The organism is Rubritalea sp., assembly GCF_051252225.1.
In the GTDB taxonomy this organism is placed as follows: domain Bacteria; phylum Verrucomicrobiota; class Verrucomicrobiia; order Verrucomicrobiales; family Akkermansiaceae; genus Rubritalea.
Genome location: NZ_JBPOGE010000009.1, coordinates 57672 through 107559, shown reverse-complemented (window position 1 = coordinate 107559; position 49888 = coordinate 57672). Strand labels below are relative to the sequence as shown.

Annotated in this window: 41 protein-coding genes (1 of these 41 running past the window's edge); 28 read left to right on the top strand and 13 right to left on the bottom strand. The window is 47.2% G+C overall.

Going from position 1 to position 49888, the window contains the following annotated elements; translation table 11 throughout:
• Positions 1-138: 138 nt before the first annotated feature.
• A complete protein-coding gene (locus ACSHX2_RS10480) occupies positions 139-285 on the bottom strand; it encodes a hypothetical protein (protein ID WP_435692894.1) in 147 nt (48 codons plus the stop codon).
• 179 nt (positions 286-464) lie between these two features.
• Between ACSHX2_RS10480 and ACSHX2_RS10475 the strand changes: the two genes are divergently transcribed.
• The 7 genes from ACSHX2_RS10475 to ACSHX2_RS10445 all read left to right on the top strand — a co-directional run bounded on the left by ACSHX2_RS10475 (position 465) and on the right by ACSHX2_RS10445 (position 6299).
• Positions 465-1157, top strand: coding sequence for a MotA/TolQ/ExbB proton channel family protein (locus tag ACSHX2_RS10475; RefSeq protein WP_435692893.1), 693 nt, complete (start codon positions 465-467; stop codon positions 1155-1157).
• A 6-nt stretch (positions 1158-1163) separates the two neighbouring features.
• On the top strand, positions 1164-1577 hold the full coding sequence (locus ACSHX2_RS10470; protein WP_435692892.1) for an ExbD/TolR family protein: 414 nt from the start codon (positions 1164-1166) through the stop codon (positions 1575-1577).
• Positions 1578-1579: 2 nt separating this feature from the next.
• On the top strand, positions 1580-2362 hold the full coding sequence (locus tag ACSHX2_RS10465; protein ID WP_435692891.1) for a hypothetical protein: 783 nt from the start codon (positions 1580-1582) through the stop codon (positions 2360-2362).
• A gap of 301 nt (positions 2363-2663) precedes the next feature.
• On the top strand, positions 2664-3911 hold the full coding sequence (gene fabF / locus ACSHX2_RS10460; protein ID WP_435692890.1) for a beta-ketoacyl-ACP synthase II: 1248 nt from the start codon (positions 2664-2666) through the stop codon (positions 3909-3911).
• A gap of 202 nt (positions 3912-4113) precedes the next feature.
• The gene (locus ACSHX2_RS10455; protein ID WP_435692889.1) at positions 4114-4707 is read left to right on the top strand and encodes a hypothetical protein; all 594 of its coding nucleotides are present in this window, start codon (positions 4114-4116) and stop codon (positions 4705-4707) included.
• A gap of 18 nt (positions 4708-4725) precedes the next feature.
• Positions 4726-5754, top strand: a complete 1029-nt coding sequence (locus ACSHX2_RS10450; protein WP_435692888.1) for a hypothetical protein — start codon at positions 4726-4728, stop codon at positions 5752-5754.
• A gap of 152 nt (positions 5755-5906) precedes the next feature.
• Positions 5907-6299 carry an acyl-CoA thioesterase gene (locus tag ACSHX2_RS10445; protein ID WP_435692887.1) on the top strand — a complete coding sequence of 131 codons (393 nt, stop codon included), beginning with the start codon at positions 5907-5909 and terminating at the stop codon, positions 6297-6299.
• A 277-nt stretch (positions 6300-6576) separates the two neighbouring features.
• Here ACSHX2_RS10445 and ACSHX2_RS10440 read toward each other — a convergent pair whose 3' ends face one another.
• Positions 6577-8871, bottom strand: coding sequence for an FdhF/YdeP family oxidoreductase (locus ACSHX2_RS10440; RefSeq protein WP_435692886.1), 2295 nt, complete (start codon positions 8869-8871; stop codon positions 6577-6579).
• A gap of 121 nt (positions 8872-8992) precedes the next feature.
• On the opposite strand from ACSHX2_RS10440, the gene ACSHX2_RS10435 reads away from it, so the two are divergent.
• The 3 genes from ACSHX2_RS10435 to ACSHX2_RS10425 all read left to right on the top strand — a co-directional run bounded on the left by ACSHX2_RS10435 (position 8993) and on the right by ACSHX2_RS10425 (position 14663).
• Positions 8993-9844 (top strand): fumarylacetoacetate hydrolase family protein, encoded by an 852-nt coding sequence (locus ACSHX2_RS10435; RefSeq protein ID WP_435692885.1) that lies wholly within the window; start codon positions 8993-8995, stop codon positions 9842-9844.
• A gap of 288 nt (positions 9845-10132) precedes the next feature.
• Positions 10133-13627, top strand: coding sequence for a DEAD/DEAH box helicase (locus tag ACSHX2_RS10430; protein ID WP_435692884.1), 3495 nt, complete (start codon positions 10133-10135; stop codon positions 13625-13627).
• 118 nt (positions 13628-13745) lie between these two features.
• The gene (locus ACSHX2_RS10425) at positions 13746-14663 is read left to right on the top strand and encodes a c-type cytochrome domain-containing protein (protein WP_435692883.1); all 918 of its coding nucleotides are present in this window, start codon (positions 13746-13748) and stop codon (positions 14661-14663) included.
• Positions 14664-14735: 72 nt separating this feature from the next.
• Here the strand turns inward: ACSHX2_RS10425 and ACSHX2_RS10420 are convergent, their stop codons facing one another.
• The gene (locus ACSHX2_RS10420; protein ID WP_435692897.1) at positions 14736-15926 is read right to left on the bottom strand and encodes a peptidase M42; all 1191 of its coding nucleotides are present in this window, start codon (positions 15924-15926) and stop codon (positions 14736-14738) included.
• Between the two features lie 70 nt (positions 15927-15996).
• Complete coding sequence (locus ACSHX2_RS10415) at positions 15997-17196, bottom strand: bifunctional 3,4-dihydroxy-2-butanone-4-phosphate synthase/GTP cyclohydrolase II (protein ID WP_435692882.1); 1200 nt, start codon at positions 17194-17196, stop codon at positions 15997-15999.
• Between the two features lie 147 nt (positions 17197-17343).
• Here ACSHX2_RS10415 and uvrB point away from each other — a divergent pair, with 147 nt between their 5' ends.
• On the top strand, positions 17344-19500 hold the full coding sequence (gene uvrB / locus ACSHX2_RS10410; protein WP_435692896.1) for an excinuclease ABC subunit UvrB: 2157 nt from the start codon (positions 17344-17346) through the stop codon (positions 19498-19500).
• 121 nt (positions 19501-19621) lie between these two features.
• On the opposite strand, the gene nirD is transcribed toward uvrB, so the two are convergent.
• From nirD to ACSHX2_RS10390, 4 genes are all read right to left on the bottom strand, one after another.
• Entirely contained in the window at positions 19622-19957 is a 336-nt protein-coding gene (nirD, locus tag ACSHX2_RS10405) for a nitrite reductase small subunit NirD (RefSeq protein WP_435692881.1), read from the bottom strand.
• Between the two features lie 22 nt (positions 19958-19979).
• Positions 19980-22511 carry a nitrite reductase large subunit NirB gene (gene nirB, locus ACSHX2_RS10400; RefSeq protein ID WP_435692880.1) on the bottom strand — a complete coding sequence of 844 codons (2532 nt, stop codon included), beginning with the start codon at positions 22509-22511 and terminating at the stop codon, positions 19980-19982.
• Between the two features lie 125 nt (positions 22512-22636).
• A complete protein-coding gene (locus ACSHX2_RS10395) occupies positions 22637-23875 on the bottom strand; it encodes an alginate export family protein (protein WP_435692879.1) in 1239 nt (412 codons plus the stop codon).
• A 216-nt stretch (positions 23876-24091) separates the two neighbouring features.
• Positions 24092-25030, bottom strand: a complete 939-nt coding sequence (locus ACSHX2_RS10390; protein ID WP_435692878.1) for a LysR family transcriptional regulator — start codon at positions 25028-25030, stop codon at positions 24092-24094.
• A 237-nt stretch (positions 25031-25267) separates the two neighbouring features.
• Here ACSHX2_RS10390 and ACSHX2_RS10385 point away from each other — a divergent pair, with 237 nt between their 5' ends.
• The 13 genes from ACSHX2_RS10385 (at position 25268) to ACSHX2_RS10325 (ending at position 41850) form a co-directional block, all read left to right on the top strand.
• On the top strand, positions 25268-26581 hold the full coding sequence (locus ACSHX2_RS10385; RefSeq protein WP_435692895.1) for a CmpA/NrtA family ABC transporter substrate-binding protein: 1314 nt from the start codon (positions 25268-25270) through the stop codon (positions 26579-26581).
• Between the two features lie 116 nt (positions 26582-26697).
• Positions 26698-28386 (top strand): ABC transporter permease subunit, encoded by a 1689-nt coding sequence (locus ACSHX2_RS10380; protein ID WP_435692877.1) that lies wholly within the window; start codon positions 26698-26700, stop codon positions 28384-28386.
• Positions 28387-28406: 20 nt separating this feature from the next.
• Entirely contained in the window at positions 28407-29309 is a 903-nt protein-coding gene (locus tag ACSHX2_RS10375) for an ABC transporter ATP-binding protein (protein ID WP_435692876.1), read from the top strand.
• A gap of 1 nt (position 29310) precedes the next feature.
• Positions 29311-30201 (top strand): ABC transporter ATP-binding protein, encoded by an 891-nt coding sequence (locus ACSHX2_RS10370; RefSeq protein ID WP_435692875.1) that lies wholly within the window; start codon positions 29311-29313, stop codon positions 30199-30201.
• A gap of 100 nt (positions 30202-30301) precedes the next feature.
• Positions 30302-31771, top strand: a complete 1470-nt coding sequence (locus ACSHX2_RS10365) for a NarK family nitrate/nitrite MFS transporter (protein WP_435692874.1) — start codon at positions 30302-30304, stop codon at positions 31769-31771.
• Between the two features lie 11 nt (positions 31772-31782).
• The gene (locus ACSHX2_RS10360) at positions 31783-33528 is read left to right on the top strand and encodes a protein kinase domain-containing protein (RefSeq protein WP_435692873.1); all 1746 of its coding nucleotides are present in this window, start codon (positions 31783-31785) and stop codon (positions 33526-33528) included.
• 35 nt (positions 33529-33563) lie between these two features.
• Entirely contained in the window at positions 33564-35309 is a 1746-nt protein-coding gene (locus ACSHX2_RS10355) for a DmsC/YnfH family molybdoenzyme membrane anchor subunit (RefSeq protein WP_435692872.1), read from the top strand.
• 1 nt (position 35310) lies between these two features.
• Complete coding sequence (locus ACSHX2_RS10350) at positions 35311-37530, top strand: molybdopterin oxidoreductase family protein (protein WP_435692871.1); 2220 nt, start codon at positions 35311-35313, stop codon at positions 37528-37530.
• Between the two features lie 91 nt (positions 37531-37621).
• Positions 37622-38776 (top strand): hypothetical protein, encoded by a 1155-nt coding sequence (locus tag ACSHX2_RS10345; protein ID WP_435692870.1) that lies wholly within the window; start codon positions 37622-37624, stop codon positions 38774-38776.
• 201 nt (positions 38777-38977) lie between these two features.
• Entirely contained in the window at positions 38978-39727 is a 750-nt protein-coding gene (locus ACSHX2_RS10340) for a DNRLRE domain-containing protein (protein WP_435692869.1), read from the top strand.
• A 123-nt stretch (positions 39728-39850) separates the two neighbouring features.
• Positions 39851-40297: a hypothetical protein gene (locus ACSHX2_RS10335; protein ID WP_435692868.1), complete on the top strand. Its 447-nt coding sequence runs from the start codon at positions 39851-39853 to the stop codon at positions 40295-40297.
• A 278-nt stretch (positions 40298-40575) separates the two neighbouring features.
• On the top strand, positions 40576-40947 hold the full coding sequence (locus tag ACSHX2_RS10330) for a VOC family protein (protein ID WP_435692867.1): 372 nt from the start codon (positions 40576-40578) through the stop codon (positions 40945-40947).
• Between the two features lie 159 nt (positions 40948-41106).
• Complete coding sequence (locus ACSHX2_RS10325) at positions 41107-41850, top strand: SGNH/GDSL hydrolase family protein (RefSeq protein ID WP_435692866.1); 744 nt, start codon at positions 41107-41109, stop codon at positions 41848-41850.
• Positions 41851-41981: 131 nt separating this feature from the next.
• On the opposite strand, the gene ACSHX2_RS10320 is transcribed toward ACSHX2_RS10325, so the two are convergent.
• Complete coding sequence (locus ACSHX2_RS10320) at positions 41982-42728, bottom strand: biotin--[acetyl-CoA-carboxylase] ligase (protein ID WP_435692865.1); 747 nt, start codon at positions 42726-42728, stop codon at positions 41982-41984.
• Positions 42729-42874: 146 nt separating this feature from the next.
• Between ACSHX2_RS10320 and ACSHX2_RS10315 the strand changes: the two genes are divergently transcribed.
• The 4 genes from ACSHX2_RS10315 to ACSHX2_RS10300 all read left to right on the top strand — a co-directional run bounded on the left by ACSHX2_RS10315 (position 42875) and on the right by ACSHX2_RS10300 (position 47131).
• Positions 42875-43507 (top strand): adenylate kinase family protein, encoded by a 633-nt coding sequence (locus ACSHX2_RS10315; RefSeq protein WP_435692864.1) that lies wholly within the window; start codon positions 42875-42877, stop codon positions 43505-43507.
• Positions 43508-43705: 198 nt separating this feature from the next.
• Positions 43706-44665, top strand: a complete 960-nt coding sequence (fmt, locus tag ACSHX2_RS10310; RefSeq protein WP_435692863.1) for a methionyl-tRNA formyltransferase — start codon at positions 43706-43708, stop codon at positions 44663-44665.
• A gap of 9 nt (positions 44666-44674) precedes the next feature.
• Positions 44675-45100 carry a hypothetical protein gene (locus ACSHX2_RS10305; protein WP_435692862.1) on the top strand — a complete coding sequence of 142 codons (426 nt, stop codon included), beginning with the start codon at positions 44675-44677 and terminating at the stop codon, positions 45098-45100.
• A 6-nt stretch (positions 45101-45106) separates the two neighbouring features.
• Positions 45107-47131 (top strand): ATP-dependent helicase, encoded by a 2025-nt coding sequence (locus tag ACSHX2_RS10300; protein ID WP_435692861.1) that lies wholly within the window; start codon positions 45107-45109, stop codon positions 47129-47131.
• 134 nt (positions 47132-47265) lie between these two features.
• Here the strand turns inward: ACSHX2_RS10300 and ACSHX2_RS10295 are convergent, their stop codons facing one another.
• From ACSHX2_RS10295 to ACSHX2_RS10280, 4 genes are all read right to left on the bottom strand, one after another.
• Complete coding sequence (locus ACSHX2_RS10295) at positions 47266-48579, bottom strand: ammonium transporter (protein WP_435692860.1); 1314 nt, start codon at positions 48577-48579, stop codon at positions 47266-47268.
• A 45-nt stretch (positions 48580-48624) separates the two neighbouring features.
• Positions 48625-49278 carry a hypothetical protein gene (locus ACSHX2_RS10290; protein ID WP_435692859.1) on the bottom strand — a complete coding sequence of 218 codons (654 nt, stop codon included), beginning with the start codon at positions 49276-49278 and terminating at the stop codon, positions 48625-48627.
• A gap of 32 nt (positions 49279-49310) precedes the next feature.
• Positions 49311-49547, bottom strand: coding sequence for a hypothetical protein (locus ACSHX2_RS10285; protein WP_435692858.1), 237 nt, complete (start codon positions 49545-49547; stop codon positions 49311-49313).
• A gap of 69 nt (positions 49548-49616) precedes the next feature.
• Positions 49617-49888: the 3' end of a metallophosphoesterase family protein gene (locus tag ACSHX2_RS10280; protein WP_435692857.1), read on the bottom strand. The gene runs 457 nt beyond the window's last position; only the last 272 of its 729 coding nucleotides appear in the window; its start codon lies beyond the right edge, outside the window; its stop codon occupies positions 49617-49619.

Genomic DNA, 49888 nt, shown 5'->3' with positions numbered 1-49888 from the left:
GTGAGGAGTGAGGAGTGAGGAGTGAGGAGTGAGGAGTGAGGAGTGAGGAGTGAGGAGTGAGGAGTGAGGAGTGAGGAGTGAGGAATTAGGCGTCATATGTTAGATCGCCCTTCCAGGGCTAATTGTTTTAATTGCCTATTAACCCAGCGCTACGCACTGGGCTTTGACGGGTCGCCCCATCCGAACTGGTTGAGACAGATCGGCGCTGAGACGCTGCCGCCCTTGGTCATTCTGGAGAATGCAGAAACCTTTGAGCAATACGACAGCTCGGTAGAGAGCTAACACAATGTGTTTATTAAAGATGGATGAAGTGTGTATTGCCAATATAAATTGTTAGAATATTTGGAATGGTCGCATGGGTGATACGAAATGTTCTAAGATCCCTCTATTATAAAGGTAGGATTTTTAATTTGGATGTATTCTGGATTTGCAGTTGGTTTGGCTTTGGGTATTGTGTTTAGACGATGTGGGAATTGATTAACCAAGGGGGATCTCTGGTCTGGGTACTGCTGGCGCTAACGTTTGTGGCGACAGTGGTAGTGCTGGAGCGCATTTTATTTTTTCAGAGGAACCGGATTCATGTGGGTAATCTTATTTTAGGGCTTGCGAATCATGTTCGGAAGAAGGCATATGGTGAGGCTATGCATGAGGCGGCAAGGGCTCCAGGCCCTGTGGCTAGGGTGGCGCATGCTACGCTGATGAGGCATCATTTACCTCGCACGGATTTGCGCGATATTGCGCGTGAGGCTGGCCAGTTGGAGGTTCCGAGGATCGAGAAGAATTTGCGTGCGTTGTATGCCGTGGCTTTGATTGCTCCGTTAGTGGGGATGTTGGGGACTGTTTTGGGTTTGATCGAGACGTTTGGTGGGATGCAGGAACGCTCTGGTTTTTCATCAGCTAAAATGATTAATGACGGTGTGCATGAGTGTTTGATTACTACTGCACTAGGCTTGATGGTGGCGGTGCCGTGTTATTTATTTTACATGTATTTTATAGGGAGGGTGAAGCGGATGGTTCACAGTATCGAGCGGGCCGGAATAGAGATGGTGAATGTGATTTGTGATTCTCGCGAGGCAACGAGTGACATTGTTTCTTTCGGTGATCGGGCGAAGGAGGCTCGGGAATATAGGGCTGACCCTGAGAGTGCTAATAATTAAGCATCAATGAATCTAGAACTGACATTGCCGGAGAAACCTGGTTTTTTACATGGGTTACCATTGATTGATCTTTTAGCACTGGTGATGCTTTTTCCTCTACTGACGACTTCATTGGCTCCGCAGGCTGGTGCTGAGGTGGAGCTGCCGGAGACTAATTTTCGTCTACAACGGGTTTCAAATCCTATTGTAGTGAGTATCACTGGCGGTGCTGATCCACAGTATTGGGTAGGTAAGGACAGGGTGGAGCGTGGTGCGCTGCTGGATGCTGTGCGCTTACGTGCTGAGCAGTGGCAGGAAGGTGGTTCTGCCGCGGTGCTTTTGAAGGTGGATAAGACGGCTCAGAGTTATGGCATGGATGTATGTTATGAGCTCCTGCGTGAGGGATACCGAACGCTGTGGGGTGCTAAACTAGCTCAATAGGAATGATTTTTTCTCACAAGAAGCGGTTACAGCGTGATAGGGATGCTGGTTTGGTGTTTACTTGGCGTGGTAGCTTTGGTGGAAATAGGGGCGGTTTATTATTGGCGTTTTTGATGACTTCAGGCTTATTCGCATTTGCTTTTTGGGGAGTAAGCTTGGATTTGACATCGACAAAGCCCGAGTCGCGACAGGCGGCTAAAATTTTGCTGTTGGATAATATTTCGCCGGAGATGGCACTATGGATCGATCAGCATACGCCATTTCCTAGTAGGTGGGATCCGCAATACGATGTAGAGCATCAGGGTCGTGTGGATGTTGCGTTAGAACTAATGTATAAAGAGGTGACTGTGCCACCGAGTCCATGGCGCGAGATGCCTGAGATGGCGCATTCAGTGGTGGCGAGCCCACGATTAATCATTGATGGTGAGGTAGACCTGGGTGATTTACCAATGGTGAAAGATCAAGTTGTGGAGCCAATGGTTTTGGCGCTTGATGTAAAATTGAAGGGTTATGGTGCGATGGCTAAGCGTGTTCCAGAGGAGTTAAAGGGGTTTGACATGATGATTCCAAGACAAGCATACGGGATGACTCGGAGGTTTACACTGAGTCTACGTGCTGACGGGAGTGTGTTAAATTGCACACCTGTGGATTGGGAGGATAGTGAGTTTGATCGAGAGCTGGAGAATTGGGTGCGCCTGCAGAGTTATAGTTCCGCTGACAAGCCGGGTATCGAGTTAGGTGAAGTAAATGTGACGGTGGAGGTGATGGCGCATGTTGGAAATTAGTTTCCAGGATATGGCGATATCAGTTCTTGCGCTGGCGATGCTGATGGTGGGTTTTTTGTTATTAGGTCGAAGGTCTACTATGCGACAACGTGGGCGGAGAGCTCAGCGAGAGATCTTACGCTGTGATGTGTGCGGTTTTCTCTATAAGGATGTCGGACCAGAGCGCATCATTCCTTGCCCCCAGTGTGGACGTGCTAACCAGAGAGGTAGAGATAAGTCTCTAGGCTGAGTGTGGAGTGAATCTAATGATGAGACTTGCACATATGGCAATGGGGTGAATAATCCTTGAAATCAAATTTTTATGAACGAACGCAGAGTAGTTATTACTGGTATCGGAACCGTTAGCCCCTTGGGTAACGATCTCAACTCCACATGGGAAGGCCTCAAGGCTGGTAAGAGTGGTATCGATTATATCACCCAGCTGGATACAACAGACTACCCAGTTAAAATCGGGGGTGAGGTGAAGGATTTTGATCCTAAGCCATTTTTTTCAGACGCTAAGGATGCACGCCGAGCTGACCGCTATACTCAGCTAGCTATGGCAGCTTCTAAGATGGCGATGGAGGACTCTGGTATGGATCCTGAAGCCGTAGATAAGACACGCGTAGGCGTAATGGTCGGCTCAGGTATTGGTGGTCTTGGTACACTTGAGCGAGAGCATGAGAAGCTTATCGCTCGCGGTCCTGGACGCGTGTCTCCATTTGTTATTCCGATGATGATTTCTAATATCGCTTCTGGGATGATTTCAATGGAGTATGGATTCGGTGGTCCAAACATGGTTATCGTGACTGCGTGTGCAACTTCTAACCATAATATTGGTGAAGCGTGGCGGATGATTAAGTTTGGCGATGCTGATGCATTTATTGCCGGTGGAGCAGAGGCTACAATGTTACCAATGGGGCTTTCTGGCTTTGCCAACATGAAGGCGCTTTCTACTAGAAATGATGATCCACAAGGCGCGTCCCGCCCATTTGATATAGGTCGTGACGGCTTCGTGATGGGTGAAGGTGCAGGTGTTGTGATTCTTGAGGAGCTCGAGCACGCTAAGGCTCGTGGCGCTAAGATTTACGGCGAGCTCGCTGGCTATGGTGTGTCTGCAGATGCGTATCATCTGTCAGCTCCATCTCCTGATGGTTCGGGCCCATGCCGAGCTATTCATATGGCGCTGAAACATGCGAAGATGAATCCTGAGGATGTTGATTACGTGAACGCTCACGGCACATCGACTCCGCTCGGTGACATTTCTGAGACTACTGCTATCAAGCTGGCTTTCGGTGATCATGCTAAAGATAAGCTTGTCGTAAGCTCTACTAAGTCAATGACTGGACACCTTCTAGGTGCAGCAGGTGGAGTTGAACTCACAGCGTGTTTGATGGGAATGAGAGATGGAATCGTAGCCCCCACGATCAACCTTCATGACCAAGACCCACTGTGTGACCTAGATTATTGCGCCAATGAGGCACGTGAGATGGAGATCAATGTAGCTCTCTCGAACTCTTTCGGCTTTGGTGGTCACAATGCTACGATTTTGGTGAAGAAATTCTCCTAATATAGACCAGCTCTAATTTTTTTAGCCCGCTAGACAGAATGTTTAGCGGGCTTTTTGTATCTATTTAGCTTACTGGTGATGAGTAGTTTGTGTGATTTATAAGTCTAACAATAGAGGTCTTCATATTGAATATGTCTTTACCTGAAACAGATTCATCCTCTAGGGTAGAATGATTCTATTTATGGAGACCCCACACACATATATGTCTAAAGAAACCCCTCAATCTTGGGAGCAACGCCGTGCTACTGCTGAAAAGCTGTATGCAAATAAAGAGTATAAAGCTGCAGCTGACCTTCTATGGGAAGGCGGAGAGTTACCCTACCGCAGTGCAGATGTTGCGCTTTGCGTGAAATTACTTTCGAGAACACGCCAAGAGGATGCCATGCGTGTTTTACAGGAAACGATGAGGCGTAACGTCGGAATGGCCGAGGAGAATTTGGCGCTTGCGAGTGCTTTCTACCAAGAAGGTATGCCGCTGTTAGCTGCACGGTTTTATGGTGCGGCTCTAAGTGTGAGTAATATGTATTTTGAAAATCATTTTGAGAAGGAATCACTCTGGTATGATGACTATAAGGTTCTTCTAGAGACTTGGCAGGAATCTGACCAACGACCTATGCCTAGCCCTGAGACTGCTATGAGCAGCTTCTTGGGTAAAGCTAAGACCTTTATGGAGTACACTCAGCGTATTACACAGGTAGCTCCTGTGACTAAAGCTAGCAGTGCCGATATATCCGTAGATCAAAGCGCTAGTGACGCGCCGCGACCTAAATTAAATTTCCCGCAACCAAACAACTAAAGTTAGAAGGTATAAAAAATGAGTGAGACCTTATCAGATAATATGTCACCCGAGACAAAAATTTATTTAAACTTAGTTGATGGAGATCCCCATAATTGGGTGTTGCGGAAGGAAGCTGCTCTGAGGCTATATGACGATGGTTTTTATGAGATGGCTGCTGACATGGTGTGGAATGCAACTGAAATTCCATCTACCGATATGGATATAGCATTTGCAGTGAAAATGCTCTCTCGAGCCAAGCCTAATAGGAGTATCCGCTTGGTTTATGAATTACTGCGCCAGAATTCAGGTAAAGCTGAGCAAGCGATTGCTATGGCAAACGTGTTCAATTTAATTGGCTATCCTATGTTGGCGTCACGCTGCTACGGAGCAGCGGTTAGTATCAATGCTGACTTTTTTGATATAGGTTTTGAGCGCGATGCTTTCTGGAGTGATGACGAGCGCACATTAGAAAAGAAGCTTATTGAATCAGAGTTTGATAGGCATGCACATTTCGCACTTCAAGGGCGAGAGCTTCAAGGTGAGCCAATTCGTTTTGGTGATCTAAATGGAGAGTTAGATAAGGATTCATTTAAAGCTGCGTCAGAAGCTGCTGCGTTAGGCGATGTGACAGGGTTAGTCCCAGCGTTCGAAAAATTACAGGTTGTGATGCAGCCTACTGCTCGAAAGGCCGATAAAAGGGAAGCAGTTCCCATTGCACCTGAGGCCAAGACACCATCCGGTGGTGATCATGCCGCACTCTATGCAGATAGAGTGGGTGTTTCACCTCAGCGCGTAGCTGAGGCGAAATTATTGTCACAAGCTTTACCTCCGACAAGAACTGCTCATGCAGAGCCTCCTGCGACTCCTACTGAGCAGGAAGCTCAGGCTCCTGCGCCTACAGTTCAACTTCAGGTGCCGAAGGCTCCTCAACAGGCGCCTCCTACAATAAAGCTAAATTACGGCCCCTCGAGTAGTCAGCCATTGAAGCAGCAAGCCGACACTCAGGAGCTAAAAGGTGCACCTATACCTTTACTGAAGGTTAAAAAAAATCCGGAATCGGAGTAGATATCGACACAGTTTTATAAAGGTAATTGAGCTCACTGTGGGGAGATTATTTACATCCGTGTGCTAAGTTTGGTGCTCAGCCTGCGTGGCTCGTGTGTTGTGAAAATAATTTTGGTATTCTCGTGTAATCTTAGTCGTGTAGAGTATCGGTCATGAAAAGCTTTGAAGTGTTTGAGCGCCGAGTGAACTTTGGTGATACCGATCTAGCCGGCATCGTACATTTTACTAACATTCTGCGTTATGTGGAAGAGGCTGAACATGCTGCCATGTTTTCTGTTGGTGTTGCTCCAATAAGTAAAAAAGGTGGTTTTCCTAAAGTTCACATCGATTGCGATTATAGATCACCACTGCGTTTTGGGGATGTAGCCGAGGTGAGAGTCGAAATTGTTAAAGTGGGAGGGAAATCTCTCAGTTGGGAGTTCTCTGTCACTGTGGCGGGAAAGACTGTGGCTGAAGGTTCTCTAGTAACAGCTTACATGAATAATAAGGGTGAAGGGGCTGCGATCCCGAAGGAGATAAAAGAACTGCTAGTAATACCAAACTGAGTTCCAAAAGAGACAAATGTGATTTTACTGAAGCTTGGGGAATAGCGCGTTGCGGACGAAGTGAAGGCTGGGCGCTATCCTGTTGAATCTGCGTTATTCCTCAGTCACGGTGCTCGCACCGCTCCTTCGTCACGCCTTGATTGACCAGGAAATCACTCCAACATTAGTCTCTTTTGAATCGCAGAGTGGTATAACTAAGTAAGTTTTACTATTATTAAAAACAAATGCCCGAGACTGAACGAGTCAGCTCGGGCATTAATGTGAGTTAGTTTATCACTTACATCACTTCTAGGCTGATTTCGATTGCCTTGGAAGTAGGGGTGTTAGAAATGTCTGCGGTACTATCAATAGGCACAAGTACGTTGGCTTCAGGGAAGTAAGCAGCTGCGGATCCTCGAGGCATCTCGTATGGTATCGCGAGGAAACCTTCTGCATGTCGTTCGCCATCATCCCAGTGGCTCGTGATTTTTAGTTTTTGCACAGGTTTGATGCCGCGCTCTTTCATATCATCCGGATTAAGGAAGATGATCATGCGCGCATTTCCAATACCCCGGTATCGATCGTCTAGACCGTAGATGGTAGTGTTGTACTGATCGTGAGAACGGAGAGTTTGAAGGATGAGGCGACTGTGATCCTTTTTCTTGAAAATACTCAATTCTGGAGCGCTGAAATTAGCTTTACCGTTAGGTGTGTCCCAAATGCGTTGTTTAACATTGTTAGGAAGGTAGAAGCCAGCTGGCTTACGAACACGAATATTGAAGTTCTCAAATCCAGGTATTGTAGCTTCGATAGCGTCACGAATGAGGTCGTAGTTGTCAGCGAATGCGAGCCAATCAATAGTTTCTGTATTACCAACGACTTTGTGTGCGAGATTCGCAACGATTGCCGACTCGGACATGAGACGTTTAGAGATAGGTTTTAGGCGACCGGTAGAGGAGTGGACGATGCCCATGGAGTTTTCACAGGTGATGAACTGAGGGCCTTCCTTTTGGATATCTGACTCGGTTCTTCCGAGACAAGGCAGGATGAGTCCAGTCTTGCCGGTGACAAGTAGCGAGCGATTGAGCTTAGTTACGACGTGGGCAGTTATATTACACTTCTGAAGTGCTTCAGCGGTGAAGTCTGTGTCGGGTGCGGCCTGGAGGAAGTTTCCACCCATAGCTAGGAAGAATTTGGCTTCGCCTTTGTGCATGGCGTGGATGGCTTCTACTACATCGTAGCCGTGCTTGCGCGGGGACTCGAATTTAAAGACTTTTTCTAGCGAAAGGTGGAACGATTCCGGGAGTTTTTCATAAATCCCCATGGTGCGATCGCCTTGTACATTGGAGTGTCCACGGACAGGACAGAGGCCTGCACTTTCACGCCCGAGAGCGCCGATCATGAGGTGTACATTGACGACCTCACGGATAGTATCTACGGAGTTTTTGTGCTGCGTAAGACCCATAGCCCAGCAGGTGATGAGCTTTTTGTCTTTCGCGATAATCTTGTCGGCAAGCTTTTCAATTTCTTCACGACTAATGCCAGAGTCTTCTATAATGCGTTCCCAAGTAGTATTCGCGCATGCTTGAGCATACTCTTCAAAACCAGCTGAGTGCTCAGCTATGAACTCGCGGTCAATCACGGACACCGCGGATGCTTCATCACGAGCAAAAATGGTTTTAGCGATACCTCGGAATATAGCCATGTCTCCATTGACTTTGACTTGTAGGTATTGGTCCGCAAGTGGGGTGGCAATATTTAAGGCACCTTTAAGATTTTGCGGATGAGCGAAGCCTAGAAGCCCCGCTTCGCGTAATGGGTTAATAGCAACTATTTCACCGCCATTTTTCACACAATGCTCCAATGAGGCTAGCATACGTGGATGGTTTGTCCCAGGGTTCTGTCCGACACAGATAATAACATCTGCGGTGTGAAGGTCATCCAGAGTGACTGTGCCTTTTCCAATACCTACGGATGGTCCAAGTGCTGATCCACTGGATTCGTGGCACATGTTTGAGCAATCTGGAAGATTGTTAGTTCCGTAGTTCCGTGTGAAAAGCTGATAAAGGAAGGCGGCTTCGTTGGATGTACGTCCTGAGGTGTAGAATACTGCTTCGTCTGGGTGGTCGAGCGATTTGAGCTCATCCGCCATCAGTGTAAAGGCGTCATCCCACGAAATAGCTTGGTAATGTGTGGCTCCTTCACGCAAAACCATGGGACTTGTTAGGCGTCCTTGTTGGTCGTGCCAGTAGTCACTTTTTTGCATTAATTCATCAATTGAATATTTAGCGAAAAAGCGTTCATCGATGATTTTTGATGTTGCTTCTGATGCGATAGCCTTCGCACCGTTCTCACAGAACTCAGTCATAGCTCTATGATCGTCAGGATCTGGCCACGCGCAAGAAGGGCAATCGAAGCCACCCATTTGATTGAGATCGAGCAAAGCCTTAGTACCGCGTACAGGCCCGGCGGTGGACATGACTTGTTTAAGAGATGAGATCACGGCTGGGGAGCCAGCTGCCCAAGTCTTAGGGTCTTTCCTTGTTAAGGGTGCGTCTTCAGATTGCATATTACTATGATTAATGATGTGCATGAGAGATTCAATGACTCATATCATTTTTGTATAAATTGGGCAAAGCGTTGCACGAAAATGAGGGGCGATTAATGCTTTTTTATCCATTGTTGAGTCTCAGAGTGTGTGATACGATGCTTAAATGCGTTTGGTAAGGTTTGGTGAGGCTGGTTATGAGGAGCCTGGTGTGGAGCTAGACGATGGACGCTTGATGGATGCTAGCTCGGTTTTTAGAGATTTTGACGAAGGTTTTTTTGCATGCGGCGGACTCGCATCGCTCGAGCAATGGGTGAAGGATGGTTGCCCTGAGGGGATTGAGGTAGGTGATAATGTGAGGAGAGGTGCGCCAGTGAAACGACCATCAAAAATCATCTGTGTAGGAATGAACTACAAACAGCATGCGATGGAGTTTGATCACTTGATGCCTGAAGAACCCATTTTATTTATGAAGGCAACGAGCGCATATTGCAGCGCCAGTGAAGATGTGCGTATGCCCAAGGGGAGCTTGAAGTTAGATTATGAAGTCGAGCTTGCCATCGTGATCGGTCGCACAGGTAGTTACATTGAAAGGGAGGATGCTCGTGAGTATATTGCAGGGTACTCTGCTATTTGCGATTATAGTGAACGCGCTTTCGAAGAGGAGCTTAGTGGACAATGGGTGAAGGGGAAAAGTGCAGACACCTTCGCGCCAATGGGGCCATGTATGGTGACAAAGGATGAGGTCACAAATCCTAACGCCTTGAGGTTATGGTGTAAGGTGAATGGTGAGCTCAGACAGAATGGTTGGACCGGTGATATGCGGTTCGGGGTGGATTACTTGGTGAGTTATATTTCTCAATTCATGACCTTGCTACCAGGGGATGTGATAGCCACTGGAACACCTGCTGGAGTAGGAATGGGGTACGATCCCCCTAGGTATTTACAAGCGGGAGATAGTGTTGAGTTCGGCATTGATGGCATAGGGTTTAATAGTCAACGCGTTGTGTCATCTTGATGACGCGTTAGCTTTCATCAAACACATATAAAACATCGTCCATTATACGTGTGCTTATTGCCCGTAACTCGATTAATATAAGTCTATTCAAGTTTATTTTTTTGAGTAAATAGAATCTAATTTTCTGTTAGGAAAATAGAACACGCTTTTTCTTGCGTGAAGAGGGAATTGGCTTATAAAGTCGCATTCCACTGATTTGTGAGCGTGACACATTTGTTACTAGATATGTCACTCTCGCGGAATTTCGTGCCCTTTTATAAGGGTCAGACACACATACCGAACATTCAAATGAATCCGGATAGAGCAACACTCAACTTTCTAAATAGCTTCCCCGAAGAAGCACGTAATAGGGGCGACGACCTTCAGCAAGAAGGCGCAGTCACTCAGATTTTTGGTAACCACCTTTTCATTCAAGGGAGAGTGGAAGACAAGACCGGTACTTTCCGTACCAGTCTCCGCCTTCAAGGTAACCGTTGGTTTGGCAGTTGTACTGCTGAAGATGAATTAATCGCTGGCGCATGCCTCTATGCTACGATGATGGAGCGTATGCACCGTGGCGAGGACCTACCTGAAAGCCCTAACGAGTTTGATGACACTCCAGTCATTGACCTTATTGAAGAGAAGCTTGATCGCGAGCTTGACGATAAGGAAGCTGAGTTTGTTAGCAAGGTAGAGAAACGCTATCGCCGCTATGTGATCGAAGGTGAAATGCACGATCATGACATGGTGCGTTTGAATCCACGCTGGGAGATTGTCACTTACGATCCACTTGAACTCTGGCCAATGCCTCCAGGAGATATTCTAGAATTCTGGAACTATCTAGCATACGCATTTTACAAGAAACGCCTCCCTTACCCTGAGTTCATGAATGCTGTCACAGACCTAGAGGATGTGCAGAAGAAGATGAAAGACTGGGAGAAGGAACGTGAGATCGCTGAGTGGTACGAGCGTATCGAAGACGTGAACGAACGCCCACCTGCCGAGAAGCCGATCGAATGTGATTTCCGTATCGTTTCGACAATGAATGAAGCTCGCGTAGAAGTACGTGAGAACAAAGGTGAGTGGCTTATCCTGCGCGAGAAGAATGATATTGAGCGTTTGGTCACTCTTTTTGCATCTGCTGCGCTTCGCATGGATTCTCAAAGCCAAGTTATTTGGGAACACTATCTCGCATTTTATAATGGTGAAGGTGTGGCAACAATGGATCTCGACACGGAACAAGCGTGTCGCTTCATGAACCGACTTTTCCGCCAGCCAGCACTCAAAGGATACATCGTAAACCTCGATGAGAACTACTATAAAGTAGTGAAGGAACCACTGAGGTGGGTATGTGAAGATGATCCATACCATCCTGACAATTTTGCACTCCAGCTCGTAACTGATGAGGGCATTAATGTGTCTCACTCAGTACGATTACTACCAGGACGTGAAGAGCTCTATCAATCTGATGAGACGGTCTTCCCTGGACCATCACGCTGGTTAGAAGATACAGATGTGATGCCACGCTACATGATCCCTAAACAGGTGATTGACTCGCTCGAGGGTGTTGAGTTTCTTCGTAAAATCGGCGCAAAACTTCCTGACACACTCAAGAAGCGCGTACTAGATCTCGATCTATTCCCACGTTTTGAGATGCGTATCGAGCAAGGACTCACAGCTGCAGAGACTGAGCACTTAGTAATCAATGTACTCGCTCTTGAGAAAAAAGATCGCCGTACTGAGAAGCTCGTCAAAGAGGGCTGGGAGCTAGTCGAGCAAAAGCCTGTTAAAGGTAAGCAACTCCTCCGATTTGCACGTGAAGAACTCTACCCTGTACCTGGTTTACTCCAAGAAATGGGTCTGACATATGACGATAAACTCGAAGAGTTTAAGACCCGTGTGACCAAGCTATTCCCTGAGAAATTTGCGGAGTGGGCTCAGAACCTACCTGAAGCAATGCAGGTAGAAATGGACTTCAAGCTTAAGACACTTCTTGCTGACCCAGTATCTGCAGCGATTCGCTTCGAGGTAGTTAACCAAGACATTGACTGGTTCGATCTTAAAATTGTAATCGATGTAGAGGGTGTAGAGCTTACCAAAGCTCAGATCCGTCAGTTAGTCGCTGCTCGCGGTGGCTATGTACGTATGGAAAATGGCGGCTGGATGCGTCTCGAGATTAAACTCGACCCAGACCAACACGAAGCGGTTACTCGCCTCGGCCTAGATCCATTTGACTTATCTGGCGAAACTCACCGTATGCATGCGCTCCAGTTAGCTGATCCGAAGGCTGCAGAAGTGTTTGATCCAAAAGCGTGGAAGCGTATTAAAGACTCTGCGCATGATATTCAAGTCAACCTTGATACTCCTGTGCCAGACGGTCTCAATGCGACTCTCCGTCCATATCAAGTGGATGGCTTCCGCTTCCTTACTTACCTCTCTACGAACCGATTCGGTGGTATTCTTGCGGATGACATGGGTCTTGGTAAGACGATCCAGTCTATCACTTACATTCTCTGGCTGCGTAGGCAGGCTTTAGATGCAGGCGAAAAACGTCCAGCATTGGTTGTCTGTCCTAAATCAGTTCTTGATGTATGGGCTACAGAAGCGGAGAAATTCGCTGCTGAACTGAAGGTGAAAATACTTCGTACTCGTGACGATCTTATTGTGGATGAAGCGCAGAACGAGCTCGATCTAGTTGTTCTCAATTACGCTCAGCTCCGTGTTTGCGGTGAAGATCTTAATAGCATCAAATGGCTGACAGTTATTCTCGATGAAGGTCAACAGATCAAGAATCCTGATTCTAAGGCTGCTAAGTCAGCTCGTGAGCTGAACTCTGCTAACCGCCTCGTTCTTACTGGTACGCCTATTGAGAACCGCTTGATGGATATGTGGTCACTCATGGCATTCGCAATGCCTGGTGTTCTCGGTTCCCGAGCATACTTCAAGAAGCGTTTTGATAAGCGTAAAGATCCGTCATCTCAGACACGTCTTGCTGCGAGACTTAGACCATTCCTACTCCGCCGTACTAAGCTCCAAGTAGCAAAAGACCTTCCGCCACGTACGGAAGAAGAGGTCTTTGCTGTCATGGAGGGTGTGCAGTCTGACATGTACAAGGCTGAACTTAAGCGTATCCAAAAGGCTCTACTCGGGCTGGATTCTGATGAAGCAGTGAAGAAGAACTCCTTTGCTATTCTTCAGGGACTTATGCGTTTGCGTCAGATTTGTTGTCACCCAGGACTTATCGATCCGAAGTATCTGAAGGAGGAAAGTGCAAAAATGATTGCTCTCTTCTACCTACTCGACCAGCTCCGTGAAGAAAGTCACAAGGTACTCGTATTCTCCCAGTTTGTTTCCATGCTCGACATCATTAAGGCGCGCCTCGAAACCGAGAGCCGCCCTTACCACTACCTCACAGGTCAGACTAAAGACCGTAAGGGCGTGATCGAGAGCTTCCAGACAACTAAGGACGCGTCCGTATTCATGCTTTCACTCAAAGCGGGTGGTGCTGGTCTTAACCTCACCTCGGCATCCTATGTTATTCTTTACGATCCATGGTGGAACCCAGCTGTGGAAAACCAAGCGATTGACCGTACACACCGTATTGGTCAGAAGAATAAGGTTATCGCATACCGTCTTCTTACTCGTGACACAGTGGAGGAGAAGATTCGTGTTCTACAACACCAGAAGACAGCGCTTGTTACTAACGTCCTTGGTGATGAAGGTTTCGCAAGCAATCTCGGGGTCGATGACTTGCAGTTCATTCTCAGCCACGGTGGAGACATGTTCGGCGAGGAAGAGGCTTAATAATTTCGTTTATACATAACACACTCAAAAGCCCGGGCCCGTCAAACGGCTTCGGGCTTTTTTATTAGAGAGATCTATGTAATTTTTCCTACACAGTTCCGTAGTAATTACTAGCAAGATGATGAATCAGAAAAATTGGACACGCATAGCACAAGGGGTTTGTGTATTGTGCATTATATTTACACTGCTGCTGCCAAGCTTTGCTGAGGTAGGCTTCGCCAACCCGAAGACCGCGAATTCAGCAGGTTTGTGGGTGAATTATTTTGGGGGATTTCACGCTATCTTTCTCCATTTGCCGATTGGCGCTATGAGCTATGTCTTACTGACTGAAGTGATGTCATTAGTGACGAGTGGTCGCTGGCGAGTAGATACGCGATTAGCTCTAGGATTCTCTGCGATTATGGCTCTATTCGCTACAGTGTTCGGTTATTGTTTGTACCTAACAGACCAATATCAAGCAGGTGAATTACTAGAGGAGCACAAGAGGGATGGTATTCTATTTACGGTTTTGGTCTTTACCTCCTTGGCTGTAAAGTTGCAGTGCTACATTGGGAAACCTTGGTGGAAGCTTTGTTTTGGGGTGCTTCTGAGCGTCAGTTTTTTAGTGATGCTTTCTGCTGGTCACCGCGGTGGTGAGATCACTCATGGTGAGCCAAATGATGCGTGGCCAAGTAAGGTTTTAGAAAAACGTCAAGCAACTGAAGCTAAAGCAGCTCAGCCTGAAGTCTTCCTTTATCAAGATATCGTTCAGCCCATTTTAGAAGAAAAATGTGTGAATTGCCATGGTGCTGAAAAGCAAAAGAGCGGGCTTAGAGTGGATACCATCGATTACATGTTAGAAGGCGGTGAAGAAACAGCCTGTTTGGTACCGGGGGACTTGGAGGATAGCTCCTTAATAACTTACCTTCACCTTCCACTTGATGATGACCTACGTATGCCTCCAGAGGGCAAGAAGCAGCTCACAGAAAAGGAGATCGAGTGGTTAGAGCTGTGGGTAGAGATGGGAGCTAGCGCAGATATTAAAGTCGCGCCATAGAAGACGGGGTTTTCATTTAAATAAAAAAGGGCGCCGAGTTGGCGCCCTTTTTAGCATAGAGATGTATTTTCTCTATTTGATTGGTTTCGCACAGTCGAGACGTGGGTGACCCTGTTTCAGGTCGTCACGCGTAAGGCCTTTGCCGTTGTTCATACTGTCCATGGAGCGGAAAGTCGCAACCATGCCGTGGATAGCGGCTATTACGTCACTGGTATGACCGGTTTCAGAAATAGTGTGCATGTTACGGATAGGGAATCCGATGGATGTGGCAGCACAGTCAAAGCCTGCGAGCGCCGCAGCCATAGCGTCAGTACCTGTATCGCGACCAGCGAAGTCCATTTGATAAGGAATACCTTCTTTCATGCATGCTTCCTCAATGATTGTGTTGAGATGTTCGCTTGTGATGGAGCCCTTAGTGATGGAAAAACCTTTGCTCATGGCGAGCGGATTCATGCGTTTCGAGCTCATACCAGGAGCGGCATCGTAGTCGTGATTGACATCTGAGCCGATTAGGATGTCAGGCTTAAACTCACCCGCAATAGCTGTCGCTCCAAAGCGCCCGATTTCCTCATGGGTCGCAATAGTGTATAGAATACGGATGTTCTCGAGTTTCGACTTAGCAAGAATTTTTGCAATTTCAGTAACGACGAAACAGCCGAGACCATTGTCGAGGTATGCTCCATAATAAGTGTCGTCGGAGAAGCCGCGCTTGATTGGGCGATTAAGAATGATCGGGTCACCTGGGCGAATGCCAAGGGCTTCGATCTTCTTTTTAGGATCAGCTCCGTACATCTGGAGCTCGAGGTACATCATCTCCGGCTTGAGGCCTTTATCGCCTGTGCGCTGAGCTGGCTCAGAGAAGTGAATGGCCCCGAGGGCTTCGATAGTGCCGCCTTCAATACTTTGGTAGTTACCGGGCTTTTTTGGATCTTGGCAGAACAGCGTGACTTCATGACCCACAAGCGTGCAGGGAAGGAAGGAGTCGGTGTTGACCCAAATTTTACCATTGGAATCAATTTTGCGAACTTGCAGGCGAATCTTATCAGCGTGACCAATAATCATCACACTCGTCATATCGTCACGCCCAGGGTGAGTGTCGACCACGATACCAGCATTTCCTTTAAACTGATGGATAGCCCAATCTTTTGGTATGAACTTCTCGAATGCTGGCTTGAGAACTCCGTAGGACATGGAGGCTTCGAGGCCGATAGGAGAGGGGGCGGCGAGGACTTCACGCATGAAGTCGAACTGAGCTTTTGGCATGGGCTTCTCCCATGCTTGTTTGATTTTTTTAGACACGTCTTAGATTTAGAATAAAGAATTGAGAAAGTGGTTAGAGCAAGTGGTCCATGCGATCTTTTTTAGTCTGCAGGTACTTTTCGTTGTGCTCGTTTGCGAGTTGGCGGATTGGAAGTTGTTCGACGATCTCGAGACCGTAACCCTGGAGTCCCACCATTTTTTTAGGGTTGTTGGTTAGGAGTCTGATCTTACGTATGCCTAGATCATGGAGTATTTGTGCGCCCATACCGTAATCACGCAGGTCAGCACCGTAGCCTAACTTTTCGTTCGCTTCTACGGTGTCGTAGCCTTGTTCTTGGAGTTTGTAGGCGTGAATCTTTGCTGGGAGCCCGATACCGCGACCTTCTTGGCGGAGGTAGAGTAGGACGCCGCCTTCGGCGGAAATGTGTTCAAGCGCTTGGTGGAGTTGCCCACCACAGTCACAACGGCGGGACATGAAGACATCACCAGTAAGACACTCTGAGTGGACTCGGACGGTGACTGGCTCGCTAGAGTTGATTTCACCTTTTACCAGAGCAAGGTGGTGTGAGTCATCAGTATCGATCTCGTAGAGGTGGCAATCAAACTCACCAAAGTCGGTAGGTAATTTGATTACTTCAGAACAGTGGACCAGCTTTTCTGATTTCCGACGGTATTCGATGAGCTGCGCGATAGTACAGGCTTTTAGACCGTGCTGTTCTTGGTATTCTCCAAGATTCCCAACGCGTGCCATGTCACCGTCTTCATTCATGATTTCACAAATAACGCCTGCGGGTTCGAGACCAGCGAGACGGGCTAGGTCTACAGCGGCTTCCGTGTGACCAGTGCGGCGAAGGACGCCACCTTTAACAGCAGCTAAAGGGAATACATGACCTGGCTTCACCAACATATCAGGTGAACTCTTAGGATCTGCCAGGATCTTCAGGGCTGCAGCGCGGTCTGCTGCGGAAATACCAGTGGTGATACCATGTGCGGCATCTACAGAGACAGTGAATGCTGTCTTGAGAGCTTCGGTATTGCGTCGGCTCATTTGTGGTAGATCCAGCGCATCTGCCTGTTCTTCAGAAATGGGTGCGCAGATGAGGCCACGTCCGTGGGTGGCCATGAAGGCCACGATTTCTTTTGTGACTAATGAAGCTGCGCAAATGAGATCTGCCTCATTTTCGCGGGTTGGGTCATCGGCACAGATGATAATCTTGCCAGCTGCGATGTCTTCGATGATTTCTTCGATAGGACTGAAAGTGAGTGCGCTCATACTTTTGATAGAGGAACCATTGTGCAGCTAGGTGGAAAAAGAAAGTGATTTAAGACAAAAACCTTCCTTCGCTGGTATACTGCGTTTGGGGATTTTCCGCATAGGTAGGATTGCCGATTGCTAGAACTACGCTATTCTGGTGCCGATATGTTTGATTTAGTCAGTGATTATACGCCGCAAGGTGATCAGCAGCAAGCAATTGAAAAAATTGTCAAATCCTTGCGTGCTGGAAACACTCACCAGACAGTACTAGGTGTCACTGGATCTGGGAAAACATTCACCATGGCAAACATCATTAAGGAGGCGCGTAAGCCTACTTTGATCATGAGTCATAACAAGACTCTGGCAGCGCAGCTTTATTCAGAGTTTAAAACATTTTTCCCTAACAATGCCGTCGAGTACTTCGTGTCCTACTTCGATTATTACCAACCAGAGGCATATATTCCAGCATCCGACACCTATATTGAGAAGGATTCAGCAGTAAATGATGAGATCGAGCGACTGCGTTTAAGCACGATGGGTAGTCTACTCACGCGCGATGATGTGATCGTGATTGCCTCAGTGAGCTGCATCTACGGCTTGGGGTCTCCGGATGATTATAAGGAGATGATGCTGACCATTCAGGAGGGAATGGAGATGGGCCGTGATGATTTTCTAGAGAAGTTAGTGGAGCTGTTATTCGAGCGCAACGACGTGGCATTTCAACGTGGACATTTCAGAGTCCGGGGCGACGTGGTAGAGGTGCGACCAGCTTACTTAGAAGACACCGCGATACGCGTGGAGTTTTTCGGGGATGAGATTGATCGCATTTCTGAGGTCGATGCTATGAGCGGCAAGAAGCGTGGCAGCATGCCGCATTACCTCTTTTACCCAGCGAAGCAATTCGTCACCTCAAGTCCGAAGCTTAAAAAGGCGATTCAAGAAATTCGCAAGGAAATGAAGGAAACGGTGGCGGCATTTGAGGCCGAAGGGAAGTTGATTGAAGCACAGCGGATCAGAATGCGCACAGAGTATGATATCGAGATGATGCAGGAGATGGGTTTTTGTCAGGGGATAGAGAACTACTCACGTCACGTCACGGGTCGTGAGAAGGGAGCTAGACCATACACTTTGTTAGATTTCTTTCCTGAAGATTACTTATTGTTAGCGGATGAGAGTCACGCGACTATCCCACAAGTAGGTGGAATGTTTGAGGGTGATAAGAGCCGGAAGACTATGCTAGTAAATCATGGTTTCCGACTACCTAGCGCGCTTGATAACCGCCCATTGCGCTTCCAGGAGTTTATGGAAATGACCCAGCAGCGAGTCTATATATCGGCAACGCCTGGACCATTCGAGATGATGAATTCTCGACCTGAGAATAAAAGTTATGTCCCGTGGAAGAGGGGCGAGATTTCGGCGAATCAGGCCATCAAGATGCTGCGGAAGCAGCTGAGCCCGAGTCCATCAAGTGAGCGAGTAGAAGACTTTGATGTTGAAAAACGAGGTGCTACTTTAATAGCTGAGCAGATTATCCGCCCCACTGGGTTACTCGACCCAGTTTTGACATTGCTGCCTTTAGAGGGGCAGATTGATAAAACGATCGAGCTTTGTCGTGAGCGCATTAAAAAGCATGAACGTGTGTTGGTGACTACCCTGACCAAGAAGACGGCAGAAGACCTAGCAGATTACCTTGAGAAAGTAGGGTTAAAGGCTCGTTATTTGCATTCTGACATTGATACAGTTGAACGCGTTGAGATTCTTCGAGCATTGCGTGCTGCAGAGTTTGATGTGCTGATCGGTATTAATTTATTAAGAGAGGGCCTGGATCTCCCTGAGGTTTCTTTAGTCTGTATTTTGGATGCAGATAAGGAAGGATTCTTACGGAATGAAACGAGCTTGGTACAGACGGCGGGACGTGCAGCACGTCATGTGAATGGAGAATGTGTACTGTTCTGCGATAAGGTTACCGATTCGATTCAACAGCTATTAGATATTACCGCCTACAGGCGAGAGATTCAGATAACTCATAATGAGAAGCATGGAATCACACCTCGGAGCGTGATCCGCGCGGTACAGAAGAGCTTGCAGGAGCATTATGAGGTAGATAAGGAAGGAGCCGCTCTATCGAAGTCTATGGTGGCCGAAGACGAAGTGACCTATAATGCGCTAGAGTTGATCTCAGAATTACAGAAAGAGATGCGTGAAGCGGCAGGTAAACTAGAATTTGAGAGGGCTGCTCACCTAAGAGACCAGATCGAGCAATTACAAGCTAAGCGATCAGCAGACAAAGTAGTAAAAAAAGTAAATTACAAAGATGTGTGATAGTAGCCTGAGAGATCTCCTTAAGAGACGGGTTTTTGGATGACTTGAGAAAATAAAAATGCCAAGCAACTTTCGCTGCAAGGCATTTTTATTAGGTAAATAGTGGGGGAGTCACCTGATTCTAGGCTTCTATGAGAAGCTCGCCGTCGACTTCCTTGATAGGGAAAGTTTCGAGGCTATATGCGCTATCAGTAAGGCACTCACCAGTAACTAATGAATAACGGTGCTTGTGAAGTGGACAGATGACGATTGGCTCGCCATCCGCATCACCAGTGAGACCACGTGAAAGCACCATGCGTTGGTTTTGTGGATTAAAGTTCTGAACGGCATACCACTTTTGTTCAGTAGGTAGATTGAAGACTGCGATTTGTTTTCCGTTAATTTTTACACAGCTGCCGAGATCTTGTGGGAAGTTAGAAACGGCCCCTACATTGATCTGTGTTGATTCTGTAATCATAATAATTTCTATGTGTTAAATGTTATGCATTAGCGAGTTCACCCGATTCTTTTTCATCTGATTCATTGAGGCGTGCAGGGCAGATTTGTCCACGAAGGTCGACAAATTCTACAGTCTCGTCCTCGTCCTCAGAGTTCTGGAAGTGCTTGAAGCGCTTCATTTTCTCTGGGTCATTGATTGCGTTTTTCCACTCACATTCGTAAGTGTCGACGAGGTGATTCATTTGCGCTTCTAGTTCCTCACAGATACCAAGTGAGTCTTTAATTACTACATCCTGAAGGTGCTCGAGACCACCTTCGAGCTTAGTCATCCATGTGGATGTGCGCTCGAGTCTGTCAGCGGTCTTGATGTAGTACATGAGGAAACGATCGATGTACTTAATGAGAGTTTCGCGGTCGAGGTCTGTTGCGAAGAGGTCAGCGTGACGTGGCACGATACCGCCATTACCACAAACGTAGAGGTTCCAGCCTTTTTCCGTAGCAATGATACCGAAATCCTTGGACTGAGCTTCAGCGCACTCGCGAACACAACCAGATACTGCTGATTTAAGTTTGTGAGGTGAGCGAATACCGCGGTAGCGCTTTTCGATGTCGATAGCGAGAGTGGTGGAATCCTGAACGCCGAAGCGACACCAAGAAGATCCTACACAGGATTTTACCGTACGAAGAGCTTTGCCGTAGGCATGACCGGATTCGAAGCCCGCATCGATAAGGTCTTTCCAGATAGCTGGAAGCTGATGAGCGCGGGCGCCGAGAAGGTCAATACGCTGACCACCAGTGAGCTTCATGTAGAGGTTATACTTTTTAGCGACTTCACCGATTACAATGAGACTGTCCGGGGTGATTTCACCACCAGGGATACGAGGAATGACGGAATATGTACCATCCTGCTGAATGTTTGCGAGAAATGCGTCATTGGTGTCCTGAAGCGGAGCCTTATCAAGGATAGGAACGTTCCAGCAAGATGCGAAGACGGATGCGGCAACAGGCTTACAAATTTCACAACCCATTCCTTTCCCGTGCTTGGCTAGGAGTTCGTTGAAATTCTGGATGCCGGTAGCGCGGACGATTTGATAGATTTCTTTACGGGAATGATCGAAGTGCTCACAAATACGATCACTGACTTCCACGCCAGACTCTCTCATTTTTGCTTTAAAGAGATCAGTCATAAGTGGCACACAACCACCGCAACCAGTTCCTGCTTTAGTACAGGATTTAAGTTCACCTACAGAAGAACATCCGTTTTCGATAGCACTACAGATCTCACCTTTAGTGACTGCTTCACAGGAGCAAATCTGTGCTGAATCAGGAAGATCACCAACCCCAACACCTACTGGTTCGCCATCGGAAGATGGGAGAATGAGTTGGATAGGGTCACCTTTAATCTCCATATCATTGAGGTACATTTGGTGAAGTGAGCCATAGGCACTTGCATCACCTACCAGAATACCACCTAGGAGTTTTTTGCCGTCTGCGGAGACAACGAGCTTCTTGAAGAGTTTGTTGTGCGTGTCATTAATAACAATCTCACGAGCTCCAGAGCCTTCTGGTACTTCGATAGCACCAAAGCTAGCAACATCAGTACCAATAAGTTTGAGCTTGGTGGACATATCAGCACCGGTGAAGGTAGCTTCTTTGCCTAGTAGAAGATCACTCACTGCATCAGCCATCTGGTAGCCAGGAGCAACAAGACCATAAATCATGCCTTCATAGAGCGCGCATTCACCAATTGCGAAAATATTAGGGTCGCTAGTAAGTAGGTAACTATCGACTTCGATACCACCACGAGGACCGACGGTGATTCCAGCTTCACTTGCCAGTTCGTCACGTGGACGAATTCCTGCAGAAACAATGATCATATCGACCTTTAGTTCGCTGCCGTCAGCGAATTCCATACCTTTGACAGAATCTTCGCCAGCAATATTTGAAGTGGATTTAGAGAGGTGAACCTTGATGCCACGCTCTTCGATAACGTCTTTTAGGAGGATACCAGCAGCTTCATCGAGCTGTCTTGGCATAAGGCGTGGTGCAAACTCAACTACATGTGTACGGAGTCCAAGGTCTTGAGCTGCTTTCGCCGCTTCGAGGCCTAGCAAACCTCCACCGATGACAGCACAAGATTTAGCATGAGCTGCATACTCTTGCATTGCATCAAGATCTTCTATCGTGCGGTAAACAAACACACCTTTTTTCTCTACACCAGGCACGGGTGGAACAAAAGGAGAGGAGCCAGTAGCCATAATGAGCTTGTCGTATTCAACAACCTTACCGGAGGATGTGATAACGCGCTTTGCCGCTTTGTCGATCTGGGTGACTTTCTCACCAATATGAAGTTCAACGCCATTCTCTTCATACCAATCAAAGTGGGTCATACTAAGATCTTCCGCAGTTTTACCGGAAAAGTATTCAGAAAGATGCACACGATCATATGCTGGACGTGGCTCTTCGCAGAATGTGACTATTTGGAATTTTTTGTCGACGTCTTTAGCTACGAGACGTTCACAGAATTTGTATCCGACCATGCCGTTACCTACGACTATTACTCTTTCTTTCATATTTGGATAATTGGGTAGTTGTTGATTCTTATTGAGCATGTGGCGTGCCACAAAAACACCCAATCAATGAATGAGATTCATCGATTGGGTGAATTTGATTTGAATAACTAAACTATGTGAATCCTCTAGAAGGTGTAGTTCAGTTCAACTGAGAACTGGGAGATGTTGTCTTCGAAAGCAACGTAATCACTATCATCGTTATTGCCAAAATAGTAGGCGTACTTAGCAACAGCCTTGAAGTTATCGTTGAACTTTTTCACTGCAGTAGCATCAAATTCGAATCCGTAGAACTGATCAAAATCCTGATCCCAGAAGGCGTGTACGAATCCTGTAAGTACCACACCGCCGGCGATTTTTGTCCCAGCACTTGCGTAAACATCACTAAGGCCATTCCATGCGGCAGCTGGAGCCAAACCTAGGCGATTGCCAGCAAATCTGTCAGCAAATCCGTTAAATTTGTGCACAGTAGCGAGGGGAGTCACAAACTCATCACCTAGGTATTCAACACCAACGTTGTAGTCGAGGATGCTCGCTTTACCTCCGTAGAAAACGTGAGCGTAGTAGTCACCGTAATCAGCTTCGTTGTTACCCGCTTCAGTCTGGTAGGCAAATTCTGTATGTAGTGATCCTTCGCCAAGAGCAAAGTCGAAGAAGCCACCATATGTGTTGTTGCTAGCACGCGAGAACGACAACTCATCAAAATCCATGAGGTAGGTGTAAGCGGTAAACTTATTCTCACCAAACTTGTAGGACCCGTTGACGAAGTGTGCAGCACCTTTGAGGGCTCTTGCAGCACCTAGAGCATCTGCACCGAATATGCGGTTCACACGGTTTACGTAGCTATACTTAAATGTGAATGCATCTTTCTTATAGTCGAGCAATGCGCCATCCATCGTTTGCTCGTTCTGACGCCATCCAACATTACCGATAAATGCTGCGTTATCATAGATGATACGCTGGCGACCTCCACGAAGAAGTGCGCCGTAGCCGATGTACTGAGCGTAAAGCTGATTGAGCTCGTTGTTCTCAGGATCATCAATGCGTGTGTTTCCTGGTGTATTAGGGTTGAGTTGTGGTTGAGCGCTTGCGTAATCATCGATGAAAGCAAGAGTGCTTTCAGTTTCGACGAAGGCACCAAAACCTTCAGATTTACCAACGAAGAAACCTGGGCGAATACGGAATGTGCCAGCCCAAGAGTTATCTAGACCTTGTATCTTGCGCTGCTCAAGACGAGCACGAGCATCGACGGAGAACTTAAACCACTCTTCTTTCGGTTTTTCTACAACGGGGATCTCTTGAACTTCACCAGCGATTACTGCTGTCTGTGTGAGTGCTAATAATGACAATAATGTACGTTTATTCATAACGTCATACAACAAGCAACGAATGTGCCAAGATGTTAGGTGTGCCAACCAGTACAATTAATCCAATACATTAATTTGATTCACTTATGCTTAGTTTACTTCAGGGCTCACTGCATGGCACAAAAAAGCTCCACCAGAGTGTGATGGAGCTAAAAGGATCTATTGAAGCTAAGGTGAAAAGCGCTGCTATTAGAAAAGCTGGTTAACGATCTGAGCTTACGCTCCCACTTCTTCTAGTTTTCTCCCTGTATGGATCGCCTTTTCCATTTCTTCTCGGCAGATCGTAATGAAATCCTCTTCAGGAAGAGAGAAGGTTTTTCCGCTATTTGAAAACACACCCCAGTTGCGTCGTGGTGGAGGGGAGGATATAGTGTGGGCTACTAACTCGCCTTTTTCAAATTCCTTCTTGGCGACCCAAGGGGGGATGATGCCAACTCCGAGACCAATTTTTGTCATCTCTTTAATAGCTTCCATGTTCCCCAGGGAAAGCGGGTGACGGTATTTCACGACGGTCTCGCTAAAGTGCTTAGTAATGAGGCGCATCGTCTCACTTTCAGCACCGTAAGCGATGAGTCTAACATCTGTGAGTGAACCGCCTCTATTAGTCTGGCGCTGAACCCAATCGTGATCAGGTGAGGTTACAAAGCAAAGCGTGTCTTCTGTGAGTGGAGTAAAAATGAAATTGTTGTCGCTAGGAGCTAGATGGATACCAATAGCGAGATCAAGCTGCCCATGCGCCAGTTTTTTCTGCATCGCTAATGTGTCACCAAGATCAACAGTAATCTCGCATTTGGGATGCATCCTAGCAAAAGTGTTAAGAACACTAGGTAGGATGTACTGGCAGATTGTGTCTGAAGCACCTACCCTAATAGAAGAGTAACCCCAGTGCTTGAGAGTTTCAATTTTAGTCAGAGATGACTCCAGTTCAGCAATGACGCGTTTAGCGTGATGGAGAAACACCTCACCGTATGGGGTAAGGGTTATACGTTTACCCATGCGCTCTATGAGGCTGCAGTCTAGCTGCTTCTCTAGTGATTTAATAGAGTGGGATACTGCAGATTGCGTGATGAAGTTCTTATTGGCCGCTGCAGTAAATGAACGCGTTTCTTCTAGAGCTATAAAAATCTTAAGCTGACGTATTTCAGGTAAGTTCATTGAGTGAGAAATTAGGTGTGAGGTGTAAGGCGGGGGAGACTAGGATATTTATTAATGTTATGTAAGCAGGATGTGTACCATCTGCAGAAATGAATCAGATTCATTTTTTAGATGCATAGCGAAGCCTTATGGTGTCGAGGGTTGGCACAGGTAGTGCTGGATTGCTGGTGTTCACAAATTATGAAAACGAACCCGTTAATTAAACAAGTTAGTACGCTCGCCACTATTGCTAGCGTTATGGCAGCACCTGCTCTTTACGCTGGGCAGCTCGATGTAGAAAAAGACTCTCTTAAGTTTGGTTTTATCAAGCTTACTGATTGCGCTCCTCTCGTAATCGCGAAGGAAAAAGGATTTTTCGATGATGAAGGCCTTCAGGTCGATGTAGTCGCTCAGCCAAACTGGAAAACTCTCTTAGATAATGTAATCTCTGGTGATTTAGATGGTGCGCATATGCTCTCTGGTCAGCCGATTGCAGCGACAATTGGTTTTGGTACTAAGGCGCACATCGTCACGTCCTACACAATGGATCTCAATGGTAATGCTATTACAGTATCCAATAACATCTGGAAGCAGATGCAGGAAAATGACCCTAAGCTCGATTCAGACACCCCTCCACACCCTATTACAGCAGATTCTCTGAAGCCAGTTGTAATTGAGAAGTTGGATGAAGGTGAGAAGCTTCAAATGGGTATGGTTTTCCCAACATCCACTCACAACTACGAACTACGTTACTGGCTGGCAGCTGCAGATATACATCCAGGTATGTATACGCAGTCAGATGTAGGTGGTCGTACCGACGCTCAAGTTGAGCTATCCGTAACACCTCCGCCAATGATGCCGGCGACTCTAGAGTCTGGTAATATCCAAGGCTACTGCGTGGGTGAACCATGGAATCAGCAAGCTGTGGCTAAAGGTATCGGTGTGCCAGTAATCACTAACTACGACATCTGGAAAAACAACCCAGAGAAAGTATTTGGTGTATCTAAGGCATGGGCTGACGAAAATCCAAAAACTAACATCGCTGTAACTAAGGCTCTCATTCGTGCTGGTAAATGGCTCGATGAGACCGATGAAAGTGGCAAGCTTGTAAACCGCGAAGAAGCTGCACGTATCCTTTCACGTCCGAATTATGTAGGTGCTGACTACGATGTCATTAAGAACTCCATGACTGGCTATTTCTTCTTCCAGAAGACTGACAAGCGTGAGATGCCAGATTTCAACGTATTCTACAAAAACAACGCTACCTACCCATGGTACTCTGATGGTATCTGGTTTCTCACTCAGATGCGTCGTTGGGGACAGATTTCAGAGCCTAAGTCTAAAGATTGGTACCTAGAAACTGCAAAAAGCGTTTATGCTCCTGAAGTTTACCTCGAAGCAGCTAAGATGCTCGTAGAAGAAGGTAATATCGATAAGGCGGATATCCCTTGGGATACAGATGGCTTCAAAGTGCCTACAACAGACTTCATTGATGGTGTTGAATATGACGGTAAAGAGCCGATCAAATATCTCAATAGCCACAAGATCGGTAACAAAGATCCTGAAGCATAATTTTCATAGTAATACCTGTAGTATTGTAATTAAGGCCACCTTTTTAAAAGGTGGCCTTTTTTTTGCATATAGAACCAGCTGAATTCTGGGGTGAATGTTAGTGATTCACCTCAGTTATGAGCAGAACTAATAAGTGGTGGTCTAGTGCCTGCTTAGTCAATGCCAACACTATTTCTGCTTACGCTATGAAATTCCTAAAGAAACTACAATACGCACTCTTAAAAGCCATCGATCTCAGTGGCCTCACATTCCTGGCTCCAGTGGTGAGGCTTTGTTATGGTGAAGAACCGAAAATCCAGCTCCAGAAGATTGGTCAATGGATATTTGTCCCCATTGCTGGTGTGCTAGCCTTCCTCTTCCTCTGGCATGTCACCTCAGGAACGATCCAAACGAAGTCTGGCACGCTTCCTAACCCGGCCCAGACCTGGAAAGGGTACAACGCCATCGATAAGCAAGCTGAACGAGAGAATCTAAAGATGAAAGCTTACGAGCTTACAGGTGATGCGCGCGAGCAGATGCTTGAGGAGTCGAAAGAGCAACTTGTAGGCGTAGAGGAGCGTGTAAAGCTAGCGAACGAAGCGGTGACACAGGCTAAGTCTGCTATGAGCGAAAAGACTAAAGGGCTCATTGCGCCGCTTGATGCAGAATATAAAGCCAAGAAAGTTGAATACAAAGAGATAGCAGACGCTAAAAAGGAGGCACTCATTGTGAAGGCTGACTCACTGCCAGCGGGTAATCAAGCGGCTTATACAGCTTACCAAGGTGAGGTGAAGGTTGCTGAATCTGAGAGCGAGGCCAATAAAGAGAAGCTCTCTGTACTTAAGAAAGAAATTGATAAGATTCGCGAGATGAAATCCCCACAAGTAGCTGACGCCCTCATTACTCAAACATTCGCTGCAGAAGAGGAACAGTTCCTTAAGAAGCAAATTGAACTTCTTAGTAATCGCAATAAAGCGATTCAGGTGGAGTCCGCTACAGGGAAGATTACAGCATCCAATGCTGAGTTTCTCACACTCACAGGTAAGGCGGCTTATGATAAGGCTCGTTCTATTGCTAAAGCTGAATCCCGCTTAGGTAAGATGGAGGACTCTGAGTATGCTAAGCCAGCAACCATTTGGTACCAGGTTAAGCGTTCTATTTTCTGTGTCTTTACTGGATTTATTATCGGCACAGCGATTGCGGTTCCAGTCGGAATCCTCTGCGGCCTCAACTCTACCTTCATGGCTGCCATGACTCCGTTCATCGCCATCTTCAAGCCGGTTTCACCAATCGTATGGTTGCCTATCGCACTCATCATTGTCTCAGGTCTCATCCCTGATCCTGACAACAACCCAATTATGGAATTCTTATGGGATCTCCCATTAATCGGTGAGTATAAGATCAATCCAGCCTTCATTGCTTCAGCAGTGACTGTGGCTCTCTGTTCACTTTGGGCGACCTTGGCAAATACAGCCCTCGGAGTAGCGTCTATCGATAAAGATCACATGAACGTAGCACGCGTACTCAAGCTCGGCTTCTTCGCTCGTCTTTTCAAGATCGTCATTCCGTCTGCGCTGCCACTTATTTTTGCAGGTCTTCGTATCTCACTAGGTGTCGGCTGGATGGTTCTTATCGCTGCGGAACTCCTCTCCTCATCAGAAGGTATTGGTAAGTTTGTGTGGGATCAGTTCAACAACGGCGCTTCCGACTCACTCGCTAAGATGATGGTTGTCGTATTCCTCGTGGGCATCATCGGACTCATTCTTGATCGCATCATGATCGTCTTCCAGCGCATGGTTACCTTCGACGGTGCAGTAAGCGTTTAATCATAGAAATATCCAAGATTATGGCATTTTTAGAAATAGATAACGCTTCAGTAAGCTACGGACCGCCCTCCAGCAGGGTGGATATCCTCAAGGATCTTAACCTCAAGGTTGAAGAAAATGAGTTTGTCGCAGTCATCGGATTCTCTGGAGCAGGGAAGAGTACACTAATGAGTCTTCTCTCTGGCCTCGAAAAACCTTCAACAGGCGAAGTTCGATTCAAAGGGGAGAGCATTAAGGAGCCGGGCCCAGACCTCGGACTCATGTTTCAGAACTACTCACTCCTCCCTTGGTTGACGGTGGTAGAGAATGTGAAGCTTGCTATTAGGGCTGTGGACCCTCGACTCTCCAAGAGTGATCTTGAAGAGCGCGCACGACACTATGTGAAAATGGTGAAACTCGATCACGCATTTGATAAGAAACCACAAGAGCTGTCAGGCGGCATGCGTCAGCGAGCATCGCTTGCACGCACACTCTCTCTGGACCCGGAAGTTCTGCTGCTTGACGAGCCGCTCTCAGCACTAGACGCCCTCACTCGATCAGAGCTACAGGACCAAATCCTCAATATCTGGGAGAAAGACAAACGTACAGTAGTGATGATCACTAACGATGTGGACGAAGCCGTTCTGATGGCTGATCGCATCGTCCCTCTCACTATGGGGCCAGCGGCAACTCTCTCTGACGACTTCAAGGTGAACATGGCACGTCCACGTGACCGCCACACACTGAATGATCATCCAGAATTTATGCGCCTCAAGTCTGAGATCACCAACTACATGATGGGGCTCAATAAAGAGAGTAAGAAGCTCAGTGCCGATATCATACCAATGCCTAAGGTGACACCTAAGAATTTCTCACCAACAGTGCTCGCTCCAACATTCAAGCAAAACCCTGTTTCCAGTAAGAACTCTAACAACGTAGCCTAATATGTCTGAGAATTTAAAATTTGTAGAGATTTCAAATCTCGTTAAAGAATACCCGAATCCGTACGGTGATCCTTTCCGCGTAGTTGAAGACTTCAACCTAAATATCAAGGAGGGGGAATTCATCTCACTCATTGGTCACTCTGGTTGTGGTAAATCCACGGTTCTCACAATGCTCGCAGGGCTCAATGAGATTTCTGGCGGGGGTATCATTGTAGGGAATAAGGAGATCGACGGCCCGGGTCCTGATCGCTCTGTGGTATTCCAGGCACCATGCTTGATGCCATGGTTGACAGCCTACGCTAATGTGATGCTTGGAGTGAAAAACGTCTATCCACACGTTAATAAGGCTACTCAGAAGCAGATTGTCGAGCATTCACTTTCTGTCGTTGGCCTAGCTGACTCCATGAAGAAATACCCAAAGGAGCTATCTGGCGGCATGCAGCAGCGTGTTGGTATAGCGAGAGCGATTGCTCTTCAGCCTAAAGTGCTGCTTCTTGATGAGCCTTTTGGTCGACTAGATTCATTGACTCGTATGGAGCTACAGGATGTCATTATTGATATTCTTGAACGCGAAAAACTTACGGCGATGATTGTTACACACGATGTTGATGAAGCCGTATTTATGGCGGATCGCTGTGTAATGATGTCAAATGGCCCTAAGGCTGGGTTAGGAGAAATTCTCGAAATTGATTTCCCACGTCCGCGTAACCGACAGGAAATCTTTAATGATCAGAAGTTCTTCACTTACCGTGAGCACCTCCTTGCATTCCTCGAGCAGCGCTCACACATCAAAGGGGAGACTCGCGTTTTCTCAGCTGGGGAAACCATGGGATTCCGCAATAAAGAACAAATTCAAGATTTGGTTGATAAATCGATGGGTGTAGTTGCCTAAGTGTTCATAGCGCTAAATAATGAATGCCAATCATGTTAGACATGATTGGCATTTTTGCGTCACCACCCTTTTTGGCACATGTATTGCTTTCATCCATAACGTGAACACCACTGATAAGTTAAACGTACTCGATCTAAAGAATCCGAGCATACGCACTCTCCATGTTTCATGGATTGCGTTCTTCATTACATTTGTTGTCTGGTTTAACCACGCACCCCTTGGCGCAGTTATTTCAGAAGCATTCAACCTGACTAAACCGCAATGGAAGGCGCTTCTCATTGTAAACGTTGCTCTCACCATTCCCTCACGTGTGATTGTGGGTATGCTCGTAGATAAATTAGGCCCTAGAAAGACCTTCTCTACACTCCTCATTATATCGGGTGTGCTCTGTGCGTTGTTTGCATCTGCTCAAACTTATGAACAACTTGCCGTTACGCGTTTCGCGATGGGCTTCGTTGGAGCTGGGTTTGTGATCGGAATCCGCATGGTGGGAGAGTGGTTCCCAGCACGTCAAGTCGGTCTTGCTGAGGGTATTTATGGTGGTTGGGGTAACTTCGGTTCAGCCGCTGCAGCGATGACCTTGCCAACACTTGCCACCATTTTTGGTGGTGAAAATGGCTGGAGGTATTCACTCTATTGTACCGCAGCGATTGCATTCCTTTACGGGATCTTCTTCTACATTGTTGCGCGTGACACCCCTAAGGGGGCCACCTACTTCAAACCTAAAAAGAGCGGCGGAATGGAAGTAAGTACACGCCGTGACTTCTACTTCCTCCTCATCATGACAATACCTATGTATGCAGCTCTTGCAGTTCTCGCATGGAAATTGATTTCCGTTGGCTTACTTACACAGAGCACAACGAATATGATCTATGTCGGCCTAGCAGCACTCTTCGTTTTCCAGGTGAGTCAAATCTACCGCGTCAACAAAACCATGCTCAAAGAGGGTGGGGTGCCTGAGATGTTCCGCTACAAATTTAAGCAAGTTGCAATTCTCGATCTCAACTACTTCGTCACTTTCGGCTCTGAACTCGCAGTAGTTTCCATGCTTCCATTCTTCTTCATGGAAACATTTGACCTATCACCAGTGACAGCTGGCCTCCTCGCGTCAGGCTTCGCATTCATGAATTTAATTGCCCGCCCTGCAGGTGGTTTGATTTCAGATAAATTCGGTCGTCGTAAGTCCATGATGATTTTCATGGTCGGTCTAGCAGTTGGTTACTTCACTATGAGTCATATTGACGGCACATGGGCGATACCGCTCGCCGTACTTGCCACAATGTGCTGCTCATTCTTCGTGCAGTCCGGCGAAGGCGCAGTGTTTGCCATGGTGCCGCTCGTACAGCGCCGTATGACTGGTCAGATTGCTGGAATGGCTGGCGCCTACGGCAATGTAGGAGCAGTTGTATTTCTTACGATTTTCTCCTTTGTCGATGCTTCTACCTTCTTCATGATCATCGCAGCATCTAGCTCCATTGGTTTCATCGCCACATACTTCCTTGAAGAGCCAGCTGGCCACACTGCTGAAGTGATGCCTGATGGATCTGTGGAGCTTATCGAAGTTTCCTAATTAAAAATTAAATGATCACCACATTACCCACTGAGCACGCACTAACTGTCTCAGTGGGTCAATGCTCCCTCAAGGGAGTAAAAAAACAAAACGAAGACTGCATCGGCATTCATGTGCCTGATGCCGCTTCTGTCTTCACGAAAGGTATCGCAGTCGTCATCGCTGATGGGGTGAGCGCAGCAAGTGGTGGCAAGCTCGCCGCGGAGATGTGCGTACAGAGCTTTCTTTCCGACTATTATAGTACGCCTGACACTTGGTCAGTGAAGACTTCTGGTCACAGAATTCTCACAGCACTCAATCGATGGCTCTATAGTCAGGGGCACAGTGAGGGGCTTGCAAATGAGAAGGGCTACCTCTCTACGCATAGCTCTATCATTTTCACTTCTAACACGGCACACATTTTCCATATTGGCGACACACGGATTTACCGTATTCGCAATGGAGAAATCGAGCAGCTCACCAATGATCACAGCACTCAAATCTCCAAAAACACGACGTATTTAAGTCGCGCAATGGGGCTCAATCTGAATCCCAAGGTGGACTTCAAGGAATTTGGCATCGAACTCAACGATCTCTTCCTACTCAGCACCGATGGCGTCCACGAATGGTTACGTGATAGCCAGATGCTCGATATCATAAAGAGTCACGAATCTCTCGATGTTACCGCCAAAGAAATTGTTAATGCCGCACTGCTTTCAGGAAGTAACGACAACCTCTCCTGTCAGCTAGTCCAGATTAGTGCTGTACCGGGAGCAAATCAGGAAGAGCTTCAGCGCTTTCTCCGTGAACGCCCATTTCCTCCATTACTCTACCCAGGTATGAGTGTCGATGGTCTCGAAGTCGAGTCGGTGATCTTTGAGAGCGCAAGAAGCCAACTCTATAGGGTGCGTGACACTTCAACCAAGGAAGCCTTCGTAATGAAGACGCCTTCGCCGAATTTCCAAGATGACCCTGCATACATCGATAGATTTGTCGCAGAAGAATGGATCGGCAGACGCGTGGATCATAAAAACCTCATTAAGGTCGTAGAGCGCCCACAAAAAGCCACTTTCCTTTACTACCTCATGGAGGAGGTGAAGGGGAAGACGCTTGCTCAGTGGATGGACGCACACAAGGGAGATATCGACACGTTAAAAATTGTCCGCATTGTCGAACAGATTGTCTCGGGTGTTCGAGCGCTCCATCGCAAGGAAACCATTCACCAGGATCTGAAGCTAGATAACATCATGCTCACCGCTGATGATCGCCCAGTTGTCATCGATTACGGATCCTGTAAAATTGAAAGCATTCACGGTAAAGGGCAGGGGATAGAGCAGCCAACTGCGCTGGGAACAATCGACTTCTCCGCACCCGAATACAGACTAGAGATCGAGTCTTCTATCGGAGTGAAGTCTGATCAATTCTCCATCGCGATGATTGCTTACCATCTACTCACTGGCGGCAAATGCCCCTATGGAGATAAATGGACCAAGGCACAAACGTACAAGGATTTCAGCCTACTAGAATACATTCCGGCCTATAAATATAAACCAATGGTGCCAGTGTGGGTAGATGGAGCACTAAAGCGAGCTCTGAGCGTGCACGCAGAGTCACGCTACTCCAGCATGAGCGAGCTCGTGCGCGACCTTAAAGACCCGAATCCGCTCTATGTTGAGTCTCGCCATTTACCGCTCATGGAGCGTAATCCTGAGCGCTTTTGGAAAATAACCTCTAGCGCGCTCTTTGTGCTACTCGTATTAGTTCTTCTCTATAAATGATGAACGAAACTCACAGTTAGATATTACTCTGGCTCATGAGTTTCATTAGTGCATGGCACGCATTTTGCTTAAAAAGAAGGAGTATGACTGGGATGAATAAGGGTGCGCACGTTTTAGATCGGGTGGACTCATCAAAAATCGATAAGCTATCAGAGGCTAATGCTGAGATAACTTTGATTGATCAACTTCTGACCGAGCAACGTAGTTTATCTGCCGTCGAGCGCTTTAGTCAAAAGCATGAAGATGCGACCACTCCGATCCAGTCGAAATACTATAAGGATCTCATTCCTATTAAAAAGCCCTCTTCAGGAGAGCAATACGCTTTCGAAGTAGACATGGATAAATGCACCGGCTGTAAGGCCTGTGTTGTTGCATGTCATAGCCTCAACGGTCTGAAGGATAAAGAATCCTGGCGTGACGTAGGATCGATTCGTGGAGTAGTCGACGGTGTGGCAGAACAGCAGACCGTCACCTCAGCTTGCCACCACTGTGCTGACCCAGCTTGCTTGAATGGTTGCCCAGTGGGAGCTTACGAGAAAATGGAAGACACGGGTATTGTGAGACATCTCGATGACCAATGTATCGGTTGTCAGTATTGTTCACTCAAGTGTCCATACGATGTCCCTAAATATGATGATGCTCTAGGCATTGTTAGAAAATGCGATATGTGTCACGAGCGACTCGCTGAAGGTGAAGCCCCTGCATGTGTACAATCCTGCCCGAACGGAGCTATTTCCATTCAAGTGATCAATGTGGCGGAGTCGCGCGAAAAATCAATGCAAGGCGGCAGCATGGTCGCTGGCGCTTTCCGCTCCGATTACACGCTTCCAACCACTAATTTCCGCAGTAAGCGTAATCTTGATGGAGCAATGCATCCTGCAGATGACAAGGATCTTACTCCTGCGCACAACCACGTGCCGCTCGTATGGATGCTAATGCTGACGCAGGTTGCTGTCGGCGCATCGATCGTATGTTTCGTCGTACAGTCTCTAGCTCCTGATTCCTCCCAAACAGTAACCCTCGCACTCTCAGCTCTCGCCGTCGTGTTAGGAAATGTTGGACTCGTCTCCAGCTTGCTCCACCTTGGTAGCCCGCTAGGAGCATGGCGCGTCTTCCTCGGATTAAAGACCTCATGGCTCAGTCGCGAAATCCTCCTCTTTAGCGCATGGATGCCGGCACTGATAGCCTATGCTGCCTTGCTTTGGTACCCAGTGGCGCAAGGATTCCTCCCTGAAATTCTCACTTTCGAAATCCCATCGTTCATCACCACAGGCGCAGGTGTCTCCTCCGCAGTCCTTGGTCTTCTCAGCGTATTCTGCTCAGTGATGGTCTACGTGGACACGAAACGCGCCTTCTGGAGCATGTCTAAGACCTGCGCTCGCTTCTTCGGAACCACACTGCTCGGTGGCTTCGCAGGCTTAGTGACTGCAGAATCGATTCTTAACAGCTCAGTTAGCACCTTCGCAGCAATCGGCTTCACCCTGTCGGTAGCTTTCAAGATGTTGACTGAATTTGCATTGCTCAAACCAGCGAAATCAAGCGACTGGAGCTTCGCTAAAAAGAGTGCCTTGATTCAGCTGAACTCACTTACCAGTACACTGAAAGTGCGTTGGGCCATATTCTTACTCGCTTCACTATGTTTAGCCATCGGTTTGGCTCAGCCCGCAGCAGCGTTACTCTGCCTACCACTTATTCTTATCGGAGAATGGTTAGAGCGCAGTATCTTCTTCCAAGCGGTGGTCACTCTTAAGATGCCTGGCGAAATCAACAAAGCTCACTGATATGCTCACACTCCCAAAATCACTCGAAAAAATCGTACCACCCATTCGTCAATGGCAAGGGCCGAAGACGGCTGAGCTTCTTCGCTCACCAGGTAAGTTTGGGCTGGGGCAGGTACCAGATAAGCTTGTCCCAGACGCTACGACCAATGTCGTGTGCGGGTTCTGCTCTACTGGCTGTGGGCTCAATGTGCACCTAAAAGATGGGAAAGCAGTCTCACTCACCCCTTCGACTCAGTACCCAGTAAACCTCGGTATGGCATGTCCAAAAGGCTGGGAAGCTCTCACGCCACTCGAGGCGAATGACCGTGCTACACACCCAATGATCCGCAAACAGCGCGGTGGTCAGTTAGAGCCTGTTAGTTGGGATGAGGCGATGAACGCGTTCTGCTCTAACTTTAAAAAAATCCAGAAAGAGTATGGCGATGAGTCAGTTGCATTCATATCGACTGGTCAGATCGTATCAGAGGAAATGGCATTTCTTGGCGCCTTAGCAAAGTTTGGCATGGGTATACGCCACTGTGATGGCAACACCCGTCAGTGCATGGCGACCGCTGTGGTTTCCTACAAGCAAAGCTTCGGCTTCGACGCACCACCTTACACCTATCAAGATTTCGAAGAGTCAGATGTGATCATTCTTATCGGCTCTAACTTATGTATCGCGCACCCGATCATGTGGCAGCGTATTGAGCGCAATAAGAACAATCCAGAGATCGTGGTAATCGACCCGCGTAAGACTGAAACAGCCGTTGCCGGAACTCAGCATTACCCGATCTTGCCGAAGTCCGATCTCTACTTTTTCTATGGCTTGGCGAACCTCTTGATCGAGAAGGGCTGGATCGATGAAAAATTCATCGCCGAACATACCAATGAGTTCGAGAGCTTCAAAGAGCACGTGAAAGGCTTCGACCTCACACAGGTCCAAGAACAATCTGGCATCACTCCTGAGCAATTACTCAAACTCGCAGAAACGATTCACCGAGGTGAGCGCGTTTCCTTCTGGTGGACCATGGGCGTGAACCAATCACATGAAGGTGTCCGTACCGCCCAGGCCATTATCAACCTCGCGCTGATGACAGGAAATATCGGCAGACCAGGAACAGGGGCTAACTCTATTACCGGTCAGTGTAATGCGATGGGCTCACGCTTATTCTCTAACACCACGAATTTACTTGGTGGTCATGATTTCGCCAACCCTGAGCATCGCGCCAAAGTTTCTAAGATTATTGGTGTCGAAGAAGAACACATCCCTACTGAGCTCGGTATGGCGTACGATCAGATTGTCGAAGGCATTCACGAAGGGAAAATCAAGGGACTCTGGGTGCTTGCTACGAATGGCTCACACTCTTGGATCCATCAAGACCGCTACCGCGAGGCGATGGAGAAGCTCGATTATCTAGTCGTCCAAGACATGTACGACAGTACCGAAACTGCTCAGCAAGCGGATCTCATCTTACCCGCTGCAGGCTGGGCAGAGAAAGACGGGGTATTCATTAACTCTGAGCGTCGTATCGGTCTGGTAAAAAAAGTGGCGGAAGCACCAGGCGAAGCACTATCAGACTTCAATATTTTCAAACTCGTCTCTCATTATTGGGGAGTAGGGGAGCGCTTCAAAAAATGGTCATCTCCCGAGGCCGCCTTTAAGATGCTCACCGAGCTCACTGAAGGGCAACCATGTGATATCTCTGGAGTCACTGGCTACCGTATGGTCGATGACCACGGCGGAATCCAGTGGCCATGTAAACCCGACCAAGTGTCAGGTCTCGCTGAGGATAACCAGCGTCGTCTATTCGCAGATGGCAAATTCTACCACCCAGACCAAAAGGCAAAGTTCATCTTCGAAGAGCCAAAACCAGTCGCTGAACCCACTGATAGTGAGTACCCCTGGGTGCTCCTAACTGGGCGCGGCAGCTCAGCCCAGTGGCACACTGAGACCCGTACCAAGAAGTCAGAAGTGCTGCGTATGCTACACCCGGGCGAGATCTACGTGGAAATCCATCCAGACGACGCCAAGCGACTCAACATCGAGCCTAACAGCAAGATTATCATCAAATCCCGCAGAGCCGAAGTCGAAGTCACAGCCAGCGTTACTCCAAGCGTCTACCCTGGCCAACTTTTCATGCCGATGCACTACGCTAAGATGAACAAGCTCACTCAGGCGTCCTTTGACCCGTACTCACGCCAGCCGAGCTATAAGTTCTGCGCAGTGAACATTGTTCTGTAAATTAAGGCTTACAGCCGAAATGGGATTGTGCTTTAAATAAAAGACCATGATCCCAAAACCCCTACACTGTGTCGTGTTCGGGGCTCTATCTATGAGCCTCTCTCTCTCTGATGTACATGCAGCTTCACCTAAAGTTGTTTCCCATCCCTTGCTATCGCATTTGAATAAGTCCCTTGAGAAAAAGAAGGGGGCACATAGTTTTCAAGAATTAGATAGATTCTACTTACCTGATATACGTTTAAAGCAGGTCACACTTGATGAGGCGTTCAAAGCTATTGACGTGGCCTATAAAGAGACTTGTGAAATCACTCTACAAAAACCACTTCAGATTAAATACACGGGTGCGCCTACAGAAAAAAGAACGCTAAACATCACCCTAAGTGGAACATATCAAGAGACCACCAAGCTCATCGCCGCGTATTTTGGATCTGAGCTTCGCTATTCTCCAGATACTCAGACTGTAGCCGTCTCACCAACCACCATCGACCCGTCCATAACGCAGTCAGAAATCCCTCTTCCACCAGACTGGTATCAGCTTCTAAACCTCACTCCTTCAACCAAGGATAGAACTAATGCTTCTGAGGAGAAGGCGCTCGAAAAACTAGCGTCTATTCTAGATGAAAATAATAAGACTGAGATCAGCTATTCCCGAAAGAAATGCACGATGACTATCAGTGGAAGTCCACTAGCCGTGAAAAAACTTAAAAACATCTCTCAAATCCTCCGTGGGATAAAACCTAGTCAAATTCGCGTAGCCTCTAAGTCTGTTGCTTTACCTGAGAAAAATGACCCTCTATCAAGGGCTTTAACTGGTGATAATGTACTCTACCTTGAAGATGGTGCAGTACAGATGATTATGCGTGGTCTATCACAGACCAAAGACACTCAAATTACGACAGCTCCAAGCATTGTCATGAGAGACAAAGAACTAGCAACACTTGAACTCATCAATGAATTTGAATCTGGCTTACTTTCCAAGAAGAAGCAGTGGACTGGATGTCGACTCCATATCTATGGAGAGCTTACAGGATTTGATATCACTCTGAACCGTGAAACATTCATTGGCCAACGGGAAGGTCTTTTGAATAAATTCCACTATTACGATTATAAATGGATCACCACATGTAGAGATGGAAATACGACCGCTCGCTATTCTCACAGTCATAATGGACTCAATTACTATATATTTATGACTAATAATATTGTCGACGCTACAGGGAAAAGGGTGCGTGTGACAAAAAGTTAAGATCTTCAGAGAAACCTCATTGCAGTTATTAACCGATTCTCTAACTTCAAGTAATTATTTGGATCGCCCCCCTCAATCACAGTATGGAAGAACAAGACACGACCCGCTGAAAGTCGAGTAATACATCTACCCAGATACAAAGCAGGCTGAGAATTTCAGTAGTTGGTGTGCTTTACGTAAATAAGAACTCCCATTGACTACATGAAAAAAACACCTAGAAAACTACTATCTTTATTCCCTGTGGTATTCCTAGGAATGCAGTCAGTTCACTCAGCGACTGCCGTATTGTCTGCAACCCTAACCACGACTATCTACAGCGAAGGAGAACTCTCCAATTCACTTGGGGACTATTTTTTTGCAGGAAATACGGCTCTGGGTGACAGCAGGAGAGCGCTCATCGAATTTGATTTTTCAGCTCTAAACAATGTTCAAATAAACTCTGTGACATTAGAGATTTCTATGAATCAATCGATAGCTGGAAGTGAAACTGTTTCTATATATCGAACTACTAGTCTTTGGGACCAAGGCACCTCCGATGCGCCTGGAGGCGAAGGAGCTGGAACAGCAGCCACAGTTGGAGACCCGACTTGGCTCTATCGAGAGTCTGATGGAGTAGGTGGTGGTGTACTCTGGTCAACTGCAGGTGGCGACTTCGTTTCAAGCACAAGTGCACAGACGGCTGTTGGATCTAATGGGGATTATCAGTGGAGTTCTTCTGGCTTGGTGACCGATGTCCAAGCTTGGGTAGACGGCACCGCCGATAATTATGGTTGGACTATTATTGGTAATGAGTTGTCAGATACTACCGCTAAACGTTTTGCCGCGACTGGAGCGTCTGCACCGAGCCTAATAATCGACTACACTACAATTCCTGAGCCATCATCTACAATTTTACTGGGTGTGGGTGCTCTAGTTCTTGTTGGTAATCGACAAAGAAACCAGAAGGGTTAGCCGAACAAGGCACGCGCCCAATTTCTGGCCCACCTATAGCCGAGCCATTGTATGAAATCCCAAATCAACTTAATGCACACTCCATTTCCAGTAATTGGCGTGCTTCACCTCCAATAAAAAATCATGAAATCACCACTTTTTAAAATCGTCTTACTGCTAGCGCTAGCACCGTTTGCTGGATTACAGGCAAATGATGAAATCGATCTATCTAAACAAAAACCTGAAATCCGTGATGGCGAATATCTTTATGAAATCAAAGAGGGGGAAGCTTTTGTTAACGACGAGCTCATTACTCTATTCGCAATAGGTAAAGAAGACGTCAGTGTCGCGTACCGAAATAAAACAGAAAAAAAGAAGAAGCCCTCGTACACGATTGAAATTTATAATGCCTATGGGCTGATGATCGCCTCGAAAGAAGTGGGTAAATCTGTAGCCCTCCTCGGACCGAGCACCTACATGGAACCCAATGCTGTCAGTGCTGAAAAAATTTATCTAGATAAATTCCCACTTCTAGAAATCTTAGGTAATACCAATATCCAGATCCCTGAAGATTTAATGACGATGAAGTAGATCATTTTATCCGAGACAAACACGAAAGCTGCAGATCATAAGACTGATTAGATAACACTTTATAGCTCGCCGATCAAATACGTGAGTAAGAAAATCTGTACTCATGCTACAACCCGAGTCACCGAAAACACTGTCCTTTGAGTCACCGGGAAATCTGAGTGTGCGGCAACTCCGTTTCAGCAAGCGGCTCATAATTGAGACTTTTTAATAAAAGGTAGCCAAATGAAGCTTCACATTAGATTCTGATTAAGAGCAAAATACATGACTCTAAAAATCCTATGAAAATACAAGAAATCGCATTCTCCTGTTATCCGGTAACTGATATGGCACGCGCTCGCACCTTCTATGAAGGCGTTCTCGGGCTCAAGGCCACGATGGATGAAAAGTTAGAAAATGGTCATTGGGTCGAGTACGATATTGGTGCCGGCACCTTAGCGATCGGAGCAGCTCCAGGGTTGAACCCCAGCTCAGAAGGCTGTAGCGTATCTCTCGAAGTGGACGATTTTGACGCTGCGCTTGCAGAATTAAAGCAAGCAAACGTGGAATTCAGTTTCGGACCTATCGAGACAGCTGTCTGCAACATGGCCTTCGTGAAGGATCCAGACGGAAATTCTGTTGGGATTCACAAGCGAAAGCCTGGGCATCACTAGTCAATTTATTCACCGATCGCGAAACAGGGAATAAACTGGTAAGTAACTTCGATCCACATGGCTCAATAATTTCCTGTATTTATCTGATTCAGAAATCTAAATAGTACAATCCTGTGACTACTAGGCAATACTGCAGGGTAAACTAACCACTCTAAACCTATGAAAACTTTCCGAAAGTTCCTTACAATCCCACTCTTTTTATTATCCTCACTCATCGCGAGTAGCGAGTTTTACACGCCTAAAGAAGACCTTGATTCTATTCAGGAAAATAAAAAGGAGGATGTAAACCTACCGAATGTTCTTTTACTCGGTGATTCTATCTCAATCGGCTATACGCCAGCAGTGATTGAATTACTCGATGGTGTGGCGAATGTCAGCCGTCCGACTAACAAGGCTAGAGTGAACTGCGGAGACACGGAGAGGGGTTTGAAGGATCTCAATAAATGGCTTGGTGATAAGAAGTGGGACGTGATCCACTTCAACTGGGGACTCCACGACTTATGCTTCAGACACCCTGAGGCGAAGACCTATGGTAAGCGTGACAAAGTCAATGGCTCTGTGTCAGTTCCGATAGAAAAGTATCAACAGAACTTAGAGCAGTTAGTTGAGCGCTTAGAGAAAACTGGAGCGACTCTGATCTGGGCTAGCACCACGAAAGTCCCTGAAGATGAAGCAGGAAGATTCGTGGGAGACGACTTGAGGTATAATGCTGCTGCTAAGCAAGTAATGGATAATCACGGAATTGCTATTGATGATCTATACGCGCTCACAGCGAGTATGGATGCTTCCTCATTCAGTAAGCCGGGGGACGTCCATTTTGCCAAAGCTGGATCTGAAAAAATGGCGGCTCAGGTTGCGGCAGAAATCACTAAGGCGCTGAAGCAAGAAGACGCAGCGAAGTAAGTTTACCGGTTGCAGAGAGCTCTCCTCCTGATAAATCTGGAGCTCTCAGAGCAAACTCTTATTTCTGGATCTAGGCACTATGGACAAGTGGTACGCTACTCTAGCATATCCCTTTTAATATGCTCAACGGCCTAGGGGATCAATCTAAAGCTATGGCCTGTATGTACCTCTTCCGGACCACTCCCGTGATCGATAAGTAGGTAGCCATTTTTGCTCAGACCTCTGCCTATTCCCTGAAAGGATTGTGAGTCTTTTATGTATTGAACCCGCTGATCGTAAAATAGATCGAGAGGCTCGATCTCTGCTCTGATGCGTTGATAGTGATCTTGGCAGAGACTGATTTTCTGAATCAGCTGATTCAAAATAGCAGCGAGTAATTCTTCTCGAGAAATGGTTTTTTCAAGCTGCGTAAAGAGGGAAGTGGCGGTATCTATGCTCGGTATAGAATTCACATTGATCCCTATTCCAATAAGCGTGTACGACTGGAGTTGCTCGATAAGGATACCCGCCACCTTGGAGTTACTGAGGTAGATGTCGTTAGGGAATTTCACTTGTGGCTGTAGTCCATAAGTCGCGAGTGCATGCGCGACTGCTAGGGCTGAACTAGTGGCTACTTTATGCGCATCAGAAAGCGCTAAACCAGTCTCTATCACGGCGGTGAATAGCAAGTCTTGGCCGTAGGCACTGGTCCAGGTGTTTTCACGTCTGCCACGTCCATTAAGCTGTTGTTCTGCTAAAAACACACATGGCTCCGTAGGTGGGTTAGAGAGAACGAGCTTCTTCGCCTGCTCATTGGTCGAATCTGTTTCAATGAAATAATGGAGCTCCCAATTTTTTTGTAAGCTGCGGAATTGCGAGAGTGAAAAGTGTGAATCCATTCAGCTGTAAAATTGGAGTTTCGCCATTGAAGGGCAAGAGTAATTTTAAGTGTTAACCAGACTTACTGCTAGATTCTGTCAAGGGTGTCACAATTAACAAGAATTCGGCTTGCTCTAGAAGGGACAATCCCTAGCATCCCGCTCCTATGGCAAATGAGAGCAATAGTAAACGCCCGGCAATCCTCATCCTTGGTGCACCAGGATCAGGAAAAGGTACCCAAGGTAAAGCGCTGGGCATGGTTCCTCGTTTCTTCCACTGCGCCTGTGGCGACGTCTTTCGTTCACTCGACACGCGCACTGAGCTCGGGAAAAAATTTGTAGAATACTCTAGCAAGGGACAACTCGTTCCGGACGAGCTTACGATCCAGCTCTGGGAAGCTCAAATCGAGAACTGGAAGGAAGGCAATGTCTACTTCCCTGAGACAGATATCCTCATTCTCGATGGCATTCCACGCAATGTAAAGCAGGCTGAAATCCTTAGTGACTACATCGAGGTGCATCACATTTTCCATCTCTCATGCCCAGACCGCAGCGAGCTCGCTCGCCGCATGCAGAAGCGCGCTCTTCGTGAGAACCGTATCGACGACGCTTCTGAGACAGTAATCGAAGACCGTATCCGCACCTATGAAGCGGAAACTAAGCCAATTCTCGAGTTCTATCCAGATGCTATCCGCACTGACATCGATGCCACTCAGCAGCCGATCAAGGTCATGCATGACATCATCAGTAAGATCGTCTCACTTCCTTTCTACGAGGAAATGAATAAGGTTTCTATCTAAGCTGACCTTTAAATTTCTTAAAAAAAAGGGCTGCCACGGCAGCTCTTTTTTATTGCTACGACACTCTCGTTCATCCCATCTTCCATGGCGCATTTGCGTCCTCTATTTAGAGCACTCGCTATCTTTTAGCGCTCGCTCTCTAATCATTCGTGCTATTCGTGAAATCCGTGGTAGAACGAGTCATTCATCACTTTATTTATGTCCAGTAAACGCATTGTCTATATGGCAACAGGGGATATTGCCATCCCAGCATTCGAAGCACTTATCGCCGACTCTACTTACGAAACCGTCGCGCTGATCACCCAGCCTGACAAGCCAGTAGGGCGTAAACAGGTGCTCACTCCTCCGCGTATCAAGACAGTCGCTGAGCAAGCGAACATTCCGGTGCTTCAGCCGATCAGAGTTAAAGCTGAAGAAGAGCTACAAATCCTCCGAGACCTAAATCCAGACATCATCGTAGTAATGGCTTATGGGCAGATCCTGCCAAAGGCGTTGCTAGAAATTCCTAAGGTTGCCATCATCAATCTACATGCCAGCCTGCTCCCGAAGCACCGTGGCGCTTCATGTATCCAAGCAGCGATTGACCAAGGCGACGCAGATTCCGGAATGACTGTGATGCACGTCACAGAAGGACTGGATGAAGGGGATGTGATCCTGAGCAAGCCATTCAAGCTGACACCAGACGTCACAGGGGGTGTACTGCATGATCTCTTAATGGATGATGGAGCTCAATGCCTACTCAAAGCTCTAGGAATGCTCTGCGACGGCACTGCGACACGCACACCTCAAGATGACGCTCTCTCAAACTACGCTCCGAAGCTGATGCGTAATGATGGAGAAATCGACTGGAACCAGCCAGCTGAAATCATCGAGCGCAGAATTCGCGCCTACGATCCTTGGCCGGGGACGTTTACCACCTTTACAGATACTAAGGGCAATCAGAAAAGGCTCAAAGTCTTCCCACAATGCGAAGTGCTGCAGGATGTTTCCGCTGAAGCCGGCACAGTCGTGAGTACCGAAAACGGCTTAACAGTTGCATGCTTGAAAGGTGGATTGCACATTACAGAATTGCAGCCCGATGGGAAGCGCCGCATGCCCGCAAAAGATTTTCTTGTAGGTGGCCAAATAGCAGTTGGCGCGAACCTCGGAGCACACTAAATTTTTATTATGAAGGATCTAGAACCAGAACTAAAAGAACAAGTCGTAGAGCTCTGTAATAAAGCTCTCGAAGCGCAAGAAGAAGAACGCTACCACGCATCTAACCGTGACCTACTGAAAGTCCATGACTTGCTTCCATCTCCTAAAGAAGAGTGGAAAGCCTACATCTGGTTGCTTTCTAACATCGGTGACAACCATTTCGAACAAGACGAGTTTGCCGAGGCAATGGTGCATCTCGATGAAGTCTTCGAGCGTGATGAGACTTCATTTGAAAATGCGTATCTCTGCCTTCGCCGTGGCCAATGTGCACTCGAGCTCGAGCAAAATGAGCTTGCACTTGAACTCTTATCCAAGGCCTACGCACTTGAGGGGAAAGAACTCTTTGAAGATGAGCACTCGAAATACTTGAAGTCCATCAAGCAAGCTACAGAGTAAGAGCAGATGGCGCGCGAATACAAACTCAACTCTAGGCAGAGCGAAGGAACGAGCTCAGGTATCGATTACCGAGCAGAGCTCAATGACCAGCAATATGCTGCCGTCACTTCACCTCCTGGCCACGCATTAGTGATCGCTGGTGCTGGTAGTGGGAAAACACGCGCCTTAACCTACCGCGTGGCCTTTCTGCTAGATAAAGAAGTCGCCGCTAAAAACATCCTACTTCTCACTTTCACCAACAAGGCGTCCCGCGAGATGCTCGAGCGAGTGACCGATCTCATCCCTCACGACACCAGTGAGCTGTGGGGTGGCACTTTCCACTCGATCTGTAATCGCATGCTGCGCCGACACGCTGATGAACTAGGTTTCACGCGCAACTTTTCCATCCTCGACACCGACGATCAAAAATCGATTCTCAGGGCGCTCATCGCTGAGGCAAAGATAGACACCAAGAACCGCCGCTTCCCTAAGCCTGACGTTCTGCTCTCTATTTTCAGTCTCTCAGAGAACACGAAGAACTCAGTGGAGGAGATCATCCAAGAATCCTATTCCTACTTCAAAGAATGGGAACAGGAGATCAAGCAACTCAAACGTGCCTACGTGAAGAAGAAGCTCGATACCAATTGCATGGACTTCGACGATCTCTTGATATTGGCGCTCAAGCTGCTCAAGAAAGACGAAGACCTGCGCGAGCTCTATCAGCGCAAGTTCCGCTATGTGTTAGTAGACGAGTACCAGGACACTAACAGCATCCAGTGTGAACTCATTGACATCCTTGTTGGACCTAAAAATAGCCTAATGGTAGTGGGGGACGATGCGCAGTCGATCTACTCGTGGCGTGGTGCGGATATGAATAATATCCTCAGCTTCCACACGCGCTACCCAGATGCCAAGGTCTACAAGATCGAGACCAACTACCGCAGCTGCCCAGAGATCTTAGAACTCTCAAATGCGGCTATCAAAGCCAACGAAAGCCAGATCCCTAAGGAGCTGCGCGCTTCCCGCGGAAAAGGCAGCATGGTGCCCGCCGTGATTCCACTCAGTGACCCACGAGCTCAGGCAGACTTTGTCACACAGCGGATTCAAGACCTCGTGAGCGAGGGAATGGAACCAAGCGAGATCGCCGTACTCTACCGTGCACACTACCAGAGCATGGAAATCCAAATGGAGCTGACCTCACGCGACATTCCATTTCAGATCACTTCCGGGCTCCGCTTCTTTGAGCAAGCACACATCAAAGACGTTTCCGCGTTCATCCGTTTCGCAGTGAATCGGAAAGACGAGATTTCTTTCAAGCGTATGGCCGGGATGCTGCCAGGGATCGGCCCCAAGAGTGCGGACAACCTCTGGAAGGCTTGGCTCGCATGCCCGGTCAGCCAGCACGAAGACCCACCACTCGCATTTTCTGAATACCTCAGTGACTTCAAAGTTCCTAAAAAGGCGGCAGCACACTGGGAACAGCTTTGTTACACGCTCGATGAACTCGTCACCCGCGATGGCTACCAAGCGCCCTCAGAAATGATCCTCAGTATCACCGAAGGGGTTTACGATGACTACATGCGCGAGAGCTTCGATAACTACGAGCAGCGTAAGCAAGACGTCCAGCAGCTCATGCAGTACGCGCAGGGCTACACTGATATAAATGAGTTCCTCGCTCAGCTCTCCCTCATGAGCACTGCCGATGGTGACCCGAAATCTAAGAAAGAGGAAAAGAACGAAGACGCGGTCACTCTCAGCTCGATCCACCAAGCCAAAGGGCTCGAGTGGAAAGTCGTTTTCCTCGTCTGGCTCGCCGATGGTATGTTCCCAAACAAGCGAATACTTGAAACTGACGATAATGTGCAGTTAGAGGAAGAACGCCGTTTATTCTACGTCGCCCTCACTCGCGCGAAGGACGAGCTCTACCTCACATACCCGACGACTAACCCTAGAAGCTACACCGGCGAGTACATGCAGACGCCCTCACGCTTCTTCGACGACTTCGACCAAAACCTGGTCGAAGAATGGCAAGTCGAGAGCAGCGGTTGGTAGATTTCTTGATAGAGTTACCACAGCCTATTCAGCAACGTACAAATAGATTTAATGCTTGGTAGATGCTGTAAGTAAAACTCAATAAGAACGAATAGAATATCTGTGATAGAGTAGTTCGCGGTCATCGTGAACTACTATTCATCATCATTAGATGCAAAGTCTGGGTAAGCTGTTGCAGAGTGCTCAGCAAAGTCTAGACCCTGTTCTTGCGCTTCATCTGAAGCTCGTAGACCGATCGTTTTATTGATGAGATAGAAGACAAACCAACTGAATGCAAAAGCACTAACTGGGACTACAAAAGCTCCTAAAGCTTGGATCCCGAAGTTTGAGAAAGGGGCTGATTCATTGAAAATACTGACACAAAGTGTGCCAAATATTCCACAAAACAGGTGAACAGGTATAGCTCCCACAGCGTCATCTAGTTTAGCACGTAGGAGGTACTTGCCGCCAATCACGGTGATAAAACCACTGATGAGACCGATCAGAATAGATGCCCATGGAGCTACTACGTCACAACAAGCAGTGATGCCTACTAAGCCACCTAAAGCACCGTTAATGGCAGATTCAGGGTCAGCCCAGCCTTTGAATATCCAATGAAATACCAAGCCAGCTACTAAGCCGCCGCTTCCTGCCAGAAGTGTGTTCACGCCTATTCTTCCTATTTCTGCGCCAGCAGATAAATTTGACCCACAGTTGAATCCAAACCAGCCAAAGAAGAGCAAGAACATGCCTAATGAGCCAAGTGGGATATTGTGCCCAGCGAAAATCTTTTCACTGCCGTCGTCTAAGAAACGTCCACGACGTGGCCCAATAACGATGATGCCCGCAAGTGCGAATGCGCCACCTACTGCGTGAACCACTGTGGATCCTGCAAAGTCATGAAAGCCCAATGCGCTGAGCCATCCTTTTCCGCCACCAAAGCCGAAAGGAGTACTAGCGCCACCCCAAACCCAATGACCAAGTATAGGATAAATGAAGGTACAGGCAATCGCTGCATAAACAAGGTAACCTGGGAAATAGGTGCGTTCAGCCATTGCGCCGGAGGAAATGGTTACAGTCGTTGCTGCGAACATCACTTGGAATAAGAAGAAAATCCAAATGGCATTTGATCCTAGAAAGTCAGAGCTAAACCCAAAATTTCCTAGGCCAACAATGCCACCCTGTGACCAGCCAAACATGAGACTGAAACCTACGAGGAAAAACCCTATAGAGCCCACAGACATGTCACAGGCATTTTTCATGACAATGTTGATGGCATTTTTAGCGCGAGAGAAACCCATCTCTAGCAGGCAGAATCCAGCCTGCATTAGGAATACCATAGCTGCGCATATAAGAATGAACACATTATCGGATTTATCGAGGGCAGCAGCCCCCACTTCTTGTGAGTAAGCTGAAGAGTAAAATAAGCACCAAAGTAATAGGGTGGTAAGTAGTGTCTGTTTTTTCATTAGAGTAGAGAGTAGAATCGAAATTGAATGTTGTGAGGTGAAAGGCTATTGCTGCGCAAATTGTTCTGCTAAGACTTGAAATTCTTGATCAATAAGTTTCCTTCGACTCGCATTAGGTATTTTTGCGACTACAGACTGACCGATAGCGACTGCATTTTCAAAAGGCAGGCTAATGGGGGAATCTGCGTAACCAGCTTCTTTCATTGAAGTATCGATCATTTTATTAGCTACACCACTTGGGGCTATGCGTTTGATCAGTGTGGCTAGCTTCTGTCTAAAATCATCCCATTCCACGGAGTATTCAGCTTGCTCACTCTGCGCGACTTCGGTCTGAGTATTGCTAGAGACGGCTTGGGCATCACCACTAGCGGGTGAATAAGTTTTTTGACCAAGTTGCGACTGAATATTATGGTACGTTTTATTAATGGAGAAATTCGAGCTTACTTGGAGTAGGATAAGTAAGTCACTGTGCACGTACGCTTGCAGGGTGTATTTCTGGGTTTTAACGAGAAAACCTTTCATCTCTCTGTTGGATCCAGCCAAACCATTTTTGATGGTTACTAAGGATGCACAGACTTGAGTGATCGTACTTTCGCTAATAGCGAGCTGGTTTTCTATTAAATGGCCTTGATCGGTGAAAAGAGCCACGGCTTCAACGGCTTCATTTTCATAGAGCAGCTCGATGAGTTCCTGATACATATGATTTAGTGTTTGTGTGTTGAATCAAGTACTTAGGAAATAGCCTCACTGAGATCGTCATATGGACATGCACCACCCTCAGAGATGACACCGCTACCAGAAGCGACTCTCCCTAATTCAGATTTCTCTACAGATACAGCGAAAGACCATTGAGATTCGTGTGAGATGAATGTGATAGGGCCGTCTTCTGCTAAAGCATTCTTGAGTGGCTGGAGAGCACTATAAAAATAGTCAAGGTTTTGACTGATGAATTCATATGTTTCTGGCATGCAATCGCTTACGACTGATCCGCGCTGAACTTGAAAATGGGTTAAATTAGACATGATGATATTGATAAATTATGCTGCAGAAATTAGGCGATCGCCTAAGCTGAGAGGTAAGCCTGATTCTGTTATTTGCTGGACCACAGAGTGGATGTCATATTTGACCCTTCTGAAGTTAATTGTTCTTTTTTCACGATCGAAGACTACATAGCTAGCCTCTGGAATTCCGTCTCTTGGTTGGCCGACAGACCCAACATTAATAAGGTATTTCTGATCAGGGTGGAGCTCTATTTCCTGCTCGGTTAGCACGGAGACACTCTTCCCTTTTTGGGTGTAGGTGACCGGCT

Excerpts from the sequence above, each read along its gene's own strand:
- ACSHX2_RS10475 (WP_435692893.1), top strand. The coding sequence starts at position 465 with ATGTGGGAATTGATTAACCAAGGGGGATCTCTGGTCTGGGTACTGCTG.
- ACSHX2_RS10470 (WP_435692892.1), top strand. The coding sequence starts at position 1,164 with ATGAATCTAGAACTGACATTGCCGGAGAAACCTGGTTTTTTACATGGG.
- ACSHX2_RS10465 (WP_435692891.1), top strand. The coding sequence starts at position 1,580 with ATGATTTTTTCTCACAAGAAGCGGTTACAGCGTGATAGGGATGCTGGT.
- fabF (WP_435692890.1), top strand. The coding sequence starts at position 2,664 with ATGAACGAACGCAGAGTAGTTATTACTGGTATCGGAACCGTTAGCCCC.
- ACSHX2_RS10455 (WP_435692889.1), top strand. The coding sequence starts at position 4,114 with ATGTCTAAAGAAACCCCTCAATCTTGGGAGCAACGCCGTGCTACTGCT.
- ACSHX2_RS10450 (WP_435692888.1), top strand. The coding sequence starts at position 4,726 with ATGAGTGAGACCTTATCAGATAATATGTCACCCGAGACAAAAATTTAT.
- ACSHX2_RS10445 (WP_435692887.1), top strand. The coding sequence starts at position 5,907 with ATGAAAAGCTTTGAAGTGTTTGAGCGCCGAGTGAACTTTGGTGATACC.
- ACSHX2_RS10440 (WP_435692886.1), bottom strand. The coding sequence starts at position 8,871 with ATGCACATCATTAATCATAGTAATATGCAATCTGAAGACGCACCCTTA.
- ACSHX2_RS10435 (WP_435692885.1), top strand. The coding sequence starts at position 8,993 with ATGCGTTTGGTAAGGTTTGGTGAGGCTGGTTATGAGGAGCCTGGTGTG.
- ACSHX2_RS10430 (WP_435692884.1), top strand. The coding sequence starts at position 10,133 with ATGAATCCGGATAGAGCAACACTCAACTTTCTAAATAGCTTCCCCGAA.
- ACSHX2_RS10425 (WP_435692883.1), top strand. The coding sequence starts at position 13,746 with ATGATGAATCAGAAAAATTGGACACGCATAGCACAAGGGGTTTGTGTA.
- ACSHX2_RS10420 (WP_435692897.1), bottom strand. The coding sequence starts at position 15,926 with ATGCCAAAAGCTCAGTTCGACTTCATGCGTGAAGTCCTCGCCGCCCCC.
- ACSHX2_RS10415 (WP_435692882.1), bottom strand. The coding sequence starts at position 17,196 with ATGAGCGCACTCACTTTCAGTCCTATCGAAGAAATCATCGAAGACATC.
- uvrB (WP_435692896.1), top strand. The coding sequence starts at position 17,344 with ATGTTTGATTTAGTCAGTGATTATACGCCGCAAGGTGATCAGCAGCAA.
- nirD (WP_435692881.1), bottom strand. The coding sequence starts at position 19,957 with ATGATTACAGAATCAACACAGATCAATGTAGGGGCCGTTTCTAACTTC.
- nirB (WP_435692880.1), bottom strand. The coding sequence starts at position 22,511 with ATGAAAGAAAGAGTAATAGTCGTAGGTAACGGCATGGTCGGATACAAA.
- ACSHX2_RS10395 (WP_435692879.1), bottom strand. The coding sequence starts at position 23,875 with ATGAATAAACGTACATTATTGTCATTATTAGCACTCACACAGACAGCA.
- ACSHX2_RS10390 (WP_435692878.1), bottom strand. The coding sequence starts at position 25,030 with ATGAACTTACCTGAAATACGTCAGCTTAAGATTTTTATAGCTCTAGAA.
- ACSHX2_RS10385 (WP_435692895.1), top strand. The coding sequence starts at position 25,268 with ATGGCAGCACCTGCTCTTTACGCTGGGCAGCTCGATGTAGAAAAAGAC.
- ACSHX2_RS10380 (WP_435692877.1), top strand. The coding sequence starts at position 26,698 with ATGAGCAGAACTAATAAGTGGTGGTCTAGTGCCTGCTTAGTCAATGCC.
- ACSHX2_RS10375 (WP_435692876.1), top strand. The coding sequence starts at position 28,407 with ATGGCATTTTTAGAAATAGATAACGCTTCAGTAAGCTACGGACCGCCC.
- ACSHX2_RS10370 (WP_435692875.1), top strand. The coding sequence starts at position 29,311 with ATGTCTGAGAATTTAAAATTTGTAGAGATTTCAAATCTCGTTAAAGAA.
- ACSHX2_RS10360 (WP_435692873.1), top strand. The coding sequence starts at position 31,783 with ATGATCACCACATTACCCACTGAGCACGCACTAACTGTCTCAGTGGGT.
- ACSHX2_RS10355 (WP_435692872.1), top strand. The coding sequence starts at position 33,564 with ATGAGTTTCATTAGTGCATGGCACGCATTTTGCTTAAAAAGAAGGAGT.
- ACSHX2_RS10350 (WP_435692871.1), top strand. The coding sequence starts at position 35,311 with ATGCTCACACTCCCAAAATCACTCGAAAAAATCGTACCACCCATTCGT.
- ACSHX2_RS10345 (WP_435692870.1), top strand. The coding sequence starts at position 37,622 with ATGAGCCTCTCTCTCTCTGATGTACATGCAGCTTCACCTAAAGTTGTT.
- ACSHX2_RS10340 (WP_435692869.1), top strand. The coding sequence starts at position 38,978 with ATGAAAAAAACACCTAGAAAACTACTATCTTTATTCCCTGTGGTATTC.
- ACSHX2_RS10335 (WP_435692868.1), top strand. The coding sequence starts at position 39,851 with ATGAAATCACCACTTTTTAAAATCGTCTTACTGCTAGCGCTAGCACCG.
- ACSHX2_RS10330 (WP_435692867.1), top strand. The coding sequence starts at position 40,576 with ATGAAAATACAAGAAATCGCATTCTCCTGTTATCCGGTAACTGATATG.
- ACSHX2_RS10325 (WP_435692866.1), top strand. The coding sequence starts at position 41,107 with ATGAAAACTTTCCGAAAGTTCCTTACAATCCCACTCTTTTTATTATCC.
- ACSHX2_RS10320 (WP_435692865.1), bottom strand. The coding sequence starts at position 42,728 with ATGGATTCACACTTTTCACTCTCGCAATTCCGCAGCTTACAAAAAAAT.
- ACSHX2_RS10315 (WP_435692864.1), top strand. The coding sequence starts at position 42,875 with ATGGCAAATGAGAGCAATAGTAAACGCCCGGCAATCCTCATCCTTGGT.
- fmt (WP_435692863.1), top strand. The coding sequence starts at position 43,706 with ATGTCCAGTAAACGCATTGTCTATATGGCAACAGGGGATATTGCCATC.
- ACSHX2_RS10305 (WP_435692862.1), top strand. The coding sequence starts at position 44,675 with ATGAAGGATCTAGAACCAGAACTAAAAGAACAAGTCGTAGAGCTCTGT.
- ACSHX2_RS10300 (WP_435692861.1), top strand. The coding sequence starts at position 45,107 with ATGGCGCGCGAATACAAACTCAACTCTAGGCAGAGCGAAGGAACGAGC.
- ACSHX2_RS10295 (WP_435692860.1), bottom strand. The coding sequence starts at position 48,579 with ATGAAAAAACAGACACTACTTACCACCCTATTACTTTGGTGCTTATTT.
- ACSHX2_RS10290 (WP_435692859.1), bottom strand. The coding sequence starts at position 49,278 with ATGTATCAGGAACTCATCGAGCTGCTCTATGAAAATGAAGCCGTTGAA.
- ACSHX2_RS10285 (WP_435692858.1), bottom strand. The coding sequence starts at position 49,547 with ATGCCAGAAACATATGAATTCATCAGTCAAAACCTTGACTATTTTTAT.